The sequence below is a fragment of the Bradyrhizobium sp. Ses1 genome, from assembly GCF_059512365.1.
In genome coordinates this window covers 56866-114536 of sequence record NZ_JCAMOQ010000003.1, presented here as the reverse complement: position 1 = coordinate 114536, position 57671 = coordinate 56866, and the positions used below count along the sequence as shown (strand labels likewise).

Genomic DNA, 57671 nt, shown 5'->3' with positions numbered 1-57671 from the left:
CGTCTATACGCTCGGCCTGCCGGTGTTCCGCACCCTCGCCTTCGTCATCGGCTTCCTCGCGCAAGCCGTGCTCGCGCTGGCGATCTTCAGGGCGTTCTGATTACAGTGCTTCACGGCTGTGGCCTGGCCTCGGGCTTCACGCTCAAATCCATCGATGCCGTCAGCTTGGCGCGAATGTAGTCGCCAGCCAACACGGGCTCGTACAGCGCGGGATGCTCCGCATCGACGCAAGTCGGGAGGCAGGCGACTTCGGCCGACTCGTTCGGTCCCGTGAAGGCCACCATGGAGAGGCGCGCGGTCGAGCCTGTGAGGCTGCGATCGGGGTTGGATACCCGATGCAGCGTCGAGCGCCAGCGGCCATTGGTCCATCGCGACATCAGATCGCCGACATTGATCACGAAGGAGTTCGGGACGACGCCAACCTCGCTCCATGTCCCGTCGCGATCACAGACCTCGAGACCGCCCGGCGCCTCGTCCTGCCGCAGGATGGTCAGGCCACCGTAGTCATGATGGGCGCCATAGCGCAATTGACCCGGCGCAGGCGGTTGCGGCTGATCGGGATAATGCACAAAGCGCAGCGTGATCGATGGATCGGCATACGAGGACGCGAAATAGTCTTCTGGCAGATCGAGGGCCAACGCCGAAAGACGCGTGAGATGGGCGGCGAGCGTCATAATCTCGGCCGACCAGGCTTCAACCAAGTCTCGAAGCCCGACCGGACTGGCGGGCCATATATTCGGCCGGCCGCTGTGGGCTTCCCGGTGCGGAGCCGCAAACACCAGGGCCTCGCACAGGTCAGGCGGCGTTTCGCCCGACAGGGTCTTGGCGACACTCTCGATTCCGATCGGCAGATAGCCGCGCCCCTTGGTCTTCTCGGGTGCCGTATTCTGCAGCTTCGTCGCCATGGACTGCGCGAAATAATCCTTCACAGCGCCATAGGTGTCGCTCGCGAGCTGTTCCGGCACCCCGTGCCCGACCACAACGGCGAAACCGATACTTTCGAACGCATGACCAAACGCCAGTCCGACCTTCTGGCGGGCCGCATCGTCACCGTGGACGAAGGGGGCTATATCGACGATGGGAAGAGTCATCTGAGGCATCGAAATCTCTCGGCAAACAGATCAGGTGGTCGAGCGGTCATTTGGTGTTGCTGAATCGCAGCGTGTAGGCGGATCTCACGTCGAGCGTTCTCGGATAGACTCCTGCCGTGGCGAGCGTGTCGAAGAAGCGGGTCCAGCGTTCGTCGGTCATGGCGCCAATCCCCAGCCTGTCGGCATCGCCCCCAAGGACAAGCTCGCGCTTGCGCATCTGATCGAGCTTGAAGCGGAACAGTTCCTCTCCCCCGGTTGGATTGACGGCGAGGATAGCTTTCATGGCCGGTGTGGCGTCACCCGTCATACATTCTTCGAACCCCTTTCGGGTTGCATCGACGAAGGCCTGAACGGTGTTGGAATGACCTTCAATATAGGCGTCGGTGGCGAAGATCGTGGTCGCATAATTGTCGTAGCCATAGTCGGCAAGCAGGATCGATACGGGCGGTGCAGGCAAGGCCTTGCCGAGCAGCAAGGCGTCTTCGGTGATATAGCCTTGCTGCACGGCCTTGGGATCGGCAAGAAACGGCGCAGCCGAATAGCTGTAGGCCGCCAGTTGATCATCCGAGAAGCCGAACTTGGCTTTCAGGAATTGCCAGAATTCGTTTCGTGAGAACTGGCCGATCATGATCCGCCGGTCCTTCACGTCCTGCAGGGTGGAAACGCCCTGGCCCGCATGAGCCACCAGCGTCTGCGGGTCCTTCTGGAAAAATGCCGCGACCGTACGGGCCTTAACGCCCCGATTGACCAGATTGAGCGTTGTGAAACTCGACCCCATGCCCATGTCGATTTCGCCGGCAGCGACCATGAGGGGCATATTGACGTTTGGATTGCCGGGACGAAGTTCGACGTCGAGGCCTGCGTCCTTGTAGTAGCCCTTGGCCTGGGCCTGGAAGAACCCGCAGTGCTCCCCTTGTGGCACCCAGTTTAGGCCGTAAACAACCTTATCGAGCGCCTGGGCTGGCGAACCCATGACCGACAAGGCCATCGCACAGATAGCAAGACACTGTTTCATGAGTGTAGCGGTCCGCATGCCTGCCCCTTTGGACTGGAAATGATTCAGCCGACCGTCGGGTAGCCATCGTCGTCACCACAACGGCAAGCTGAGCCTGCGGGCCAGCTTCATCTCCGTGTTTGCGGAGCGCTCGCGACCACTGGATTGCAAGGCAATAGGAAGTCTTGCACTGCAAAGCGTTGCGTACGAGCATCATTTTTTGCGCATTGTGTTCGCAAAAAGCGTACGCAGACAGGATGCGCCCTGTGCGCGCCAGCTATCGGATCGCGGGCGCGCGCCCTCATCTGCGGCAACTGACCTCATCCAGTTTTCTGGTGAGCCTTTGAGCGCGTCCCTATTGTGCCGATCGTCCAATGTCGCTCCGGCAGAATCGTGACCGCATCGCTGTGCGCAACGCGGTCACGCTGACGGGAACAGTGTCGCCCGCTTCAGGCTTAGGCCTCAGCGAGCCCCAGCATCAGCCGCATGTTCTGCACCGCCGCGCCGGAGGCACCTTTGCCCAGGTTGTCGAGCCGCGCGACCAGCACCGCCTGATGGTGCTTGTCGCTGGCAAAGACATACAGTTCGAGCCTATTGGTCTCATTCAGCGCCTCGGGCTCGATCCGCCCGCTCTTGGCAGCCTCATTCTCAAGCGGCATGACCGAGACATAGCGGCTTCCGGCGTAGCGTTTCGCCAGCGCGTCGTGAAGGTCGGCCGCGCCGGGCTTGCCCGGCAGCGTCTCGAGCTGCAACGGCACTGACACCAGCATACCCTGCCGGTAGTCGCCCACCGACGGCACAAAGATCGGCCGGCGCGTCAGCCGCGAGTAGAGCTGCATCTCCGGCACGTGCTTGTGCTCGAAGCCGAGACCATAAAGTTCGAAGGCTGGCGCGGTGCCATCCTCGAAGCTTGCGATCATCGACTTTCCGCCGCCGGAATAGCCGCTGACGGCGTTGACGGTGATCGGATAGTCCGCCGGCAGGACGCCGGCATCCACCAGCGGGCGGAGCAGCGCGATCGCGCCGGTCGGATAGCAGCCGGGGTTGGAGACCTTCCGGGCGGTGCGGATCTTGTCCGCCTGATCCGGGGCGAGCTCCGGAAAGCCGTACGCCCAGTCGCTGGCGACGCGGAACGCCGTCGACGCGTCGAGCACGCGGGGGGCCGCTGTGCCCATACTGTCGATCAGCGCTACGGTCTCCTTCGCGGCATCGTCCGGCAGGCAGAGGATCACCAGATCCACCTCCTCCATCAGCGCGCGCTTGGCACCTGCGTCCTTGCGCTTTTCTTCGGCAATGCTCTTCACCACCACGTCGTTCTGCAGCCGAAGCCGCTCATTGATGCCGAGGCCCGTTGTTCCGCTGGCACCGTCGACGAAGACGGCGGGCTTTGCGGAGCTGCCGACGGTCGGGGATGACTTGACGTCAGAGAGGCTCATGGCTCGCTCCTTTCGAGCGTGTTCGGTTCATTTGCAAAGGCTTGCGGCCGCGCTTCCCGCATCAGATGCGCAATCTGCTGCGCGCCGGCATCGGTCTGCGAGGCGAGCGCGCCCGCCACCGCTGCATAGTCGGTTTCGGATTTGTGCTGGTTGAGCTTGAAGCTACCCTCGACCTCTTCAACCGTCATCTCAAGGCCCACGATTGCCTTCTTCATTGCCTCCAGCCGCGCGGCAGTCATCTTCGCCGACGTCCACGGCTTCTTCGGCAACAGCCTGTTCTCGAACTTGGCGCTGAGCGTATCGATCTGCACCGCAAGCTCATCATCCGATAGCGGCCGCACCGGACCGCTCAGGTGCACAGCCTGATAGAGCCAGGTCGGCACCTGATCCCGCGAGACGTACCAATCCGCCGACACATAGGCATCCGATCCAGTGACGGCCAGCAGCCAGGACGAAGTCCCCGCAAGCTTTATCAGCGGATTGTGACGGGCAAGATGAAACACCGCGCGCGGCGTCCCGTCCGCGGCATAGGACAGATAGAACGGCAGCGGCGAAGCGATCGGCTTGGCGCCGTCCCAGGCGCAGACAAGGCCGAACCCGCGCGCTTCCGCAAAGGCGAGACTTGCGGCGCGGTCGGGCTTGAACGGCGGTGGCGTATACATGTCGAACTCCGGAGGTGGCTAGGAGCCGCCAGATCGACCGCGTTGCTTTTCTTGGGAAAGACGCCGCGGGAGATGATCCGGCGGCAGAGGCGATGATCTTAAACGCAGACGACCGCCCATACCGCGCAAGCGCGGCGGCGACGGGCGATGGAATTGGTCGCAACGTGGATCATGCGTGAGCCTATAGGGGTGCGGAGCCTGATCGTCAAGGCGCAACGCCGTCATCCCGGGGCGACGCGGTAGCGTCCAACCCGGAATCGCGCGCCACAACCTCCAGCTTCCAGGTTCGCGCGCTAAAGGCGCGCGCCCCGGAATGACGAGCGTGGGACCAATTCAGATCACTGGATTCCACGGCGCCGGGATCACCCGGTAGCCATTGCCGTCCTTCTCGATATTGGCGAGGCCGGGGAACGGATAGTGGAAGCCCTGCAATTGCAGCTTCTCGGCGGCCACCATGTCGTAGACCCGGCGACGGGTCTTCTCGGCCATGTCGGCGTCCTGATCGAAGAAGGCGTGCCAGCCCGGATTGGTCGCGAACGGATTCGGATTGTTGGTGACGTCGGACTGGATGAACACCTTCCCCGAGCCGGACGACAACACGTAGGAGGTATGGCCCGGAGTGTGGCCAGCGGTCTCGACCGCGAGCAGTCCCGGCGCGACCTCCTTGCCCCATTCGTAGGGCGTCACCTTCTTCTGAAGGCTCGCCTCGAAGATGCTGCGGTTGTTCTTGAAAAGACCCTGCATGCGACCGGCCGGAGCTCGGCTCATCTCGCCATCATCCATCCAGAACTTCCACTCCACGGCAGGCACCAGCACCTCGGCGTTCGGAAACGCCGGCGTGCCGTCCGCCGTCAAGAGGCCATTCACATGATCGCCGTGGAAGTGGGAGATCACGACCATGTCGACCGCCTTGGGATCGAATCCCGCAGCCGTCATGTTGTCGATGAACAATCCGTTGGCGCCCTTGCTGTTGACCCTGGCAGTGGGGCCGTTGCCGGTGTCGAGAACGATGAGCTTGCCGCCGCTGTTGATCACGAGCGGGGCGAAATGGATCGTGAAGACGTCACGCGGCAGGAACGCCTTTTCCAGTGCCGCGTTCACTTCCTCCTTCTTCGCATTGGTGATGAAGGAGTCTTCCAGCTTGAAGACGTTCTTGCCGTCGGACACCACGGTGACCTGGATGTCACCGACCTTGTAGCGGTAGAAGCTCGGCGCCTGTTTGTCCGCGAGCGGCGCCGCGGCCTGTGCGGAAACGTTCGGCAACAGTGGCGCAGCAGCAATAGCGGCTGCGCCCGCGAGGGCATGACGACGTGTGATTTCCATGATGCTCTCCCACTGAAACGACGATCGCGGTATTTCCGCGTTGGCTTCCTGCAAGGACCCAATCTACCGGAAAATGGAGCGCCCAGTATCGACGGAGCTAACCCCCGCCTGAGGCGCTTATTCCACGTCTCACACCGTTCGCCACAACCACTCGGCGATGCGCGCCATCACGTCCCCGAACAGCAGCAGCACCGCCGACCACACCAGCGCGGAGATGAAATTGGCGATCTGGAATGGCCAATATGACATCTCGAAGATACCGGCCGCGAGCGGAACCGAGGCGCGCAAGGGTCCAAAGAAGCGGCCAATGAAGATGCTGGGCACGCCCCATTTGCGTACGAAGGCTTCGCCGCGCGGCAGGATCTCCGGGTAGCGCGACAGCGGCCACATCTGCGCGACCTTTTCCTTGTAGCGGTAGCCGAACCAATAGGAGACCCAGTCGCCGAGCGCCGCGCCGATGCCGCCGGCGATCCAGACCGGCCAGAAACTAATACCGCTCACCCCGATCAGCGCACCGATCGCGACAAGCGCACCCCAGGCTGGGATCAGCAACGAAACAAAGGCGAGCGACTCGCCGAACGCCAGCACGAGCACGATTGGCGCGGCCCAAGCCTGGTGGTCGCGCACGAAATCGGCCACGGCACGCGCAAATTCTTCCATATAATGAACGCCTTCCCCGCCCCGCTCAGGTGGCTTGAACCTTTCTGCGGGCTCATAGCCTAAGGACAGGTAAGCCAGCCCCTTGCGTGACAATCAAGTCACAAAGCCGAAGGAAGGGGCGTGATTTCAGTTCCCGGCCCCATGGCCGCGGCGTTTTCCCACAAGATGAGGGTTTTTGATGATTGGATCGTTGATGATGTGCGTGAGTGCTGTCGTTCTGCTGCTCGGAATGCTGGGCGGCATCGCCATGGGTATCCAGCAAAACTTCACTTTGGCGCCGGCGCATGCCCATCTCAATCTCGTCGGCGGCGTGCTTTTGTTCCTGTTTGGGCTCTATTACCACCTGATTCCGGCCGCGGGGGCGACGATGCTGGCCCGGATCCAGGGCTGGATGCACATTCTCGGCGCGATCCTGTTCCCCGCGGGCGTGGCCATCGTGCTCCTTAAGGGATCCTCTTTCGAGATCGCTCCGGTCGTGGGCTCATTGCTGGTGGTCGGCTCCATGGCCCTGTTTGCCCTGATCGTGTTCCGCACCTCGCGCGCCTGATCTAGAGTCCCTATCTATTCTGTGACCGCCGGGCGAGGCATCGATTGCCGCTGCCCGGCGGTCACTTTTTAAGCCTATCCATGTCATAGTCAGAGTGACTGATTCGCTGCGCGCTGTTTGCGCAATCTATGAAGAGCCATGTCCAAATCACTGAAACCCGCCGCAAAAACCAAATCCAATGACGACCTGTTCGCCGGTGCCGAACCCAAGGGCCGGGCGCCGCTGAAGGTCGCTGCGCGGTTGGGTTCCGCTGAGGCTGACTATACCGCCGCTGATATCGAGGTGCTCGAAGGGCTGGAACCGGTCCGCCGGCGGCCCGGCATGTATATCGGCGGCACCGACGAAAAGGCGCTCCACCATCTGTTCGCCGAAATCATCGACAACTCCATGGACGAGGCGCTGGCGGGGCACGCCACCTTCATCGAGGTGGAGTTGACCACGGACGGTTTCCTGACAGTCACCGACAACGGCCGCGGCATTCCGGTCGATCCGCACCCGAAATTCCCGAAGAAATCCGCGCTCGAAGTCATCATGTGCACGCTGCACTCGGGCGGCAAGTTCGACTCCAAGGTCTACGAGACCTCGGGCGGCCTGCACGGCGTCGGCGTTTCCGTGGTCAACGCCCTCTCCTCGCGGCTTGAGGTCGAGGTGGCGCGCGGCCAGAAGCTCCACCGCATGACGTTTGAGCGCGGCCATCCGAAGGGCAAGCTCGAAGACCTCGGCAAGGTCAGCAACCGCCGCGGCACGCGCATCCGCTTCAAGCCCGATACCGACATCTTTGGCGCCAAGGCCACATTCAAACCGCAGCGCCTGTTCAAGATGACGCGCTCCAAAGCGTATCTGTTCGGCGGCGTCGAGATCCGTTGGCATTGCGACCAGGAACTCCTGAAGGGCGTCGAGGATGTGCCGGCGGAGGCAACCTTCCACTTCCCCGGCGGCCTGAAGGATTACCTCGCCGCCGCGATCCATGCCGACACGCTGGTGCATCCGGACATCTTCTCCGGCAAGTCGGGCCGCAACGGCGCCCACGGCGCCTGCGAATGGGCGGTGGCCTGGACGGCGGACGCCGACGGCTTCCTGTCCTCCTACTGCAACACCGTTCCGACCCCCGATGGCGGCACCCATGAATCCGGCATGCGGAGCGCGCTGCTGCGCGGCCTGAAGGATCACGCCGAGCGCGTCGGCCAGGGCAAGCGGGCTGCATCGGTCACCTCGGAAGACGTCATGGTCGGCGCCGCGGTGATGCTCAGCGTGTTCGTGCGCGAGCCGGAGTTCCAGGGCCAGACCAAGGACCGGCTGGCCACGGCGGAGGCCCAGCGCATCGTTGAGCAGGCCATCAAGGATCCGTTCGATCACTGGCTGTCGGGCAATCCGGTGCAGGCCAACAGGCTGCTCGATTTTGTGGTCGAACGCGCCGAGGAACGGCTGCGCCGCCGCCAGGAGAAAGAGGTTGCACGCAAGACCGCCGGCAAAAAGGCTCGCCTGCCCGGCAAGCTCGCCGATTGTACCGACGCCGGACTTGCAGGTTCCGAACTCTTCATCGTCGAGGGCGACTCGGCCGGCGGCAGCGCCAAGCAGGCGCGCGATCGCAAGACGCAGGCCGTGCTGCCGCTGCGCGGCAAGATCCTCAACGTCGCTTCTGCCGGCAAGGACAAGCTGATGGGCAATGTCCAGCTCAGCGACCTTGTGCAGGCGATCGGCTGTGGCACCGGAGCGCATTATCGCGAAGAGGACCTGCGGTATCAGCGCATCGTCATCATGACCGACGCCGATGTCGACGGCGCCCATATCGCGTCGCTGCTGATCACCTTCTTTTACCGCCAGATGCCACGGCTGATCGACGAAGGCCACCTCTATCTGGCGGTGCCGCCGCTCTACAAGCTCACCCACGGCTCCAAATCGGTCTATGCCCGCGATGACGCACACAAGGACGCGCTGATCAAGAGTGAGTTCAATGCCAACGCCAAGGTTGAGGTCAACCGCTTCAAAGGCCTCGGCGAGATGATGCCGGCGCAGCTCAAGGAAACCACGATGGACCCGGCCAAGCGCACCCTGCTGCGGGTCGTTCTGCTTGCCGATGACCGCGAGGGCACCGCCGATTCGGTTGAGCGATTGATGGGCACCAAGGCCGAGGCGCGGTTCGCCTTCATTTCCGACAAGGCTGAATTTGCCACCGACGACCTGCTTGACGTCTAATCCTCGCTTTCCAGGATAACCCTCTGTACGCGCGGCAGATTTCTATCCTGCCGCGGCACGCCCACCGCTCCGGGCCGAAGACGAACCGGAGCGTTTTCAGGCAAGTGTGCCTGTCCCGCAACAGCATTCCTGGTTGAAATAGCTATAGTTTGTGCAGCTACGGAATGGAATCGACGCAGCCGTCAGGCGCTCGTCATGCAAGTTGGGGATTTGAACATGAAGAAATTGGCACTCGCTGTGGCGGCGGTTGCAGCACTGACGGGGTCGGCCTCGGCGGCTGATCTTGGCGCTCGGCCGTATACGAAGGCGCCGCCGCCGGTGGCGCCCGTCTATAACTGGACCGGCTTCTATGTCTTCGGCGGTGGCGGCGGCGGTCTGTGGGATGCTGACAGCAACGTTCAAACCACCGTTGGCGCGATTCCGCTGTCGCGCGACACGCGGCTCGGCGGCGACGGCTGGTTCGGTACCGTTGGTATCGGCTACGATTGGCAGTTCAACGGCCGGTGGGTTGCCGGCGTGTTCGCCGACGGCCAGTTCGGCAGCCTTCGTGGTTCGTTGACCGACCCGATCGACCAGGTCGAGGGGCGTGTGAAGCTTCGGACTAGCTATGCGGCCGGTGTGCGCCTCGGCTATCTGGTTGCGCCGAATGTCTACTCCTATGTCAACGGCGGCTATTCGGGTTCGGAATGGTCGGGCACGACCCTTTCCGATCTCGCCGGAAACCCGGTCGGTGCGACCACTCCTTCGTTCCGTCGTGACGGCTGGTTCGTCGGTGGCGGCGTTGAGAACAACCTCGATATCTTCGGCATCAGCGCACCTGGTTGGTTCATGAAGACCGAATATCGCTCCGCGTTCTACGACCGCATCTCTCTGCCCTCATCGTTCCTTGATGGCACACCGACGGGAATTTCGACGACCTTCAAGCCTTGGGTGCAGACGATCAGCACCTCGATCGTCTACCGTTTCAACTGGGGTACCCCGGTCGTCGGCAGGTACTGATCTCTGCTGAACTGGCAGGCAGAAGCCCCGGCATCGCCCGGGGCTTTTTTTGCGTTTGCGCCTGGGGTTCGTTGCAAGACTGGCACGTCTGCGACATCCGGGGCTGGCAAAGCCTCGCCCCAGTCGGCATCTTCCCTCAATCTCGACAACAGAAGCGGAAAACAACAATGGGAACGCCCCTCTTCGACCTTACTGGCAAGGTTGCGATCGTCACCGGCGGCAATGGTGGAATCGGGCTTGGGATGGCGCGCGGGCTGGCGGATGCCGGCGCTGCGATTGCCGTCGTCGGCCGCAACGAAGAGAAGTCGGCGGCCGCGGTCGCCGAACTTAAGCAGCGCGGCGGCAAGGCCGTTGCGATCGCCGCCGATGTCACCGACAGCAAAGCCGTCGCCGACATGGTGGCGCGCGTCAAAGCCGAGTTCGGGCGAATCGATATCCTCGTCAACAACGCCGGCATCAATATCCGCAAGCCGCCGCATGAGCTCGATATCGGCGAATGGGACAGCGTGATCGCGACCAACCTCACCAGCGCCTTCCTATGCTCGCAGGCGGTCCATCCGGCGATGAAAGAAGCCGGCGGCGGCAAGATCATCAATATTGGCTCGATGATGTCGATCTTCGGCGCCAGCTTCACGCCGGCCTATGCCGCGAGCAAAGGCGGCATCGTGCAGTTCACGCGCTCCTGTGCCTGCGCCTGGGCGGCCGATAACATCCAGATCAACGCGATCCTGCCCGGCTGGATCGACACCGACCTGACCCGGCGCGGCCGCAGCGAGATCGCCGGGCTGCATGAGCGGGTGCTGGCGCGCACGCCGGCGGCGCGCTGGGGTGATATCGACGATCTCTCGGGGATCGCGGTGTTCCTCGCGTCGCCGGCTTCCGATTTCATCACCGGCAGCGCCATCCCCGTCGACGGCGGCTATTCGATCATGGGCTGATTCAGGAGAGCGCGGGCGACTGCACATGTTCGGGACGCACGCCGATCCCGACGAAGCGCGCGGTGATGCCCTGCAGCCAGGGCATCGCCGTGACCAGCCGCACCACCAGCGGAACCTTGATCGGCTGATTGGCGGGTCCCAGCGCAGTGCTGATGATCCTGTTCTGCACGATGGTCTGCATCGTCTGCGTCATCTTCATCGGAAATTCGCGCCGCTTACGTACCGCGTCGAGTTCATCCTCGGTCGGGCAGCCGCCCGCAAGCTTTGCCGCCAGCAGATTGGCGGTCGCGACCGCATCCTGCACCGCCAGGTTGACGCCGACGCCGCCGACCGGCGACATCGCATGCGCGGCGTCGCCGATGCACAGCAGCCCCGGCAGCGTCCAGCGCTTTAGCCTGTTAATCGCAACCGTCAGGAGCTTCACGTCGTCCCAGCTTTTGACATCGGAAATGCCGGACTTCAGGATCGGCGCCAGCCGCACTACGTCATCCAGCAGCGCCGGAAGTCCCCTCGCCTTCACCGCGTCGTATTGTCCCTTGGCGATCACATAGGCGCATTGCCAGTAATCGCCGCGGTTGAACGTGACCATCATCTTGCCAGGCTCGACCCGCGCGAACAGGTTCTCGTTTTCGTCCGGCCGCCGCCCGATGCGAAACCACAACACGTCCATGGGCGCGCCGATCTCCTCGACCGCAAGTCCGGCGCGCTCGCGCACAGTCGAGTGACGGCCATCGCAGGCAATCGTCAGATCGGCCTCGATGTCGAGCGCGCCCTCCGGCGTCTTGGCCCTCACGCCGGCAACCGCTTCGCCATTGCGGATCAGATCGGTCGCCTCCGTGCTCATCAGCACTTGCAATGAAGCGAAACGCTTGCCGCTCTCGCGCAGGAAGTTGAGAAAGTCCCATTGCGGCATGAAAGCAATGAACGGGTATTTTGCGTCCGTGCGGGAGAGATCGGCGATCCGGACCTTGGTGCCGCCGAACATCCCTTCGAGCTTCTGCAATTCCTGGTGCGGTAGCTTGAGGAAGCCGTCGATCAGCCCGAGTTCGTCCATCACCTGCAAGGTCGAGGGATGCACGGTGTCGCCGCGAAAGTCGCGAAAGAAGTCAGCATGCTTCTCCAGCACCACCACATCGACGCCGGCGCGGCCCAGGAGGTAGCCAAGCATCATGCCCGCCGGGCCGCCGCCGACGATGCAGCAGCGCACTTTCATCCTGCGCGCTGACGGATGCTGCGATACGCTTGCGCTCATGATGCCCTCGTCGAGACCCGGCTTGAATTATAGCGCCAATCAGACGACTAGCGCCGGAACATCTTGATCTCCGACACGCTGCCGTCGCGATAGGTCAGTTCCACCGAGACCGACTTGGTCTGCGGCGCAAGCTTCAGATAGGGCTGCGCCTCGTGCGGGATCACGCTGGGGTCGCGCGGATCGCATGGCGGCATCTTCAGCACCCTGTCCGGCACTGCGCTGTCGATACCGATACGCGCCTCGCGGATCGCGCAGCGGTAGGACATCAGATGGGTGTAATAGACCAGGAGCCCGTTGAACTCGCGGAACGACAGCCAGCTCGTCGCAGTCATGTCGAGGATCTTGCGCTGGTCGCGGATCAATGCCGCTTCGGGGTCGAACCGGATCGGAAATGGCCCTTGCATCTCCCCGGCCGCATCGACATAGCGGACCTGGATGGTGCCGGCCGGCGCATCGGCTGCCAGTTCGATCGACGGATTGGGCATCCGTTTGCGCGTGCGCGGATCAAGCGCGTCGATGAATCCGGTCTCACGGAAATCGCCGCCGTCGCCCATCCGCCAGGAGATTCCGAGCGCAGGGTCCGCGATCGAGAACACCACCGTCCAGCCGCCATTATGGCGGGAGAAACTTGCGATCGGCGCGTTGACGGAATCGTCCTTCGGGACGCGCGGCACCGAGACCGGCGGCAATGCTGCAAGCTTCTGCGGTCCCTCGGCAGCTCCCGCCACATCCTGCGCTTTCGTCATGCCGTTCAGGAACACGTCATCCACCATCTGGTCGAAATAAACAGGGATCTGCTTGTGCCTGATGGTCTCGGCCGCCTCGCTGACCAGGCGCCGTGTCTGCTGGGCGACCTGGACCAGGTTCTTGCCGGGCTGCAGCAACTGCTTGGCGAAGGTACGGGTGAACACCGAATTGGGATTGGTATCGTCGTTCGACAGCCGATCGAGGGCGGTCTGGCGCGGGCCGGCCGAGAACACCGAGAATACGCCCTCCGGCAACTGCGTCATCGGCGCCAGCCCGCCACCGCCGGCGACCGCGCGCGTTCCCGGCCGCTCGAACGGATTGTTGCGGCACGCATCGAACACCAGGATCGAGGTGCGCGCCTTCTTGTTCTGCAGGCGCTCGACGATGCGGTCGGCGAGAACAGATGCGTCGCGCACCAATTCTTCCTGGCCCTCGGTCGCCGCCGGCACGTCGGTCGGCAGCAGGAAGTTCTGGCCGGCGATCTCGAAGCCATGGCCGGCGTAAAAGAAGAACGCGGTGTCGCCAGGCTCGATCGCCTTGTCGAAGGCGAGCAGCGTCTCGGAGAATTGCTGCCGGTTCTGATTCTCGGCGATCATGACGGAGAAGCCGAGTTGCTTCAGCGTGTCCGCCATGGTGCGGGCGTCATTCACCGCCTTCTGCAACTTGGGGACGTTCTTGTACTCGTTGTTGCCGACGACCAGCGCAACGCGCTTTTCAGCCAGCGCGGGCGCGGCGAGAGTTGCCGATGCCAGGGCAATGCCCGCGACCATCAGAACTCTCGAAAGAAAGCCAGCCATTCTCTGCCCCGTCACCAAGCGCCCCGTAACGCGCGACCGTCGATGCCATAGTCGGTACACCGCCCCAACCGGTTCAGTGTACGAGCTTTCGCGTTCGGCCAGTACCGCCCCGCCATTTGACGGCCAAATGACAGCTCGCCCCTTATTTGTGCGAAAACATTAAGCTTTTTCGAGCATTTGGGCAGTTCCCAGATTGACTTTGGCGATTTCGAACCTATGTTCCGGACAACGCGGCCTTGGATCGAAACGCGATTCCCTGAGTTTGCCGCCTGTCAGCGTCAGTCAGAGCCCCCGAGCTTTTTTGAGAAGCAACGCCGTTTCGGGGCGAAACGCGACCAGCCTTTTTACCCTCGATTCCGAACGGCGGTGTCGACAAGAGGCTCAATGTCTTTTTCCAATCTCGGCCTTTCCGACAAGGTCTTGGCCGCCGTAGCGGCCACCGGATACACCAATCCCACGCCCATCCAGGAACAGGCGATTCCCCACGTTCTCGCCCGCCGCGATGTCCTCGGCATCGCCCAGACCGGCACCGGCAAGACCGCCGCCTTCGTGCTTCCGATGCTCACCATCCTCGAGAAAGGCCGGGCCCGGGCACGAATGCCACGGACCCTGATCCTCGAGCCGACACGCGAGCTCGCCGCCCAGGTGAAGGAAAACTTCGACCGCTATGGGGCCGGACAGAAACTCAACGTGGCGCTCCTGATCGGCGGCGTCTCGTTCGGCGACCAGGACAGCAAATTGACCCGTGGCGTCGACGTCCTGATCGCGACCCCCGGCCGGTTGCTCGACCATACCGAGCGCGGCGGACTATTGCTCACCGGCGTCGAGCTGCTCGTGATCGATGAAGCGGACCGCATGCTGGACATGGGCTTCATCCCCGATATCGAGCGCATCTGCAAACTGGTGCCCTTCACCCGTCAGACGCTGTTCTTCACCGCCACCATGCCGCCGGAAATCCGGCGCATCACCGAGGCTTTCCTCCACAACCCCGTGAAGGTCGAAGTCTCCAAGCCCGCCACTACCGCTGTCACCGTCACGCAATCGCAGGTGCCCTCCGGACGCGAGCCGCACCAGAAGCGTGAAATCCTCCGCCGCCTGCTGCGCGGGGCCAAAGATCTCAACAACGCGATTATCTTCTGCAATCGCAAGCGCGAAGTCGCCGTTCTTCACAAGTCGCTGCAGAAGCACGGCTTCAGCGTCGGCGCACTGCACGGCGACATGGACCAGTCCGCCCGTACGGCCGCGCTCGATCAGTTCCGCAAGGGCGAGCTGCCGCTGCTGGTCGCTTCCGACGTCGCGGCGCGTGGCCTCGACATTCCCGCGGTCAGCCACGTCTTCAACTTCGATGTCCCCCATCACCCCGACGATTACGTTCACCGCATCGGCCGCACCGGCCGCGCGGGCCGCACCGGTACCGCAATCTCGATCGTCACGCCGCTCGACACCAAGTCGGTCGCTGCAATCGAGAAGCTGATCGGCCAGCCGATCCCGCGCGCTGAAGGCGACTTCTCGGTTCAATCGGATGAGAACGAGACCGACGCGCAGCCGCGCGAGGCGCGGCGGCGCGACGGGTCGCGCGAGCGCAGCGGCCGCAACTCGCGGCGCGAACGTGAGCCGCGAGTTGGTCACGGCCGCGATAGCCGCAATGCCAATTCGCAGCCGCCGGCCGCCACCAGCCCGCGCGTGCCTTCGATCGGCCGCCCGGAGCCGCGACGCACACAGCGCGACGTCGACTCAGAACCAGCCGATCACTCGCATCTCCCCGCGTTTCTGCTGCGCCCCGTGCGGGCCCGCGTCTAGCGCTTTGCGCAGCGTCGGCCCGGATCAGGCCGACGCCCTAATCTCTTGGCTTGGTTCGTTTTTTTCGTGCCGCCGATTCTTCCATCAGAATCGTCGGCCCACGCGTGCGATTCCCCTATTTACGGGGCGTTCATTATCCTCCATTAGCGTGGCAACGATACTTTTAGTTATTTGCGGCTGAGCGGCGCGGCTCGGCATTGGGGACTTGATCAGTGGTCAAGCTGCTGGACGAACACGAACGCACGATGGCTTTTGCCGAGGTTGCGCTTGGCCAGATCAGGTCGCTCCGTCAGACCGCCGTCCCCCGCAATTACGAAATCTGGTACGTCTATGCGACCGGATACAATGCTCCGCTCAACAAGATCATCAACGAGACTCTGGCGCGCAACGGCAAGCTGAGCGAAGCCGATCTCGAGCAGATCTACGAGACCTATCTCTCTCACATCAAGACATCTGATCGCATCGACAAGGTCGGCGCGCGCGTCATCGGCGAGATCGACGATGTCGTGACGCTGATCTCGGATGCGCTCGGCATGTCCGCGAGCTACGATGCAAGCCTGAGCGGCGCCAGCGAAAGGCTCGCGAGCGTGAAGAATCGCGACCAGCTCAAGCCGATCATCGAGCAGCTTGTGAAGTCGACGCATGAGATGCGCGAAACCAACAAGGCGCTCGAGAATCGCCTGGCGCTGTCAAAGACCGAAATCAGCAATCTCCAGCACAGCCTGGAGGCGATCCGCGCCGAGAGCCTGACCGATCCGCTGACCGGGCTCGGCAACCGCAAATATTTCGACCGCTCGATCGAGATGGCAGTGCAGACCGCGATCGCCAATGACCAGCCGCTGTCGCTCCTGATGTTCGACATCGACCATTTCAAGTCGTTCAACGATTCCTACGGCCATCTCACCGGCGACCAGGTGCTGCGGCTGGTCGGCATGTCCTTGAAGCAGACCATCAAGGGCCAGGACATTACCGCGCGCTACGGCGGCGAGGAATTCGCGGTTGTGCTGCCCAACACCAGCCTGCGCCAGGCGCTGACGGTGGCCGACCATATCCGCCGGGCCGTGATGGCGAAGGAATTGAAGAAGAAATCCACCGGCGAGATCCTCGGCCGCGTCACCATCTCGGTCGGCGTCTCCCTGCTGAAGCCGGGCGACGACACCGATGCGCTGATCGAGCGCGCCGATGCCTGCCTCTATGCCGCCAAGCGGGCCGGCCGCAACCGCGTGGTCTGCGAAGTCGACCCCGAATACACCGCCGAAATCCGCAGCCGCGTTGCGTGATGATTTCGTAGGCGAACGTTCTGTCACGCTCTCTCCCCCGTCATTGCGAGCGCAAGCGAAGCAATCCATCTCACCGCTTGTGGAGGCATGGATTGCTTCGTCGCTGCGCTCCTCGCAATGACGGGCTGTAGCTTCGTAGGGTGCGTAAAGGCGCACTTGCGCCGTGCCCACCATCGCACGCGCTATCTGGAACGGTGGGCACGCTTCGCTTTGCCCACCCTACGATTTGGCGTCTTCTTGGCTTTCTTTGCCGAGGCCTTCTTCGCCGCCTTCCTTGCTTTCGGCCGCTTGCGCAATGCGGCGCGTTGCGCGGCGGCGAGCGCGGCCCTTGCCCATTGCGCCAGCTCTTCCGAATCGTCGAACAGCCGCGCCGGCAACTGCCAGTAGGAGTTCACCCTGACGGTCCGGGTGCTCGTTTGATATTGGAACGGCTTCGAGCCTTCCGCTTCAAACCGCGGAATGGTCTCTTCGTCGGCGCGGAAATAGAGCCCAGCACGCAGCGATAACGCGAAGTTGGTGCCGTCGGCAGAGATGCCGTAGCCGGAGAACATGCCGCGGATGGTGACCGGGCCGAAATCGGCAAACAGGTCGATCAGGAATTCGCGGTCCATCATGGCCCCAGCCCCGCTCTCACCCCTCATGGTGAGGAGGCGCGCAGCGCCGTCTCGAACCATGAGGCCCCGATCTCACCCGCGGCCATCCTTCGAGACGGCCGCGCGGCCTCCTCGGATGAGGTCCCGTGTGCTTGGCGAGCGGTCTACACCTTCGCCGGTGTCAGCTGAACCGACTCGCCGCAGCCGCAGGCGGAAACCTGGTTCGGGTTGTTGAAGATGAACTGCGCCTGCATCTTATCGGCCTTGTAGTCCATCTCGGTGCCGAGCAGGAACAGGACTGCCTTGGGGTCGACCAGGATCTTCACGCCCTTGTCCTCGACCACCTCATCGGTCGGCCGGATCTCGTGGGCGTATTCGACCGTATAGGACTGTCCCGCGCAGCCGCCATTCTTGATGCCGACGCGAAGGCCGACGATCTCGGAATCGGCCCGCTTGGTCAGTTCCGTGATCCGCGCTGCCGCGGCGTCCGTCAGCTTCATAACCTGCGGGCGGGGCCGCGGCTTCGGCTTGGCAACTGGTGCGATGGTGGTCATTGCAGCGGCTCTCTCTCCCTACGATGCAGAGCGGCAAAGTCTGTCATCTCAAAAATAACAACGAAATTCCGGCTGTGAAGGTCTCATGTTCGCAATTGGCTAGAACTTCTCCGAACGACACACACCTAGTAGATCGCCCATACTCCCGGTGTGACCAGTTCCAGCAAATGATTGTCCGGATCGCGGAAGTAGATGCTCTTGCCGCCGCGGGGCCAATCGGTCCTGCCTTCGATCGCGACATCGTGCTCGCCAAGCCGCTTTTCCCAGGCCGGCAATTCATCTGCGGCGATGGCAAAGGCCGCATGGATCGGGCCGCTGCCGTCGTGCGGAGGAATGGTGCCGCCGGGCAGATGGACCGTCTCAAGCGTAGCGCCGCGACGAAACAGCAGCAGCACACTCCGGCCTCCTATGTCGAAGGCCATAAACCGCGAGTCGCTCGTCAGAGGCTCAAGACCGAGCACATCGGTGTAGAACGCGCGGGCGCGGTCGAGGTCATCGACATAGAGTGCAGTCTCGATGACACCGGATAGCTTCGGCAACGAACCTCACCACATGTTGAGCACGAGGCGGGCCTCGTCGCTCATCCGATCCGGCGTCCACGCCGGCTCCCAGACCAGGTTGACATTGACGACGCCTACGCCGGGAACGCTGGCCAGCGCGTTCTCCACCATGGTGGGCAATTCACCGGCCGCCGGGCAGTTCGGCGTGGTCAGCGTCATCTCGACGTCGACGCTGCGGTCGTCCTTGAGATCGACCTTGTAGATCAATCCGAGCTCATAGATGTCGGCCGGGATTTCCGGGTCGAACACCGTCTTCAACGCCGCCACGATCTCCTGGCTGAGACGCTCGGTCTCTTCCGGCGGCAAGGCGGAGCTTGTCTCCACATGGGCGGTTTTGACGTCGTCGGCAGTCTCGGTCATGCGAACAATTCCCCAGCCTTGATCAAGGCTTGCGCCAGATGGTCGACCTCTTCCCTCGTATTATACATGCCGAACGAGGCCCGGCATGTGGCTGTGACATTGAACCGCTCTAAGAGCGGCATCACGCAATGGGTGCCGGCCCGCACCGCAATCCCCTGGCGGTCGATTACGGTCGCGACATCGTGGGGATGGGCGCCCTTCATCTCGAAAGAGATTACCGGCCCCTTCTCCCGGGCGGTGCCGATCAGCCGCAGCGAATTGATCTCGCGCAGGCGCTCCTGGGCGTAGGTCAGCAGGCTGTGCTCATGGGCGGCGATGCGCTCCTTGCCGATCGAATTGACGTAGTCGATCGCAGCGCCCAGCCCGATCGCCTGGACGATCGGCGGGGTTCCGGCCTCGAATTTGTGCGGCGGGTCGCCATAGGTGACCCAGTCCTTTGCGACCTCGCGGATCATCTCGCCGCCGCCGTTATACGGCCGCATCGCGACCAGGTGCTCATGCTTGGCATAGAGCACGCCAATGCCGGTCGGGCCGTAAACCTTATGGCCGGTGAAGGCGTAGAAATCGCAGTCGAGATCCTGGACGTCGACCGGCAGATGCACGGCGCCCTGCGCGCCGTCGACCAGCACCGGAACGCCGCGATCGTGCGCGATCCTGACGACCTCCTTGACCGGAACCAGCGTGCCGAGCGCATTCGACATCTGCGTGATCGCAACCAGCTTGGTGCGCGGCGAGAGCAGCTTCTCGAACTCCTCGATCAGGAAATTGCCGTCGTCGTCGACCGGCGCCCATTTGATGACGGCGCCATGCCGCTCGCGCAGGAAATGCCAGGGCACGATGTTGGAATGGTGCTCCATGATCGAGAGCACGATCTCATCGCCCTGCCCGATATTGGGCTCGCCCCATGACGAGGCGACCAGGTTGATCGCCTCTGTGACGTTACGGGTGAAGATGATTTCTTCGCTGCGCCGCGCGTTGACGAACTGCGCCACTTTGCTGCGCGCGCCTTCGTAAGCCTCGGTCGCGGCATTGGCGAGGTAATGCAGGCCGCGATGCACATTGGCGTATTCGGTCTTGTAGGCCTCGGCCATGCGGTCGAGCACCGCGTTCGGTTTCTGCGCGGAGGCCGCGTTGTCGAGATAGACCAGCGGCTTCCCGTAGATCTGCAGCGCCAGCGCCGGAAAATCCTCGCGCACCCGCGCGACATCATAGGCGCCGTTGGCGACCGCCGGATGCGTGCTCATGCGCGTGCCTCCAGCCAGCGCTGTGCCGCCGCGATCACATGCTCTCGCAGCGAGTCGTTCGCGATCGATTCGATGGCCTCGCCGACGAAGGCCTGGATCAGGAGCGCCTGCGCTTCCTTCTCGGGAAGACCGCGCGCACGCAGATAGAACAACAGGCTTTCGTCCAGTGCACCGGTGGTCGCGCCATGGCCGCAGGTGACGTCGTCGGCAAAAATCTCGAGCTCCGGCTTGTTGTCGGCCTCGGCCTCATCGGAGAGCAGGAGCGCCCGCGTCATCATCTTGGCATCGGTCTTCTGCGCGTCCGGACGGACGACGATGCGGCCCTGGAACACCGAATGGGCGCGGTCGTCGATCACGGCGCGGAACACTTCGCGACTGGCGCAGTGCGGCACCGCGTGATCCATGAACAGCGTGGTGTCGGCATGCTGCCGGCCCTTGATGAGGTTGACACCGTTGGTGTCGACCCGCGCGCCCTCGCCTGCAAAGATGATGGTCGGCTGATAGCGGCTGACGCTCGCGCCCGACACCATGCCAAAGGCGTTGAGCTGCGCATGCGCGCCGAGCGTCACCGCGGCGGACGCAATGTTGATGGCTTCCAACCCGTCCTCAACCAGACGGAGATGATCGAGCCGCGCATTGTCGCCGAGCGAAACGATCAGGGAGTCGTAAGTCTGATACGCCTTTGCACCTTCGGTGGCGACAAAGCTTTCCACCAGCGTCGCGCTCGCGTCGCGGCCCAGGCGGAGCAGCGAACGGGTGTACATCGCAGCCGGCGTGCCCGTGCTCGCGACATGGACCACGTGCAGCGGTTGCTCCAGCACAGTGCCGTTGGCAATTTCGATCACGACGCCGTCGGTCGCCATCGCCGTGTTCAGCGCGATCATGGGATTGGAGTTATCGGAGGCCAGCAACTCGCCGTCCCCCGCCTCCAGCACCTCACGCAGCGTGCGGACGGAAAGGCCCTTTTCGCCCTTGCCGAGATCAGAAAGCTTTGCCGCGAATACGCCGTCGACCAGCACCAGCCGCCGCGTGCCTTCGATCGCATGCAGCTTGAGCGCGGCTTCCGCGCGCGACAGCGCCGCCGCATCGGGTGCAGCCGCCAGCGGCAGCACTTCGCGCATCAGGACGCGCAGGTCGGTATATTTCCAGTCCTCGATCCGGCGGTGCGGGAGGCCCGCGCGCTCAAAGGCTTCAAAGGCCTGCTGCCTTTGCTCGGCGACCTTGCCCGAGCCAGGCAACCGCTCACGCGCGAGCGCAAAGCTGGTGCTCACTGCGCGCCCGGTATCGGTTTTTGCCAACACGACGTTCATCACGAATTCCGTTCAGGCTTAGGCGTCTTCGAACTGCGCATAGCCGGATTCTTCCAGCTGCAGCGCCAGTTCCTTGCCGCCAGTCTTCACCACCGAGCCCTTGGCCATCACGTGCACATAGTCCGGCACGATGTAGTTGAGCAGCCGCTGGTAGTGGGTGATCACGACCATGGCGCGCTCGGGCGAGCGCAGCGCGTTGACACCGTCGGCCGCGATCCTCAGCGCGTCGATGTCGAGACCCGAGTCCATTTCATCGAGGATGCAGAGGCTCGGCTCGAACAGCGCCATCTGCAGGATCTCGTTGCGCTTCTTTTCGCCGCCGGAAAAGCCGACATTGACGCCGCGCTTGAGCATGTCCTGCGGAATGTTGAGCGACTTGGAGACTTCGCGGACCTTCTTCAGGAAGTCCGGTGTCGAATATTCGCTCTCGCCGCGCGCCTTGCGCTGCGCATTCAGCGCGGTGCGCAGGAAGTTCATGGTGGCGACGCCGGGGATTTCGACTGGGTACTGGAACGCCAGGAACACGCCCTTGGCGGCGCGCTCGTCCGGCGCCATCTCCAAGAGGTCTTCGCCGCGGAACAGGATTTGTCCGCCGGTGACCTCATAGCCGGGCTTGCCGGCGATGACGTGCGAGAGCGTCGATTTGCCGGAGCCGTTCGGCCCCATGATCGCGTGGACCTCGCCCGGGTTCACAGTGAGCGAAAGTCCGTGGAGGATTTCGCGATCCTCGACACGGACCTGCAGATCTTTCACTTCAAGCAATGCCATTACAGTTTTCCTAGATGTCATCCCGAGGCGCCAGTACGGCAGGCCCGCCAGGGATGAGGATTATCCAACCGAACCTTCGAGCGAGATCGAGATCAGCTTCTGCGCCTCGACCGCGAACTCCATCGGGAGCTGCTGCAGCACGTCCTTGACGAAGCCGTTGACGACGAGGCCGACCGCCTCCTCTTGGCTCAGCCCGCGCTGCACGCAGTAGAACAGGACATCCTCGGAGATCTTCGAGGTCGTCGCCTCGTGCTCGAACGTCGCCGACGAGTTCTTCGCCTCGACGTAAGGCACGGTGTGCGCGCCGCATTTGTCGCCGATCAAAAGCGAGTCGCAGGCGGTGTAGTTGCGCGCGCCGGTGGCTTTGCGGTGCGCGGTCACGAGGCCGCGATAGGTGTTCTGCGACTTGCCGGCAGCGATGCCCTTGGAGATGATCCGGCTCGAGGTGTTCTTGCCGAGATGGATCATCTTGGTGCCGCTGTCGACCTGCTGGTAACCGTTCGAGATCGCGATCGAGTAGAACTCGCCGCGCGAATTGTCGCCGCGCAGGATGCAGCTCGGATATTTCCAGGTGATGGCGGAGCCGGTCTCGACCTGGGTCCAGGAAATCTTCGAGTGGTCGCCACGGCAATCGCCACGCTTGGTGACGAAGTTGTAGATGCCGCCCTTGCCTTCCGAGTTGCCGGGATACCAGTTCTGCACCGTCGAATATTTGATCTCGGCGTCATCGAGCGCGACCAGTTCCACCACGGCAGCGTGCAATTGATTCTCGTCGCGCTGCGGCGCGGTGCAGCCTTCGAGGTAGCTCACATACGAGCCCTTGTCGGCGATGATCAGCGTGCGCTCGAACTGGCCGGTGTTGCGCTCGTTGATGCGGAAATAGGTCGACAATTCCATCGGACAGCGCACGCCCGGCGGCACATAGACGAACGAGCCGTCGGAGAACACCGCCGAGTTCAGGGTGGCGAAGAAGTTATCCGACGTCGGCACCACGCTGCCGAGATACTTCCGCACCAGCTCAGGGTGCTCGCGGATCGCTTCCGAGATCGGCATGAAGATCACGCCGGCCTTCTTCAATTCCTTCTGGAAGGTGGTCGCAACCGACACCGAATCGAACACGGCGTCGACAGCGATCTTCCGCTGCTCCGACGGCTCTCCGCCCGGAGGCGGCTCGACGCCCTCGAGGATCGCGACCTCCCTTAAGGGAATGCCGAGCTTCTCGTAGGTCTTGAGAATCTCCGGATCGATCTCGTCGATCGACGACAGCGTCTTCTTCGGCTTCGGCGCCGCGTAATAGTAGAGGTCCTGGTAATCGATCTTGGGATAGTTGACGCGCGCCCAGGTCGGCTCGGTCATGGTCAGCCAGCGGCGGTACGCCTCCAGGCGCCATTCCAGCATCCAGGCCGGCTCGTTCTTTTTCTCTGAGATGAAACGGACGATATCTTCCGAGAGCCCCTTGGGGGCCTTTTCGGATTCGATCAGCGTCTCGAACCCATATCGATACTGATCGACGTCGATCCGTCGGACACGGTCGACCGTCTCCTGTACAGCAGGCATTCAATCCTCCGCTCGCGGTTTCAAGGACCGCGGTGGATCAGTTCTAAAAGTGGTACGGTTGCTTAGTGGACGAAAAACCCGCTTAGAACCGTTCAAGCTGTGTTTCGTCCCACTCTAAGTAAGGTATCGGCGAGCTTTAGCCAAGCCTTTACGGCCAAATCTATGTCTGTGGTGGATGTAGACCAGCCAAGACTAAGCCGCACTGCTCCCTGGGCGAGGTCCGGCCGGAACCCCATCGCGCCCAGCACATGTGACGGCTGGACCTTTCCCGAGGAACAGGCGGAACCCGAAGATACCGCGATTCCAGCTAGGTCGAAGCCGATCACGGCGGTTTCCGCCTTCAAACCTGGGACGGTGAATAGCGTGGTATTTGGCAGCCTCGGCACGCCGTCCGAGAATACAATAATACCACTTACTTCTCTCAGGCCAGCCTCAAGTCGGTCCCTCAGGGCCCGCAGCCGGACTGCGTCGGTCTCGAGGCCCGCCATCGCGGCCTTGGCAGCCGCGCCAAAGGCCGAGATGCCGGCGACGTTCTCCGTACCGGCGCGGCGCCCGAGTTCCTGGCCGCCGCCGCGCAACAGGGGTTCGAGCCTCTCCACTCCCTCCGCCAGGACCACGGCCCCGACGCCCTTGGGGCCGCCGACTTTGTGCGCGGACAGCGTCACCAGATCCGCCTGCAATGATTCGAGAGCGAAGGGAATTTTCCCGAAGGCCTGGATCGCATCGACGTGGAGCAGTCCGCCGGCCGCATGAACGATCTCGGCCGCCTTCTCGACCGGCTGCAGCGCGCCGGTCTCGTTGTTGGCCAGCATCACCGACACCAATGCGGGCGGGCCATCGGCCAGCTTGCTACGGAGGTTATCGAGGTCCAGCACGCCTGACGATGTCACAGCCACGGTCTCGATCGCTTCAGCCGCAAAGCGCCCGCCTGATAGCACCGAGGCATGCTCGATCGCAGACACCAGGAGCCGCTGGACGGGAGCACTACCGCTACGTCGCACCCCAGGCGTCAATGCCAGCACGTTCGCTTCCGTGCCGCCTGAGGCAAACACCACGTCCTGCGCCTTAGCGCCCACCGCCGCGGCGATCGCGCTCCTGGCGTCCTCGACCAGCCGACGTGCCTGCCGCCCCTCGGCATGCACCGAGGACGGATTGCCGCACAGCTCCCATGCCACCGCCATCGCCGCCTTCGCCTCGGGGCGAAGCGGCGTGGTCGCATTCCAGTCGAGATAGACGCGATTCGTCATGGAGTATTATAATACCTCAGAATTTCTTACGGGTCCTTGTCTGCAATCTTCGCTCGAATCCCTAGGCCAGTTGGTGATTGCCGCGCCGCCCGCAATCACCGGCTAACGCATTGAACACGCTTGGCGTTGTTCAATATGCTTGCTTTTTGCCCCTCGCCTCATGCTAGAACGCGGGCCTCAAAAACCAACCGAGGCGTCGTTCGTTCGCGGGAAGCCGCCTGACGGCGCCGTTCACGGTAAATCCAGCCACTTTATCTGCCGGGGGCCGATGAAGTCAGCACAACTCGGTTGATTGCTCAGCGCCAACCAAGGGTCAAGCGTAGGATCACTCAAGGGATCACTGATGCCTGAAGTTATTTTCAACGGCCCGGCGGGCCGTCTCGAAGGCCGCTACCACCCGGCCAAGCAGAAGAACGCGCCGATCGCCATGATCCTGCATCCGCACCCGCAGTTTCACGGCACGATGAATCACCAGATCGTCTACCAGTGCTACTATGCCTTTGCGCATCGCGGCTTCTCGGTGCTGCGCTTCAACTTCCGCGGGGTCGGCCGCAGCCAGGGCTCGTTCGACCACGGCACCGGCGAATTGTCGGACGCGGCCTCCGCGCTCGACTGGGCGCAGAGCATCAATCCCGAGGCACGTGCCTGCTGGGTCGCGGGCTTTTCGTTCGGCGCCTGGATCGGCATGCAGCTCCTGATGCGCCGGCCCGAGGTCGAGGGATTCATCTCGATCGCGCCGCCGGCTAATCTCTATGACTTCTCGTTCCTGGCGCCCTGCCCGTCCTCCGGGCTGATCGTGCATGGCGACAAGGACGCCGTGGTGCCGCCCAAGGACGTCAACACGCTGGTCGAGAAATTGAAGACACAGAAGGGCATCGTGATTGATCAGCAGATCATCCCCGGCGCCAACCATTTCTTCGACGGCAAGCTCGAGCCGTTGATGGAAACCGTCACCGGCTATCTCGACATGCGCCTCGCCAACGTGCGCTAAGGCAGTGCGGCTCGGTAGGATGGGTAGAGCGAAGCGAAACCCATCACTCGGGCCGCGTGTCGTGAAGGCGATGGGTTTCGCTTTGCTCTACCCATCCTACGGCGCTGCGGCGCGTTACGCCGCAAGCTTCAACACATGCGCGTCATGCTGCTTGAGGAAGGCGCGCAGCAATTGCGGATACTCGGCGCCGACCGCGGCCTTCACGCTCGGACGCTTCGCCAGCTCCGCGCGCCACTTCCGCACCTTCGGCATGTCGTTGAACACCGCAAGGTCGATGAATTCGTCGAACACATCGAAATAGCGGAAGATCGGCGCGAACACCGCATCCACCAGGCTGAATTTCTCGCCCGCAAAGTACGGACCCGCGCCGAGTGCCGCCTCGACGCGGGCGAATTTGGCAGTGACCGCCTCCCGCTTGGCCTCGAAGGTCGCGGCATCCTTGGCAATCTCGAGGTCCCAGAGATCGCTTAAGGTGGCAGAGCCGAATTCCATCCAGGCGCGATGTTCGGCGCGCGCCAGCGGGTCCAGCGGATGCAGCTTGGCGCCGGCTTGCGTCTCCTCGATATATTCGCAGATCACGTTGCTCTCGAACAGCGCCACCTCGCCCTTGTCGGTCGCAACCGTCAGCACCGGCACCTTGCCGAGCGGCGATATCTTCAGGAACCAGTCCGGCTTGTTGGCGAGATCGATATCGATCCGTTCGAAGGCGACGCCCTTCTCGTTAAGCGCGATCACCGCGCGCTGCACATAGGGACAGAGCTTGTGGCTGATCAGTTTCAACGCGGCCATGGCGAACTCCTCGCTGGTTTCAAGCACTCGCATGCACCTAAATGCATTTGCATGAAACAGTCAAGAAAGGATGCAATTGCATCTAACGGCTTAAGGTCGCACGATGATGCCCCCGGTCATAGGAATAGGCACGCCGGTCGTGGCGGGATAGCTGAGCGGCAGGCCCTTCATCCCGCGCACGGCAAGGAAGCCGAAGGCCTGCGCCTCGATCGCGTCCGGCGACCAGCCGAGCGCATCGGCTGCTTCGACGGTCGCGGGCGCAACCCGCTCGCGCAGCATCCGCAGCATGGTCAGATTGCGCGCGCCGCCGCCGGCAACGATCCAGCTCTTCGGCACCTTCGGCAATAGCGGCAGCACGCGGGCGATCGTGGCCGCAGTGAAGGCGGTCAGCGTCGCCGCGCCGTCGGCGGGCGTGACGTCCCCGAGCTTCAATGCGGCGAAATCATTACGGTCCAGCGATTTCGGCGGCGGCAGCGCGAAAAAGGGCAATTCCAGCGCGCGCGCAATCCAGGCCTCATCGGCCCTGCCCTGCGCGGCAAACCGGCCGTCGCAATCGAACGGCTGGCTCATGACGCGGAACATGTAGTCGTCGAGCAGCGCGTTGCCGGGACCGGTGTCGCAGGCGATCAGCGTGTCAGTGCCGTCGATATAGGTGATGTTGGAGACCCCGCCGACATTGACCACCACGGTCGGCCCCTCGCGCTGCACGGATTGCACCAGTGCCCGGTGATAGACCGGCACGAGGGGCGCGCCCTGCCCGCCGGCCTCGACATCGGCGGCGCGAAAATCATGCATCACGGGAATGTGGACCATTTTCGCCAGCGCCGCGGCATCGCCGATCTGCACCGTCAATCGGCGCTCCGGCCGGTGCAGCACGGTCTGACCGTGGAAACCGACAATGTCGATATCTTCCGGCGTGATGCGATTCTGTGCGGTGAAGGCGGCAACCGCCTCGGCATGCGCCAGCGTCACGGCACGTTCGGCGTCGGCCAGGATCCCGGGCCGGGCGTCACGGTGCGATAGATGGACGGCCTCGGTAAGTGCTTGGCGCAGCAGGCTGCGCTCGGCATTGGTGTAGGACCGGTAGCCGGACGGCCCGAACGACTTGACCTGCTTTCCGTCGGTTTCGATCAGTGCGACGTCAACCCCGTCGAGCGAGGTCCCGCTCATCAGACCGAGTGCGGTCAACATCATGCCTGCAGCCTTCGACGCCTCTTGTCCTGCCCTGACGCCCGGCTTGTATCAAACAAGCACATCTTATAATGCCACAGCGCCCCCTGCGGCGGCAGTCCGTTCGGTCGGGGTTCCCCAACTGGATGCAAATACCGTAAAACAAGCATGATCAGAGTCGCCGACAAATGACTACATTTAAATCGGATTTTATGAATGAGCTGCAGTGGCGCGGCTTCATTCATCAGGTGTCGGACGCGGCGGGCATCGACGCGCTCGCCGCCAAGGGAGACGTCGTGGCCTATGTCGGCTACGACTGCACGGCCCCATCCCTGCATATCGGCCATTTGTTGTCGGCCATGATGCTGCACTGGCTGCAGGAAACCAAAGGCGGCAAACCGATCACGTTGATGGGCGGCGGCACCACGCGCGTCGGCGACCCCTCGGGCAAGGACGAAACGCGTCAAATTCTCTCCATCGAGCAAATCGACGCCAACAAGGAATCCATCAAGCACGTCTTCAAACGCTTCCTGACGTTCGGAGACGGCAAGACCGATGCCGTGATGGCCGACAATGCGGAGTGGCTGACCAAGCTCAATTACATCGAAATGCTGCGGGATATCGGTCGGCACTTTTCCGTGAACCGCATGCTTTCCATGGACTCGGTCAAGCTCCGTCTCGATCGGGACCAGGAAATGAGCTTCATCGAATTCAACTACATGATCCTGCAGTCCTACGACTTCGTGGAACTGGCACGTCGCTACGGTTGCAATCTACAGATGGGCGGCTCCGATCAATGGGGAAACATCGTCACCGGTGTCGACCTTGGCCGCCGCATGGGCACTCATCAGCTCTACGCATTGACGACACCGCTGTTGACCACGGCTTCCGGCGCCAAGATGGGCAAGACCGCCGCCGGCGCGGTCTGGCTGAACGCCGACCAGTTCAGCCCCTACGATTACTGGCAATACTGGCGCAACACGGAAGACGCCGACGTCGGACGCTTCCTGAAACTCTTCACGACGCTTTCAATGAGCGAGATCGGGAAACTGGAGGCACTGCAGGGCTCCGAGATCAACGAGGCCAAGAAGGTGCTGGCGACGGAGGCGACCGCCCTGCTCCATGGCCGCGATGCCGCGGTTGAGGCCGCCGAAACCGCGCGACGCACCTTCGAGGAAGGCGCACTGGCCGAGACGCTGCCCACGGTCGAAATTCCGCGCGGCGAGCTGGATGCCGGCATCGGCGTGCTGGCTGCCTATGTGAAAGCCGGCCTTGTCGCCTCTAACGGCGAGGCGCGCCGCCAGATCAAGGGCGGCGGATTGCGCGTCAACGATGTCGCCGTCACCGACGAGAAGATGATGCTGACGCCGTCCGACCTCACGGCGGAAGGCGTGATCAAGCTGTCGCTCGGCAAGAAACGGCACGTCCTGTTGAAGGCTGCATAGGCGCATTCGCTTTTTGCGACTTGTGGGGAGCTGCGGAAACGCGCTCCCTCTTCGCATGGACAAGAATACGCCCGGGGAGGAAGTTGCAGCGAAGCCGCCGACGCGCGTCGCGCTCAATGTGCTCGCGCTGTGCTTTGTGCTCGCGCTGATCGGCCGCGGCCTCGGCGAGAGTTTCACCGTCTTCCTGAAACCGATCTCGGAAAGTTTCGGCTGGGATCGCGCGCAGACCGTTTCGGTCTATTCGCTGACCTGGCTTGCCGGCGGCCTGACCGCGCCACTGATCGGTCGCCTGTTCGATCATTCGGGGCCGCGAGCCGTCTATGCGCTGGGACTGCTGCTGCTCGGCGGCTCGTTCCTGGTCGCGGCGTATGCGCAATATCTCTGGCAGTTGCAGTTCAGCATTGGCCTTTGCGTCGGAATCGGGATCGCCTTCATCGGCAATGTGCCGAACTCGATCCTGCTCGGCCGCTGGTTCGGCCCTCGCCTGCCGACCGCGATGGCGGTGGTCTATTCCGCGGCCGGCGCCGGCGTGCTCGTGCTGCTCCCGGCCTCGCAGCTTTTGATCGATGGCGTCGGCTGGCGCGGCGCCTACCAGATATTCGGCATCACGGCGTTGTGCCTGCTGGTGCCGCTATTGCTGTTGCCGTGGCGGCGGTTCTCGCGCGGCTCGCCGCATGTGGTGAAGAAGGCCGATCCTGACATCGTCGACCAGGGCTGGACGCTGCTCGGCGCAATGCGTCATCACGCCTTCTGGGCGCTGTTTGCGACCTTCTTCTTCACCGCGATCGGCATGTATGCGATCTCGGCGCAAATCGTTGCCTATCTGATCGACGCGGGCTTTCCACCGCTGCAGGCCGCGACCGCCTGGGGGTTCAGCGGCGTCGTGCTGCTGTTCGGCATGCTCGGCGTGTCCGAACTCGACAGCATCATCGGCCGCCGACCGTCGGTCCTGCTCAGCTATGGAATCTCGATCGTCGGCATCATCCTGCTCTGGCTGCTGCAGTGGTATCCGAACGTCTGGCTGCTCACCGGCTTCGTCGTCACCTTCGGCAGCATGATCGGCTCGCGCGGCCCGCTGATCACGGCCACCGCGATGAAGATTTTCCGCGGCAAGCGGGTCGGCACCATCTATGGCACCATCTCGATCGGCAGCGGGCTCGGCTCCGCGTTCGGGTCCTGGGCCGGCGGCCTGATTCACGACTTCGCCCACAGCTACAACCCGGTGATCGCATTCGCGCTGGTCAGCGTGATCCTCGGAATGATCCCATTCCTGGTCGTGCCGGCGCTGCGCCGCTGATCGAGCGCGTCCCAGAGGTATCCCCTTGATGGCGCGCCGTATTCACTATTGGTAAGCCAGTTCCTGTTATGCCTCGGGACACGATTTTCCGCAGAGGCCGCAATGAACATTCTCAGCCGACTGACGATCCGCACCAAACTCGCCAGCATCGTGGCTCTCGCGGCACTGACCGTGTTCGCGATCGTCGCGGGATCGGCCTGGCTCAGCCGAAGCCGCATGCTGGACGATCGCGTCGCACAGATGCGGACGGCGGTCGACCTGCTTTACGGCGTGGCGCAGTCGCTGCAGGACGACGTCGCCGCAGGGAAGATGACGGTCGCCGAGGCCAAGGTGCAGTTTCGCCAGCGCGGCCGGAAAATGACCTTCAACAACGGCCAAGGCTATTCCGTCACTTACAATGCCGACACTTCGATCTTATTGAACGCCGCCAATCCCCAGCTCGAAGGCAAAATCACCGGTGCAATCGATTCCAATGGCGTCCTGATTGCCGACGCCATTATAGGCGCCGCCCGGCAGAAACTGGAAGGCGGGACCACATCCTATCTTTATCCACGCCCCGGCGGGACCGTGCCGTTGCGGAAAATGATCTTTGCTCGCGGCTTCGAGCCGTGGAACATCGTCATGAGCTACGGGCTCTATGTCGATGATATCGACGCCGACGTGAATGCGCTGCTGCTGGAGCTCGGCGCGGTCGGCGGCGGCCTGATGCTGCTGATGGGGCTGTTGTCATGGCTGATTGCCCGCGACGTGGTCGGAGCGCTCGATCGCCAGAAGAACCGGATGCAGCGCATTGCCGAAGGCTCGCTCGACGAAGCGGTCGAGGAGACCGGCCGCGGCGACGAGATCGGGCGCATGGCGGAAACGCTCGAGGTGCTGCGGCAGACCGCGATCACCGCACGGGCGCTGGAAGCGGAACAGGATGCAACCAAGGAGCGGAGCGAGAAGGAAAAGCGCGACGCCTTGATCGCGCTCGCCGATCGCTTCGATGCATCGGTCGGCCAGCTCGTCGGACTGATGGCGTCGGGATCCAGCGAGCTTGAAGCCACCGCAAAGTCGATGTCCGCAACCGCCGAGGGCACCAATCATCGGGCCTCGGTGGTCGGCTCGGCGGCAACGGAGGCAAGCTCCCGCGTGCAGACCGTGGCCTCGGCGGCCGAGGAGTTGTCCTCATCGATCTCCGAGATCAGCCGCCAGGTCGCCCAGTCGGCCAATGTCACCGGCCGCGCCGTCGCAAGCGCGCGCCGCACCGACACCATCGTGCGGGCGCTCGCCGATGGCGCCCAGCAGATCGAGCATGTCGCCGAGTTGATCTCCAGCATTGCCGAACAGACCAACCTGCTGGCGCTCAACGCCACCATCGAAGCCGCGCGTGCCGGTGAAGCCGGCCGCGGCTTTGCCGTGGTCGCCTCCGAGGTCAAGAGCCTCGCAAGCCAGACCGCGGAAGCCACCAAGGAGATCGGCACGCGCATCGCGCAGATCCAGGGCGCGACCAAGGAAGCCGTCGAGGCGATCGACGGCATCACCGCCACGATCGAGGAAGTCAGCACCATCGCGACATCGATCGGCTCCGCGATCGAGCAACAGGGCGCGGCGACGGCCGAAATTGCACGCAGCGTGTCGCAGACGGCGGAAGCGACCAAGGAGGTCACGACCAATATCGGCGGCGTCAGCGCTGCCGCCAACGAGACCGGCAACGCCGCCGGCCTCGTTCTGACCGCAGCCAGCAACCTGTCCAAGCAGGCCGAACAGCTCTCCGGCGAAGTCTCGACCTTCCTCGCCGGCGTTCGCGCCGCGTGAGCCAGTCTCGTTGCGAGGAGATAGAGCGAAGTCCAGACATCTAGAAGGATGTGACTTCGCCTACTCGCTCGACAAGATGCGCACGCGAAGGCGACGGGTCAAATCGATCGGCGAAATATTGCGTTTCGTGGGCCACCAGCCCTTCGCGGAATTCCATGATGCTCACCGTGTAGGACGGTATGCCGTCATAGGTAAGTACGAATTCTGTGATCCAGAGATCGCCGCTGCCGACAATTCGACGGACCGTAAAACGCTTCTTGTTTGGCTGGAGGAATCGGCTCTCTTGAATGTTGTGCCGTCCGCGGATCCGCTCGCCAGATTGCGGATAATCAAGCACAGCGTCCTCGTGATAGATTTCATGCTCGACCTGGAAATCGCTCGCGTCTGAAGCATCCCAATGGCGCTCCAGCGCCACCCGCATGGTTCGATCATCCATCTCAATCTCCCACCTGCGCGACGCACGTCGAGTTGATCCAGCACACACCTGACCTGGATCTCTGCAGAAACTAGGCCACTGCCATCTTTCTCGAATGCTCAATTACAGGCGCAATTGAGTTTGTGGGCTCAAGAGCGACCGTCACGGTAAACGCAGCAATATCCAGCCTGCATCAGACATTGTGAAAGCACGAGTGCTGATGTCAGCGCCCCCGCAAGACTTGGTCTCATTGCTCCAGATAGCGACGTCACTCAGCCTTTGACTGGCTTCCTGCGCAGCACAGAGATTGGAACATGTTGCGTGGTGCTGATCACGATCTGGGGTTCACCATCGCATGCGTGGCTTCTCAAGCATAGCGTAAACCTCGCTGACCTTTGTGACGATGCGTCGGTTCCATCGGGAGGACCGGACTGGATTTCGAGGGCGAAAAAACCAGCTTGATCTGGCTCACCCAAACGGATGAGCTCCCCGGGGTAGATTGATGTCGTTCTCCTTTTGGATCGCGCCGCGATGTGTTATCGAATCGTCATCCAACCGTCACACAATCGCACATGTCAGAAACTGATACGCCAGAGCCCGCCCGGGAAAGTGCACGCGCCGCCCACGGGCTTGATGGCACCATTGCCACACAGGACAACAAAAGGCCGAACCACTCTGTTGCCGGCCGGCAACATGGCGTCGCGGAGCTTCGTTCGCAGGAACCGCCGAACGATCCACTTCATCAGGCGCAATATCAGTGGAATGACGTAACGTCAGAAATCCCTGCGCAAAACGGTGCCACGCCTGGCGGCAGCGAGATCGAGCTCAAGCTTCTGGTTGATGCTGATCGCATGGCGGATTTCAACGCCGCTCCGATCATCGCGACGAACGCGCGCAACAAGGGCACACGAAAACACCTCAAGTCCGTCTATTACGATACGCCCGAGCAGACGCTGAGACGAAATGGATTAAGCCTGCGGGTTCGTCAGAACGGCGCACGGTTCGTGCAGACCGTGAAAGCCGAACTCGGAGACGATCCGCTCCGGCGCGGCGAGTGGGAGGCAAATATCCCTTCCATTGCTCCCGATGTCGAACTGGCGATCCCCTTCATCCCACCCAAACTTCGCTCGGACCTTAGACGTCATCAGCTCGAGGCAATCTTCACCGCGGATATCCACCGGCACACGCGCATCGTTGAGCTGCCATCCGGAACGATCGAGGTCGCTTTCGACCAGGGAGTGCTGAAGTCGGGCGATCAATCGATGCCTGTGAGCGAAATCGAATTGGAGCTCAAGGCTGGAAGCGCCAGCGCGATTTACGACCTCGCACTTCGGCTCGCGGACCATGGGTCCGTGCGACCGTCAATCCGCAGCAAGTCGGCGCGCGGCTTTGAGCTCGCGGCCAACGCGTCCCCCGCCCTGCGGAAGCCACGAAAGCTTCGCCTCGATCCGTCAATATCGCTCGATGAGGCCTTCGCAAAGATACTGCGCTCCTGCCTCCACCATCTTCTTGGGTCTGTCGCGGCCGCCGAGGACGGTCGCGATCCTGAGGGAGTCCATCAGCTTCGCGTGTCGCTGCGCCGCCTGCGCGCGGCTCTGGACTTGATGCGATCCGTTGGGCCGTTGGGCAACCTCGACTCGTTCCGGTCGGAAGCAAGGTGGCTGGCACGAAACCTTTCCCCTGCACGCGATTGGGATATGTTTCAACGGGGCACGCTGCCGACCATCGCGCAGGCCTGTCCCTCGGTCGCGGGCTTTGATGCCCTGGAACAGCTCGCAGAGAAACGCCGATCTGCCGCCTACCAGAAGGTACGTCTCGCGCTGGCCGACCGCCGCTGCTCAAGTTTCCTGATCGGCCTCGGCGGCTGGATTGAGGCCAGGGGGTGGCGCAGCGACGTCTCACCCGAAGACCTTGGACGACTGGTCGAGCCCGCCATCAACTTTGCCGGACGCATCCTGTCGGAGCAGCATGCGAAAGTGCTCAAGCGCGGCCGCCGCTTCAAATCGCTTCCGGCGGAAAAACTGCACCGGTTGAGGCTCGCTGCGAAGCGACTGCGCTACGTCGCCGACTTCCTGTTACCGCTCTATGGAGAGCGAAAGTCCGTCAGGCGATTCTCTCGCGGGCTGGCCGACCTGCAGGAGGAACTTGGTTCCTTTAACGACATGGCGATCACAGACGGTCTTTTCGCTGAGCTCGGTGACGAGTTCTCCCAAAGCGGCACCGCTGCAGCCGCCATAACCGGCTGGCAGGCACACGCATCGATCGGCGTTGAGGCGCGCCTGCGAAACGCGTGGCAGGATTTCAGGAAAACCAAAGCACCGTGGTTGAGGGCAGCAGAGGCGTGATTGCTTCTCACCTCCGCCCGGGCGTTTAGGCCGCGTCCGTTTCCGGTTGCTGTGGCCGTCATCCAGGCTCGCTCACCTTCTCGAAACCGGCCGAACGGCCACCGGATGCTCCCGTGTCAGCTCCACCTCTTGCTTCTCGTGGCGGATCACGAGGCGTTCACCTTCACGCAACGCGTACTCCACCGTCTCCAGGCCAATTTCGACCTCCAGCAACTGGTCACGGTAGGTTATGGGGAATCGAAGGATTGCGTTTTCCTCGGGCGCACGGCGTGGCCAGAACGATAACGTTCCATCATCGTCCCGCATCCCGCCAAAACCGTAGGTGAGCATCATCCACGTGCCGCCCATAGAGGCGATATGGCAACCATCCTTCACGTTGCCTCCCACATCGGCCAGGTCCATCAGCAGGGCCGCCATGCCGTACCGGATTGCTTTGTCCATGTCGCCGACTTGGGCGGCAATGATTGCCTCGACGCAGGAGGACAGTGACGAGTCGCCTGTCGTCAATGGATCGTAGAAATCGAAGTTGCGCTTCTTGACTTCTGACGAGAAGGCGTCGCCCAACAGGAACATCGCCAACACCACATCTGCCTGCTTGATCACCTGCTTTCGGTAGATGTTCAGCGGGTGATAAAACAGCAGCAGCGGATAGTGCTCGCGCGGTGTGTTGCGGAAATCCCACGGCTCCCTGTCGAGAAAGTTGTCATCCTGAAGAATAACCTTCAGCGTTTCGTCCGACGGCACATACATGTTCTCCGCCGCTCGCATCCATGCGCTCACCTCGGAGAGATCGAGCGCGGTTTTTCGCGCAAGCTCGTCGTATGCGTCTGGTTCTGCTGCACGTAGAACTTCGACAACCTCGGCGGCGTAACGAAGGTTTTCGCGAGCCATCAAGTTCGTATAGGCGTTGTTGTTTACGACCGCGTTGTATTCATCAGGCCCAGTGACACCGTTGATGCAAAACTGTCCCCCCTTTGCGTCCGAATAGAAGCCAAGGTCCAGCCACAGTCGGGCTGTTTCAACGAGCATTTCGGCTCCATACTTTCGCAAGAACGCGTCGTCACCCGTCGCCTGCACGTACTTGCGCACTGCGTACATAATGTCGGCGTTGATGTGGTATTGCGCGGTGCCCGCGGCGTAGTATGCGGATGCTTCCTCTCCGCTGATCGTGCGCCAGGGGTACATCGCCCCTCGATGGCCCAATTCTCTCGCGCGTGCCCGCGCCTGAGGGAGCATTTTGTAACGAAACGCCAGAAGGTTCCTTGCGATCCGCGGGGACGTATAGATCAGAAACGGCAACACGTAGATTTCCGCATCCCAGAAGTAGTGTCCTTCATAAGCCTGTCCGGTAAGTCCTTTCGCCGGCACGCCCGCTCCCTCCGCGCGAGCGGAGGCTTGCAGAATATGAAATAGATTGAAGCGGATCGCTTGCTGGATCTCTACGGTGCTGCGCTTTGCTCGGTGTTCACTGATGTCCTTGATATGAACATCGCTTCGGCGCCAAAAATCGTCCATGTACTGCCCTTGAGAGGCCAGCAGCGGCTGGAATCCCTGGGTCACGACCCGATCCAATGTCCATTCAGCGCGGCCGCAGAGCTCTTCGGCCGATGCCGTCTGGGAGGTGTGATAGACCATGTACTTGGTGAGCTGGATCGGACAGCCGGGCTTGGCATCGACCGTGTAAGCAACCTGGCCGAAGTCAGGGGTGCAGGCGGCCTTATGCGAGTGCGAGCAGGAACTCTCCATCGTGTGGTCCGTCGCACATGCCAACATACAGCGGCTCTTTTCCGTCGCATGGCACAACACGATGCGCTGATCTTTGGAGTAGTTGGTTTGTGGATGAAGTACTCGCCCGGAAAACGCCCTTGCCAGGCGCGGATCATCGCGATTGCCGCCGTCGCTTGGTTTATTGGTAGCCATCTCCGAGGAAATTGCGACAAATGCCTGAGCATCGACGAGTGTCACACGATACGAGATAGCGACCACATGCCTGTTCGCGAAGGAGACCAGACGCCGGGACGTGATCGACACCTGCTTGCCGGAGGGTGTCTCCCAGAGCACGGTCCGATCGAGTGTGCCGGCCTTCATGTTGAGACGCCGGTCGTAAGCCAGGAGCTGTGCATCGGGTAACCAGAACGGTTCGTCGTCCACGAAGAGCTTGATGATCTTGCTGTCCGTCACATTGCAGATCGTCTGGCCAGTTTTGGCGAAGCCAAAAGCGTCTTCTCCGTAGACGATAGGCCAGGTTTCATAAAACCCGTTGATGAATGTGCCGTTCTCGACGTTCGGGCCGCCTTCCTCCGGGCCGCCGCGCAGGCCAACATATCCATTGCCGAGAGCCAGCATCGTTTCGAGCTGGGCCAGAAAATCCGGTCGAAAGGACCTTTCGATAACGTTCCACTCATCGGCCGGATAATCGCGCGATGGGGGCCGGAGCCGTTCATGGTGTAGCATCGGGCTGTTTCTCCCAAGGCAGCATTTGGCATTGATCAATCGGTTAGTTCGGCCAAGTCGCCGACTACCAGATGAGCACCATGATGCTTCAGCTCATCCGCATTTCCCTTGCGAGCGACACCGATCACCAGCCCAAAGTTTCCATTGGATCCGGCTTGGACTCCCGAAATGGCATCCTCGATCACGATCGTCCGTATCGGTTCAACGCCGAGGAGCCTTGCCGCGAGCAGGAATGTGTCCGGAGCCGGCTTTCCGGAGAGACGTTGCTCCAGGATCACGTTGCCGTCGACCCGCACCTCGAAGAACTCGTCCAGCCCAGCCGCCCTCAGGACAGACGCGCAGTTTTGACTCGAGGTGACTACAGCAATCTTGAAGCCATTGCGGCGGAGCTGATGGATGAATTGCAGACTTCCGGCGTAAGGCTCTACGCCAACCTCCACGATCGCGCGGTCCACCAGGTCGTCCTTGCGGTTTCCGAGCCCGTACACTGTCTCGACTTGTGCAGGGTCCCCTGGGTCTCCCTCGGGAAGTTCGATGCCGCGCGATCTCAGGAAATCACGCACGCCATCGTAACGGGGTTTGCCATCGACGTGCAGCCGGTAGTCGGCGTCGATGTCGAACGGACGAAATGCTGTCCCCGTCTCCCTCGCACGCTCCAGCAGATACTCATCGAACATCTGCTTCCAACAGGTCGCGTGGAGATTGGCTGTATCCGTCAATACACCATCGAGGTCAAAAAGGACGGCGTCGTACTGGTCGCGGTTGATGCGTTTGCTCTCGGGTTGCGGCATGGATCACCCTCCTCTTGACCCAAGGACCTACCCGCCGGAACCGCCCGGCGGGTCTTGTGAGACGACATCGCGAACACCTTCACGTTCGTCTCCCGCCGACCGGGTTAGACGTTATCCGCCTCTGTGGAACGAACCGCGGTGGACGCTGCCTCGTTCCCCCATCTCCAGCCCGTGATCTCGGGCATATCGTCCCCATACCGGGCAATGTATGCCTTGTGATCGATGAGCTTGTCGCGAATGGCCTGCTTGGCATAAGCCGCCCGCGATCCGAGCTTTGGCACACGGTCAATGACGTCAGCCACGAGGTGGAAGCGATCGAGATCGTTGAGCACGCACATGTCGAACGGGGTCGTGGTGGTACCCTCCTCCCTGTAGCCGCGCACATGGAGATTGTCATGGCCGGTGCGCCGGTAGGTCAATCGGTGAATCAGCCAGGGATAACCATGGAAGGCAAAGATGATCGGCTTGTCCGTGGTGAACAACGCATCGAAATCCTGATCCGAGAGACCGTGCGGGTGTTCGCTCGGTGGCTGCAGTTTCATCAGATTGACAATGTTGATGACGCGCACCTTGAGATCGGGCGCATGCCGTCTAAGCAGGTCGACGGCGGCAAGCGTCTCCAGAGTCGGCACGTCACCACAACAAGCCATCACGACATCGGGCTCGCCACCCTTGTCGTTGCTGGCCCACTGCCAGATGCCTAATCCAGCTTCGCAGTGCTTGACCGCCTCGTTCATTGTCAGCCACTGAGGAGCAGGCTGCTTGCCCGCGACGACGACGTTGACGTAGTTCCGGCTGCGCAGGCAATGGTCAGTGACAGAGAGCAGACAATTCGCGTCGGGTGGCAGATACACCCGGATGACTTCAGCTTTCTTGTTCACGACATGATCGATGAACCCGGGGTCTTGATGGCTGAAACCGTTGTGGTCCTGGCGCCAGACATGGCTGGACAAAAGATAGTTCAGGGAACCGATAGGGCGTCGCCAGGGGATGTGGCTGCAGACCTTCAACCACTTGGCGTGCTGGTTGAACATGGAATCGATGATGTGGATGAACGCCTCATAGCACGAGAAGAAGCCGTGCCGACCGGTCAGTAGATAGCCCTCGAGCCACCCCTGACACTGGTGCTCGCTGAGCATTTCCATTACGCGCCCATCCGGCGCCAGATGGTCGTCCCACGGATAGGTTTCCGCGACCCAGGCACGGTTGGTGACCTCCAGCACGTCTTGCCATCGGTTGGAGTTGTTCTCATCCGGACTGAAAAGCCGGAAATTCCGATGCTCCATATTGAGCTTCATCACGTCGCGCAGAAACCGCCCCATGATCCGCGTGGACTCTGCGATAGCGGCGCCGGGCTCGCGCACCTCGACTGCATATTCGCGGAAATCCGGCAGTCGCAGTTCACGCAGCAGTAATCCGCCATTCGTGTGCGGATTGGCGCTCATGCGACGCGTTCCTCGAGGAGCAAGGTCGGCCAACTCGGGGCGAAGCCGCCCGCTGTCATCAAAAAGCTCCGCGGGTCGGTAGCTCTTCATCCACTCTTCAAGCAGGCGGACATGGGCGTTGTTCTCGTGCATCGCGCCCATCGGCACTTGATGGGAGCGCCAGTAGCCCTCGGTCCGCTTGCCATCGATTTCCTTCGGACAAGTCCAGCCCTTGGGGGTGCGCAGCACGATCATCGGCCAGCGTGGCCGCTCCCTAAAGCCGCTGCGTCGCGCATCCGCCTTTATCCGCTGAATTTCGTCGGTGATCTTGTCGAGCGTGGAGGCCATCAGTTCGTGCATTTTTTCCGGCTCATCCCCCTCGACGAAATAGGGCGTGTAGCCGTAGCCGCGAAACAACTGATCCAGCTCTTCATGGCTGATGCGGGCGAGAATGCAGGGATTGGCAATCTTGTAACCGTTCAAATGGAGGATCGGCAAAACCACGCCGTCGGTCGCCGGATTCAAGAACTTGTTGGAATGCCAGCTCGTTGCCAGCGGTCCCGTCTCCGCTTCGCCGTCGCCGACGACGCAGGCAACAATCAGATCTGGATTGTCGAAGGCAGCCCCATAGGCATGCGACAGCGCGTACCCGAGTTCGCCGCCTTCGTGAATTGAACCCGGGGTCTCCGGCGCCACATGACTCGGGATACCGCCAGGGAACGAGAACTGGGTGAACAGCCGCTTCATGCCCTGCTCATCGGGCGAGATGTTCGGGTAGACCTCGCTGTAGGTTCCCTCGAGATAGGCATGCGCGACCAGACTGGGGCCGCCGTGCCCGGGGCCCGTGATGTAGATCATGTCGAGGTCGTGTTTCTTGATGATACGATTCAAGTGAACGTAGATGAAGTTCAAACCGGGTGAGGTCCCCCAGTGACCGAGAAGCCGCGGCTTGATGTGTTCCTTCGTGAGCGGCTGCTTAAGCAGCGGGTTGTCGTAGAGATAGATCTGACCGACCGAAAGATAGTTGGACGCTCGCCAATACGCATCCATCATTGCCCGCTCTTTATCAGACAACGTGTTTGCCATCGTTTCCTCCTAACTCCATCTTATCGAGTGAGCCGATTATCAATCGGCGCGGCAGTCTCGCTGCTGTAGCGCAGCATTGTCGCCCGGCGTTCGCCGCCGCGCGCAAATCCGCAGGGGCGATAGAGAGCCTTCTCGCTGGAAACTAGGTTCTCTTCCCGCCAAGGCGCAGGGCCGGCGCCGGATCCTGAGGGGCTGCCCAAGAGAGAGAACCGCGCGGCATGGCCTTCATTGATCCAGATCAACGCATGTCCGTTTAGGGACATCTGCTCGATGCAGGCATATCCGCCGCACGCCCCGGTTGGGCGTGTGGATTCCGGACATTCTGGCTTAAGCGACGAAACGCGCGGCTTGAGCTCGGTGGGCCAGGAACGGGAGGCCGCAAGCCGCTCAGTTGTTCGGCGGGAATTCTATCTGGTTGTTCTGCTTGCCGGTATTGAATTCCATGATCTTCCGCGTCACGCCGGGAAAGATCGCCGAGATGGGATTGACCCGCAACACCGGTTGCGCCGGTGTGCCCACGACCTCGTAGGTCACGCCGATCAAGCCCTCATTGCTCCCGCCGCCGAGGACCAGGCCGATCACCGGCAACTGGCCGAACATGTTGTTCAGCCCATACATCGGCACGAAGGTGCCGCTCATGCGCACCTGGTTGGCGTTGTTGTCGATGCTGCCTTCGATGGTCGCGCCGATCGCCGGCCCCTTCACGACGCCGTCGCGGATCGTGAGCAGTCCGCTCTGCCGCGTGAACTCGGCGCGCAAGGCGCTGAACGCGACACCGCTCGTCGTGCCAGGCGCACCGCCGGCTGCAATCCGGTCGAGCTCGGGTTGACCTTTGACGGAGAAGTCACGGATGTTGATCAGTCCTTCCTTGGGGCTCGGCTCCGCCGCCGGCGGCTCCATCGCGAGCGTGAGCTGGCCACCCACGATCTTCGAATAGAAATCGGTGAAGCGGAAGAACGCGCCGGCGTCATTGGTCTGCAGGTAGACCACCTCGCGCCCCTGCTGGCGGCCGCGCAGATCGGCGGTCACGGGCGTATCGCGCCCGATCTTGCCTGTCAGCGCAAAACTCTTGAAGGCGCCGTTGCGCTTGGACACCTTCGCATCGACGCTGCGCAACGCTTCGCCATTGAAGCCGGCAACCGCGCCGAGCTTGAGGTCGATGTCGTAATCGATATTCTTGGTCTTGTTCTTCGGGTCATCGCGGCCCGAAATCGCCGTGCGCAGGAAGCCGCGGCCATCGAACACGTCGCCGCGCATGGAGACCTTCAAGACGCCGTCGGGCCCGCGGTCGGCGCGCAGCGTGGTCTTGTCACCTTCCGAGGGCGAATAGGTCGGGAAGTTGACGTTCATCAGATCGCCGTTCTGGTCGACCTCCACCGATCCCTTGATCGACGCGCCCGCGCCATCGACGACGATGTCCTCAAAGCGCGTCGATTGCGGCTTCTGCACCACGTTGAAGGTGACCTTGCCCGACTTGCCGGGACTCTTCACCCAACCCGGTAGGATGTTGTCGAGCCGGAGCTGGGTCAGATCCGCCTCGACGCCGAGCTTGGTGTCGTGATCGCTGCTGCTCGCAATTTTGCCCACGACCTTCACCGGGATTGCGCCGCTCACCGCGGATCCGAGGTCGAGCCCGAGTCGCGCGCGGCCGGCATCGTCAAGCGTTGACTGCAGCTTGATATCGGCATCGCCCTCGCTCGGCTTGCGGTAATCCAGCGAAGCCGGCTGGCCGTTGATCTTGACGTCGCCCTTGACCTGATAGCCCGCATTGTTGGCAACGACCTTCAGCGCGTTGGCCTCGAGCTTCTGGTTCATCACCAGCCTGTCGATCGCGACGCTGCCGAGATCGGCGGTGACGGCGTAAGTGGTGTCCTCCTTGGTCAGCACGCCCTTGACCGGCAGGCCGAGATTGATCGTGGCCGAGACCGTTCCCTTGCTCGCATTGGGATCGACAAATGTCGTCCCCGAGACATCGCTGAGGCGATCGGAGGCGAGGATTTCAGCGCAAGCCGGCACCGAACAATCGACGCGGAACCGGATCTTCGCCGGCGAGGGTTTCGGCACCATGTCCGGGACTTCGAAAGAGAAGTCGGACAGCGTGATCTTGCGCCCACCCGGCGTGTCGACGATGCCCTGGGCGATATTGACGGTGGCGGTGCGGCCCGTCACCCGCGCCCGCAAATCCGCGTCATGAACCACGGGCATCTCGTCCACCGGACGCACCGCTACACCGCTCGCGACGATGTTGACGGCAAGCCCGTCATCCGGGATCGGAGGCCCCTTGCGCGACAGGTTGCGCACCGGCGAGTTGACGCCGATCTCGATGCGCTGGAGCGTGCCGCGCTCGATCCGCTCGATCACCCATTCGCGCAGTTCCGGCACGACTAGCGCGGGCCAGACTCGCTTCAGCGCGGAGGCCGACATCGGCGTGCCCGCAAACCCGAGCTGCAGCCGCGGTTCGCCGGAATAGTCGATGCTGCCGGTGCCGGCGATGCCGATCTCGCCATTGCTGATATCGGCCTGCGTCAGCAGCACACGCTTCTTGTCGGTGTCGAAACGGAAGCCAACGGCGATGCGGTTGAAGATCAGCGGCGGCTCGTTGTCGATGCCCGCGAGCAGGATGGTGCCGCCGCTCAGGCCGAGCTGCCAGTCGTTGATGTCGTCATTCGGCGGCTCGAGATGAGCGAGCAGCGTGACGCGGTTGGCGCCGGAGACGATCTTGAACGGCGCCAGCAGCACGCGGCGTCCAGCGTCCCATTCGACATTCACTTCGGCCGAATCGATCGCCATCGGATAGTCCGGTGTATCGGTGTCGATCAGGTTGCCGGGGCCGGCGGTGATCTTGCCGCGGAAATAGGTCGGCAGGCCGTCGCGCCCGAGTTCACCCTTTAGGTCGCCGGACAGCGGCAGCTCGGCATCGTAGGTGAGATCCTTCACCCTGAGCGCCAGCAGGATATTGGCGGACGGCAGCTTGTCGGCGCGCAGGTCGACCGCCCGCACGCCATCCCTCAGCGGTCCGACCGCTACGCGCAGCGACCATGGACGGGCGCCCTCTTCGCCGACGCTCAGCGCCACGCCGCCGCCGCTCGGCCGCCGCAGGCTCAGGCTGATATTTTCGAAGGTCCATTTGCCGCCGCGCTGCTGATCGTCGACGACAAGGTTGCCGTTCTTCAGGCCGATCTCGTTGAGGTTCTGACCGTCGAGACCGGTCAGGCTGAGGCTGTCGAGCCAGTCGAGGCCGGCGAGCAAACCGCTCTGCGCGCTCTCAGACGGCGCCGGGACGCTGACGGACGGCGATGAAGGTGGCGATAACGGCGGCGGTGGGGGCACCGGACGCGGGAATGTCGGAGGCAGGCCCGCCTCATGCTTGGAAGCGACACCGGTCGCGAGCGGCTTGGCGGTATCGCCGGCGGAAACGGTCACATAGCCGTCCGGCGTGATCCGGATCGCGAGTTCGGCATCAACGAGGTTGAGGCTTTCAGCGCGGAGCTGGCCCATCAGCAGCGCGGTGCCGGACAATTTGACCTCGGCTTTCGGCGCGCTCGCGACGATCGCATGGTCGCGGTCGCGTACGATGATGTCGCGGATGCGCACCGCGATTCGAATTGGACCGGCGCGCTCGATCTGGGTGCCGCCGACCTCAACCGTGTTGCCGTGGCCGATATTGTCCTCGATCGCAGTCGCGAGCCACGGTGTCGCCATATCGAGATTGATCGGCCCTGCCCCCAGCCGCCACCACAGCGCGCCGAAGCAGCTCATGAAAATCGCCGCCAGCACGCCCAGCACCAGGGCGATGCGCTTGACCCAGCGCCCGCCGTGAGTCGATCGCCGCCTGGGGCCGAAGAAGTCACCGATCCGGTGCAGGCCGGAATCTGAGCGCGACAACAGCCGCCGCGCGCGATGGCCGGCAGCCTCGTCATGCTCCTCCCAGCCGACATCGTCGCCCCAGCCGCGATACTGGGCGTCGGCACGCGGATTCGGGCTGTGACCTTGGAGCGATCCTTGGGAGCTCGATCCTTGGGACGACGTATTCTTTGCCATTGCCTCTCGGTGCAGGCGCTGAGGTTGATCGCCGCCCAAGGCACGCCCATCGATCTGTATCGAGCGCTCCTGTGCCGGCATCGCTGCCAATCCTCGCTTAATACTGTTAGTCGCCCTCAGCCCCAAGTGAACATTTGAGCGAACATTCAAAGCAGGTTAGGCGAGCGGACGGATGACGCATCGAAATCCTTGTGACCATACTTCCGCGCCATCACACTTGCCCAGCAGTCGGCAGAAATCCGATCGCCGCCGACAAGCGCCGCACTGATACAATGGTTGAGCTCCGGAAAGCGACGAAAGGAAGGCGTATGTCCAAGAAAACGCGCAAGAAATCCTCCAAGACCACAGCCAAATCGTCTCCGGCCAAATCGTCTCGGGCCACGGCAGTCCGCAGTAAGGCCGTCGCATCGGTCAAGCCGCCCGCGGCAAAGGCCCGCAAGGCGGTCGCAAAGAAATCGAGCAAAGCGGCCAAAGCCGCATCCACCAAACCGTCCCACAAGGCTGCATCGAAATCGTTAAAATCCGCTGCGTCGGCTGCGACCAAATCGACCACTCTGCTTGAGGGTGCCAAGGCGCCCGACTTCCGCCTGCCCCGCGACGGAGGAAGTGAGGTCTCACTCACCGACTTCGCCGGCAAGAAGCTGGTGCTGTTCTTCTACCCGCGCGCGGATACGCCCGGCTGCACCAAGGAGGCGATCGATTTCACCCGGCTGAAGGATGCGTTTGCCGAGAGCGGCACCGAGATCCTCGGCGTCTCCGGGGACACCGTGAAGGCGCAGGAATCGTTCAGGAACAAGCATCAGCTCGCCATTCCCCTGGGCTCGGATGAGCAGCACGAGATGCTGGAGGCGTATGGGGCCTGGGGCGAGAAATCCATGTATGGCAGGACCTTCCTTGGGATTCTTCGCACCACGGTTCTGCTCGGCGCCGACGGCCGGATCGCCAGGATCTGGCGCAATGTGCGGGTCGACGGCCATGCCGACGAGGTCCTGGCCGCCGCGAGGTCGGTCTGATCCAACAGGCTGCGTTTCCAGAAAATTAACCATGACCGGCTCAAATCGCTCCCGAACTGAGGCCGTACGGAACTTGATCCGACCGGCGCGGGAGTGCCGATGTCCTATCGTTCCGGTCACCATTTCGACCATCACCAGCAGCACCATCATCCACGAGAGCACGGGCGGACCTCCCCTCGCCGCCCTGCGCCCCATGCCGCAACGTCAGCAGCCGCGCAGCCCGCGAACGACTACACCCTCGTCCATGCCGGCAAGCAGGTCCGCATTGGCCCGGTCCTGTTCTGGGCTGCGGTCGGCTCGGTGGTCCTGCTCGGCATATGGTCGGCCGCAACCGCGACCTATTTTGCGTTTCGCGACGACGTCCTGACCCGGCTGCTCGCCCGCCAGGCCGAGATGCAATTTTCCTATGAGGACCGGATCGCGGAATTGCGCGCCAAGGTCGACCGCACCACCAGCCGGCAGCTCCTGGACCAGGAGCAGTTTGATCAGAAGCTCGAGCAGATCATGCGCCGGCAGACGGCACTCGAAGCCCGCGCCACCGCGCTGGGCTCGATGCCGGATGTCGCAACAACCGGCTCGATCCGGCCGCCTGCGCGCAATGCCGCGCCGGAATCGACGGCGACGCCAAAGCCCTCGCCGATCAGCGACACCGTGATCTTCGTGGCGCCACCGGATCGTGAGGCGCGGTTGGAATCCCGCGCCCCGATCAAAACGGCGCCGCCGGTAAACCAGTTCGCCAAGCTCCAGGGTTTTGACAATGTCCTGGTCCGCCTCCAGACCTCGCTCGACCAGGTCGAGCGACGCCAGATGGCAGCGCTAAGCTCGGCCGAGGAGACGATGGAATCGCGCGTGCGCCGGATGCGCGGCGTGATCACCGACCTCGGTCTCAACATGTCACAACTCGAAGCCGCCACCCCGCGCTCGGCGATCGGCGGTCCCTTCGTGCCCGTCAAGCTCCCTGCCGACGCCGGTCCGTTCGAGCGACAACTCAACCGCATCAACATCACCCGCGCGCAGATGCAGCGCTTGAACGCCACGCTGACGCTGGTGCCCTACCGCAAGCCCGTGATCGGTGAAGTCGAGTTCACCTCGGGCTTCGGCGTCCGCACCGATCCATTCCTCGGCCGTCCGGCGATGCATACCGGCCTCGATTTCCGCGCCGCGATGGGCGATCCCGTCCGCGCCACCGCCAATGGCAAGGTGGTGTCATCGGGCTGGGCCGGTGGTTACGGCCGCATGGTCGAGGTCGATCACGGCAACGGCCTTTCCACCCGCTACGGCCACCTGTCCGAGATCAACGTCAAGGTCGGCGAAACCGTCAAGATCGGCCAGGTGATCGGCGCCGTCGGCTCGACCGGCCGTTCGACCGGCCCGCATCTCCACTACGAGACACGCATCGACGGCGACGCAGTCGACCCGCAAAAATTCCTGCGCGCCGGCGTGCGCCTGAGTGCGGGCTAGGCAGCCGCTCGCTCCGACCCGCTCGCCATTGCGAAAGCGGCAGAACGGGAAATCTAATCTCTGGCGATACTCCATCGTCATGCCCGGGCTGGCGGGGACTCCAGCGGCGGCATCTCGGTTCAAGCCACCTCAACGAAACAGCATTGTTGTGCGCTGGCAAGTGTGATTGATGCATCGGCAATCGCACTGACAGAGGCGCTGGACTTGGAACCGAACACGCGAATTGGTCCGCGACATCGCAGGCTCGCCGCCGCAGGCTTTCGCGCCGCGCGGTGGCTGGCGGCGAAGACGATGGGAGCGGCTGGCTTCCATCAGCTCGGCTCCAACTTTGCGAACGCGCGGATCACAGCCCTGCGCGACAAGCTCGCACGCGGTGAGACCGTTTATCTTGCGGGCTTAGGTGCTCCCGGCACGCACAATTCAGGCATCGCACTCGTCGAAGTGACGCAGCGGGACGGTCCGCGCCTGATCGTCAACAACGAAGAAGAACGGTTTTCCGGCAACAAGCACACTACGGAGTATCCGCAAGAATCGATCGACGCGGTTGTCGCGACGTTACGCAGCACGGGTCACGACGTCGGCGCAATCGACGCCTGGCTCACGAGCTGGGACTATCCGACGCTCGCCGGCACGCTGGCGCGTTCGGTGCTGGAAGAATTGCCGCAAAGCCTGAAACTGCTCCGCACCACGCAGGCCGCCGGTTTCGACAGCCGCCGCCTCGAGCAGATGACGCGGACGCCGAAGATCCTCGCGCGCCAGCTCAAGCTTGCCGAGCGCGTGCCTTTGATCTGCCTGCCACACCATGACAACCATGCCTGGTTCTCCTTTGCAGCTTCTCCCTTCAGGGACGACAGCGAGTCAGTCGCCATCGCCGTACTCGACGGCACCGGCGATCTGGGTTCGGTCTCCCTTTATGTCGTCGAGAAAGGCGCGATGCGCCGGCTCTACTGCAACGAGAGCATGTTCGATTCACTCGGCGCGTTCTACAGCGTGATCTCCTCGACCCAGGGCGGCTGGACCTGGCTGTCCAGCGAGGGGCGCTACATGGGCGCAGCCGCCTGGGGCGACATGAGCCGATCGGGCAATCCCTATTATCGGCGACTCCGCAAGGTGCTGCATCTCGGCGCCGACGGCGAAGTCTGGCTCAATCGCGCGATGGCGAACTGGTACTGCGACCCGTTCGATAATCCCTACAAGGCCACGTTGACCGAGATTCTTGGCGAACCGCTCAAGCCGGATCAACTCTGGAATCCCGACGCGATGCTGCGCGTCGAGGATATCAAGCACCGTCCCGACACGCAGGATCGCCTCGACAAGGCCGCCGCGACGCAGCTCGTGTTCGAGGACGCAATGATCCATGTCGTGGATCACTTGTTGCGGGTGACCGGTGCCCGTCGGCTGGTGCTGACCGGCGGCGTCGCGCTCAACGCCGTCGGCAACATGCGGCTGATCGAGCATTTCGATGAGAGCTGGTTTGCCAATGCGCAGGGCCGGCGCGCGCAATTGCACCTGTGGGTGCCGCCGGTGCCCGGCGATCCCGGCGTCACCATCGGCGCCGCCTGGCTGTTCGCCCATCTCGCCGGTGCTCCGCGCGGCGCGCCGATGACGCATGCGTTCTACTGCGGCACACCGCCGGCTTCTGACGAGATCATCGCGGCGCTGAAGGCGGACGACATCGCCTCAGAGCGGATCGGCGACATTTCGACTCCCGAGGGACGCGACGCCGTCGCCGACCTGATGGCATCAATGGTGGCGCAGAACGGCGTCATCGCGATCTATCAGGGCGCGGCCGAGACCGGGCCACGCGCGCTCGGCCATCGTTCGATCCTCGCCAATCCCTGCGATCCCGCCACGCGCGAACGCCTGAACGAACGCGTCAAATATCGCGAGGCGATCCGACCCTTGGCGCCGATGGCGACGCTGGAGGCGGCGCAGTACTATTTCGAACTGCTGCCCGGCGCTTCCGACGACGGCTACAACGCCTATAACTATATGGTGCTGACCGCCCGCTCGAAGCCGCACGCGCGCGACAAGATCCCGGCAGTCATCCACGCCGACGGCACCGGCCGCATCCAGATCGTGCGCGAGCAGGACGATCCCCTCACCTACGCCTATCTCAAGGCGCTCGGCCGCCGCATCGGTGTCGAGCTGTCGGTCAACACGTCGTTCAATGTCGCAGGCCCGATCGCGCAGACGCCAAGCCAGGCCATCGAGACGCTGCGGCGCTCCAAGGGGCTCGACGCCGTGATCATGGTCGCAGGCGACGGGACCGTGTACGCCGTGTGGCACGGCGGCGAGCGCGACGGCGGCCGGTTCACACGATGGTTCTCGGAATGGAAGAGCGCGCAGCCGGTTGCCTGACCAAGCCGCGCGCTCCTTTAATCGACGTCCTCGATCGCGCCAGCGGTCGTGCCGAATGCCTTTTGCGCCAACGTAGCCGCCATGAACTCATCGAGGTCGCCGTCGAGCACGCCTGCGGTATCTGAGGTCTGCACGCCTGTGCGCAGGTCCTTCACCATCTGGTAGGGCTGCAGCACATAGGAGCGGATCTGGTGGCCCCAGCCGATATCGGTCTTGGCGGCCTGATCCGCGGCCGCCTGCTCCTCGCGTTTCTTCAATTCGATCTCGTAGAGTCGGGCGCGCAGCATGTCCCACGCTTGCGCGCGGTTCTTGTGCTGGGAGCGGCCGGCCTGGCAGACCACGGCGATCCCGGTCGGGATATGGGTCAGACGCACCGCGGATTCGGTCTTGTTGACGTGCTGGCCGCCGGCGCCGCCGGAGCGCATGGTGTCGGTGCGCACATCCGACTCCTTGATGTCGATCTTGATGCTGTCGTCGACAACCGGAAAGATCGTCACGCTCGAGAACGAGGTATGCCGGCGCGCGTTGGAATCGAATGGCGAGATTCGGACCAGCCGGTGCACGCCGGCCTCCGTCTTCAGCCAGCCATACGCGTTATGGCCGCTGATCTGGATGGTGGCGGACTTGATGCCCGCTTCTTCGCCCTGGGATTCCTCAAGATACTCGACCTTGAAGCCATGGTTCTCCGCCCAGCGCGTGTACATCCGCAGCAGCATCTGCGCCCAGTCCTGGCTCTCGGTGCCGCCGGCGCCGGCATGGACTTCGAGATAGGAGTCGAACTTGTCGGCCTCGCCTGACAGCAGCGCCTCCAGCTCGCGCCGGGCGACTTCCTTCTTGAGGTCCTTGAGCGCCTTCTCGGCTTCCGCGACGACGCCCTCATCGTTCTCGGCCTCGCCGAGCTCGATCATGCCGACATTGTCCTCGAGCTCACGCTCGACCTTGCTGATGCCGGACAGCGCATCCTCCAGCGAGGTGCGCTCCTGCATCAGCTTCTGGGCTTTCTGGGGATCGTTCCAGAGATCGGGATCTTCGGCGAGCTTGTTCAGCTCGGCCAGCCGTGCCGTCGATTTCTCGACGTCAAAGATGCCTCCTCAGCAGCCCGACTGACTGCTTGATCTCTTCAACTAGGCGTTCGACTTCCGCGCGCATGGTCTTTCTGGTCTGAATTATGAATGTCTTGTGAGGGATGTAGCGGCCGAAGCGCGGAAGCGCAATCGGCCGCGGGCCTGTTTCCCGATGATTTGGATCCTCAAGGCGCTAATACAATCCGCCGGGACGCATGATCGCGCCCGCGTCGGGCGCAACGGCCGGCGGCAGCCGGCCCTCGGCATCGGCCACGCCGATGGCGGAGTAGCTATCCGGCGGCGCCGTGCCCGGCTTGAAGGCTTCCAGGATGGTGCGTCCACCCTCGCCCGGGCCAGCGCGCATGCCGCTCTTGGAATCGACGCGCACGAGCTTGATGCCGGCCGGGATCTTGAACGGCGTCGCCGGCTTCTCCGCCAGCGCTAGCTTCAGGAAATCGCGTGCGACCGGCGCGGCCAACGCGCCACCGGTGGCTTTACGACCGAGATTGCGCGGCTTGTCGTAGCCCAGATAGACGCCAACCACGAGATCCGGCGAGAAGCCGATGAACCAGACGTCCTTCTCGTCGTTGGTGGTGCCGGTCTTGCCGGCGATCGGCTTGCCGACCTCCTTGACCGCCGTAGCGGTTCCGTACTGGACCACGCCTTCCATCATCGAGGTGATCTGATAGGCCGTCATCGGATCGAGCACCTGCTCGCGGCGATCCACGAGCTGCGGTTCGGGCTGGTTCTTCCAGCCTCCAGGTACGTCACAGCCGCGGCATTCGCGCTGGTCGTGCCGGTAGATGGTGTGCCCGTAACGGTCCTGGATGCGATCGATCAGCGTCGGCTTCACGCGGCGGCCGCCATTGGCGAACATCGAATAGGCGGTGACCATCCGCATCACCGTGGTCTCGCCAGCGCCGAGCGCGTAGGAGAGATAGTTCGGCAATTCGTCATAGACACCGAAACGCTTGGCGTATTCGCCGATCAGAGGCATGCCGATGTCCTGCGCCAGCCGCACCGTGACGGTGTTCAGCGAGCGAGCCAGCGCATTGCGCAGCGTGGTCGGACCGTAATACTTGCCGGTCGAATAGTTCTCCGGACGCCAGACGCCGGCGCCCTGCCCCTGGTCGATTTCGATCGGCGCATCGACCACCACTGTGGACGGCGTGTAGCCATTATCCAGCGCCGTCGAATACACGATCGGCTTGAACGACGATCCCGGCTGCCGATAGGCCTGGGTGGCGCGGTTGAACTGGCTCTGGTCGAACGAGAAGCCGCCGACCATGGCCAGCACGCGGCCGGTCCATGGATCCATTGCGACCATGGCACCGGAGATTTCCGGCAATTGCCGCAGCCGGTACTGGCCTTCGATCGCCGTGCCCTCCTTGGTCACCAGGGGATCGGCATAGATGACGTCACCGGGCGCGAGCACCTGCGACACCGCCGTAGGCGACCGCCCGCGCGCCGCGCCGGACGTGGGCCTTGCCCAACGCACGCCATCGAGCGTGATAAGGCCGGTCTGCCGCTGCTTGCTGACGGCGCCGCCGAGTTCGCGGCCGGGCTGGAATCCGATGCGCGCCGACTGGTCACTGGTTTCGAGCACGACCGCCATTCGCCATGGCGAGATGTCCGAGAGCGATTTGACGTCGGCGAGTTTCACGCCCCAGTCGCCGGAAACATCGAGCTTGGTGATCGGGCCCCTCCAGCCCTGCCCTTCGTCGTAGTTGACGAGGCCGGCGGCCATGGTCTTGCGCGCCATCACCTGGATCTTCGGATCGAGCGTGGTGCGCACCGACAAGCCGCCCTCGTAAAGCTTCTTCTCGCCGTAGCGCTCGAAGATGTCGCGGCGGACTTCCTCGGCAAAATATTCGCCAGCGAAGGTATGTGAGCCGTTGCTGCGGTTGGTGACGACCAGTTGCTCCTTGCGCGCCTTGTCGGCGTCGGCTTGCTTGATCCAGCCATTTTCGAGCAGGCGGTCGATCACGTAGTTGCGGCGCTCGATCGCGCGGTCGCGGTTGCGCACCGGATGCAGCGCCGCCGGCGCCTTCGGCAGCGAGGCGAGATAGGCGGCTTCGGCGACGGTCAGTTCATTCACCGACTTGTCGAAATAAACCAGCGAAGCGGCGGCAATGCCATAGGCACCAAGGCCGAGATAGATTTCGTTCAGGTAGAGCTCGAGGATACGATCCTTGGAGTAAGCGCGCTCGATGCGCATCGCGAGCAGCGCTTCCTTGATCTTGCGCGCGAACGAGACCTCGTTGGTGAGCAGGAAGTTCTTGGCAACCTGCTGGGTGATCGTCGACGCACCCTGCGGCCGGCGGCCCGAGCCATAGTTCTGCGCGTACAGAATCGCCGCGCGCGCCATGCCGGAGAAGTCGATGCCGCCGTGCTCGTAGAAATTCTTGTCTTCGGCCGCGAGGAACGCGTTGATGACCAGCTTGGGCACCGCCTGGATCGGCAGATAGAGCCGCCGCTCCTTCGAATATTCGCCGAGCAGCGAGCCGTCAGACGCATGCACGCGCGTCATTACCGGCGGCTCATAGTCCTGAAGCTGCGAATAATCCGGCAGGTCCTTGGAGAAATGCCAGATCGCGCCCGCGACGCCGGCCACGCCAACCAGGAACACGACGGTCCCCGCGGCGAACAAGAAACCCATGAACCGCACGAGCAAGCGCATTATCGAAGTTCCGTTCCAACCCTATTGCGCCGGACCAGCCGGCGACACTTCCTCGTTGCGAATGCTCCCGGCCCTAACAGCCTGCCGGTGCTTGAAGCGAACAATACAGCGCTCCGCGGACAAAATCGGCCGATTCCACGAGGCCCCCGACAACGTCCTATACCGTTGCCGCTGTGGCCAAACTAGGGCCTCCCGGTTCCGAGCGGCGCCTTTTCTAGTCCAGGCACTGTCACTTGTCCGGCGTGGCCGTCGCTAGTCGCTTAGCAAAAAAGGCGTCAATGGCCTGCAGCATCGATCCCACCGCCTTGTTGCGCCAGTTCTCCGATACCAGGTGTTCGAGGTCGCCCTTGTTGGAGACATAGCCGAGTTCGACCAGGACCGAGGGCACGTCGGGCGCCTTCAGGACCCGAAAGCCCGCCGATTTCAGCGGGTGCTTGTGCATCCGCGCGGTCGTCTTCATCTCGGACACCAACAGCCGTGCAAAACGGTTGGAGAATGTCTTGGTCTCGCGGCGGGCGAGATCAATCAGGATATCGGCGACCTCGGTCGGCTCATCGGACAGGTTCACGCCGGCGATGGCGTCCGCCTTGTTCTCGGCTTCCGCCAGCCGCTCCGCTTCGGCGTCCGAGGCCTTGTCCGACAGCGTATAGATGGTCGCGCCCTGGGCGTCGCCTTCCCGGCGCGGCAGCGCGTCGGCATGGATCGAGACGAACAGCGCCGCCGACTGGCTGCGGGCGATTTTGACCCGGTCGTTCAGCGGGATGAACGTGTCATCGGTGCGGGTCATGACGACCCGGTATTTGCCCGACTTCTCGATCCGGTCGCGCAATGCGAGCCCGAAGCCGAGCACGAGGGTCTTTTCCAACTCGCCGTTCGACTGGGTGCCGTTGTCGATGCCGCCATGGCCGGGATCGATCACGATCAGGGGCCGCGAATCCGCCGGCTCGCCTGGCTTTGCATTGGGCGTTCCCTCGGCCGGCATCGCCGCCTTGGCTTCCGCAATGGTCGGCTTCAGCTCCGGCCGGTCGTCCGGCGCAAGCTGCTGGGTGAACGCGTTGCGGTCAACCTGCTCCAGTTCCAGAACCAGGCGCGGCGGCTGGCCGTTGGCCGCGTCCAGCACGTAGGAATTGGCGATCTTCGCTGGCCCCATGAGGTCGAAGACGATTCGCGACCCGCCCGGCATCACCAGCCCGTAGCGGAATGCCTTCACCAGCCCGCGCCCGGAATTTCCGGTTCCGGCGGGGAGCTGGAACGTCACCTGGGGAATATCCACGACCACCCGGTAGGGATCGGCGAGTGTGAAGGCGCGGAACTGAATCTTCTTGTCGAGGTCGACAATGAACCGGGTCTGCTTGGCGTCTCCGGCAAGCCGGGCTTCAGAAACGACAGGAAAATCGCTGCCGGCAGAGGGACTTGGCGGCGTTGCTTCAGCTGCCCTGGAAACAGTAATCGGGCCGCACGCCAACGCTGCGGCGCAAAATAGCCCGCACCCCAGCAAAACCCATCGATTTGCGCGGTCCGCCACGATTCGGCGCCTCCGAGCCGTCGTCATACCGCATTAGACCCACAGGGTTAACGAGACCCTAATACCGCACGGGCGAAATGGTTCGACTGTTGCCTCGCCGCGACGCTCCCTTGCGTGCAGCGACCAATCCACGTATGTACGGAGTGCTGACGGCTAATACTCCCAGTTGTGTCGCGTTCAGCCTCCCGGTGCAGCGGTGGAACCTTCGAGCCTGAAGGCGCCAGCGTTTTTCCCGGTCCCTCCCCAGCCAGCGCTGCGCGCGGCTGACATGGAGTGGCGGTTTGAGCCCGAGCGGCGTCCAGCCCCAGACACATTCTGTGTGGCATGGGGCGAGACACGGCAGAACTGATTATTCGGCCCCAGAGCATGATCCGGAAAACTGGACACCAGTTTTCCGAAAGGTTCATGGTCAAAGAAGGGGCCCAATATGCGATTGGCCGGCGAGCGCTTTGGCGCCGCGCCGGGCCTTCAGCGAAAGATGCGGCGGTATTGTTTGCCGCCAGAATATGTTCAGACGGGCCAACCGCTTGATGCGCCAGACTGTGTTGCCGACCAACACCCCCGAGACGATCGCGACCACGCGAGGCGAAAGCTCCGCACGTCGGTTTGTTCCGGTCGGGCCGGGCTTCGCACGGCGCTCCGATTTGCGTTTTGGCCTTCCCCTCACCCCCGAATCAGGTGGACCGTCGCGTCACCGGGCGGCGCAATCTGCGCGCGCCATGCTACGCGCCCGCCGCCTTCAAGAGCTCCAGAATGCCCAACAAGATGTTGATCGATGCCACCCACCCGGAAGAGACCCGGGTCGTCGTGGTCCGCGGCAATCGCGTCGAAGAATTTGATTTCGAGACTGCCCAACGCAAGCAACTGCGCGGCAATATTTACCTCGCCAAGGTGACGCGCGTAGAGCCGTCGCTGCAGGCGGCGTTCATCGAGTATGGCGGCAACCGCCATGGCTTCCTTGCCTTCAGCGAAATCCATCCAGACTATTACCAGATTCCGGTCGCCGACCGTCAGGCGCTGATCGAGGCCGAAGAACGCGCCCATCGCGAGGCCGAGGAGGAGAGCGAAAGCCGGCCTCACCGCCGCCGCTCCCGGCACCGCAATGCCCGCCGCCGCGGTCATGGCGAGCGCGTTCAGAGCGAGGTCGTCGAGGGTGCCGAGCCGCTCGATCCGCAGGCCGATGAGGATCACGCGCTTCATGCGGAAGCCGAGCAGCACGAGTTCGGCGCCGATGCGCATGAGCACCATGAGCACGAAGCACACGAGCATGCTGACGAGCACGACCGTCATGACGAGCACGATCATGATGGGCACGAGCACGGCGAACACGAACATGCCCGTGACGACCGTCATGCTCATGACGACCATGATCATGCGCCTGCTCTGAGCGAAACCGCTGCAGCGGAAGTGCAAGCCGACCCGGTTGTCGCCGCGGTCGAGGCATCGGCCGCCGCTGCCGCTCCGGATGTCGGGGCCGAGATCGAGGTTAACCACGAGCCCGAGCGCGCCCGTGAGGAGCAGGTCGAGGAAAACGCCGCCCACGCCGAGGATGCGCAACCGACCGCGGAGCCCGGCGAGGAGCATCCAGCGTCCGATGAGCATGCCCCCGCGGAACTCGTCGCGGAGGCTGCGCCGCATGACGAGCATGGCGCCGAGCCGCTCGGCGACGAAGCGCATGACGATGAGGACGACGAGGAAGGCGAAGACGGCGAAGAAGAAGAGGAAGTCGTCGAATCCGTTGGCGGCGACGACGTGCTCGAGGAGGTGCCGGAGCGCCCCTTCCGCCCGCGACGCCAGTACAAGATCCAGGAAGTCATCAAGCGCCGGCAGGTGATGCTGGTGCAGGTCGTCAAGGAAGAACGCGGCAACAAGGGCGCGGCGCTAACGACGTATCTTTCGCTTGCCGGCCGTTATGCGGTGCTGATGCCTAACACCGCGCGCGGCGGAGGCATCAGCCGCAAGATCACCTCGGCCCAGGATCGCTCGCGGCTCAAGGAAGTGGTGCAGGATCTCGACGTGCCCGAGGGTATGGGCATCATCCTGCGCACGGCCGGGGCCTCGCGTTCGAAGCAGGAGATCAAGCGCGATTTCGAATATCTGATCCGGATGTGGGAAACCGTGCGCGACCTGACCCTGAAGTCGCAGGCCCCCACCCTCGTCTACGAGGAAGGCTCGTTGATCAAGCGCTCGCTGCGCGACCTCTACAACAAGGAGATCGACGAGATCATGGTGGCGGGCGAAGCCGGCTACCGCGAAGCGCGCGATTTCATGAAGATGCTGATGCCGGAGAATGTCCGCGCGGTGAAGCAGTACCGCGACGGCCAGCCTTTGTTCTCTCGGATGGGCGTCGAAAGCCAGCTCGACGCGATGTTCTCCCCGACTGTGCAGCTACGCTCTGGCGGCTACATTGTCATCAACCAGACCGAGGCGCTGGTCTCGATCGACGTCAACTCCGGCCGCGCCACGCGCGAGCATCACATCGAGGACACCGCGCTCAAGACCAATCTCGAGGCGGCGGAGGAAGTCGCGCGACAGCTCCGCCTGCGCGACCTCGCGGGCCTGATCGTCATCGACTTCATCGACATGGACGAGAAGCGCAACAACCGC

Annotated in this window: 44 protein-coding genes (2 of these 44 only partly in view); 16 read left to right on the top strand and 28 right to left on the bottom strand. The window is 62.8% G+C overall.

The genetic code is table 11. From position 1 onward, the window contains the following. Positions 1 to 100, top strand: partial view of an MAPEG family protein gene (locus AC5ZG5_RS05760; protein ID WP_456641546.1) — the final stretch only. The gene continues 299 nt to the left of window position 1, outside the view; only the last 100 of its 399 coding nucleotides appear in the window; its start codon lies off the left edge, out of view; it ends in the stop codon at positions 98 to 100. Between the two features lie 10 nt (positions 101 to 110). Here AC5ZG5_RS05760 and AC5ZG5_RS05755 read toward each other — a convergent pair whose 3' ends face one another. The 6 genes from AC5ZG5_RS05755 to AC5ZG5_RS05730 form a co-directional block, all read right to left on the bottom strand. Continuing rightward, complete coding sequence (locus AC5ZG5_RS05755) at positions 111 to 1100, bottom strand: isopenicillin N synthase family dioxygenase (RefSeq protein WP_456641545.1); 990 nt, start codon at positions 1098 to 1100, stop codon at positions 111 to 113. 37 nt (positions 1101 to 1137) lie between these two features. Next, complete coding sequence (locus AC5ZG5_RS05750; protein WP_456641544.1) at positions 1138 to 2124, bottom strand: ABC transporter substrate-binding protein; 987 nt, start codon at positions 2122 to 2124, stop codon at positions 1138 to 1140. Between the two features lie 416 nt (positions 2125 to 2540). Further along, positions 2541 to 3521, bottom strand: a complete 981-nt coding sequence (gene argC / locus AC5ZG5_RS05745) for an N-acetyl-gamma-glutamyl-phosphate reductase (RefSeq protein ID WP_456641543.1) — start codon at positions 3519 to 3521, stop codon at positions 2541 to 2543. Further along, complete coding sequence (locus tag AC5ZG5_RS05740) at positions 3518 to 4183, bottom strand: FMN-binding negative transcriptional regulator (RefSeq protein ID WP_456641542.1); 666 nt, start codon at positions 4181 to 4183, stop codon at positions 3518 to 3520. Before AC5ZG5_RS05740 ends, argC begins: the two co-directional genes overlap by 4 nt. 333 nt (positions 4184 to 4516) lie before the next feature. Next, on the bottom strand, positions 4517 to 5506 hold the full coding sequence (locus AC5ZG5_RS05735; RefSeq protein WP_456641541.1) for an MBL fold metallo-hydrolase: 990 nt from the start codon (positions 5504 to 5506) through the stop codon (positions 4517 to 4519). Between the two features lie 129 nt (positions 5507 to 5635). Further along, positions 5636 to 6166 carry a DedA family protein gene (locus AC5ZG5_RS05730; RefSeq protein ID WP_130228029.1) on the bottom strand — a complete coding sequence of 177 codons (531 nt, stop codon included), beginning with the start codon at positions 6164 to 6166 and terminating at the stop codon, positions 5636 to 5638. A gap of 178 nt (positions 6167 to 6344) precedes the next feature. Between AC5ZG5_RS05730 and AC5ZG5_RS05725 the strand changes: the two genes are divergently transcribed. The 4 genes from AC5ZG5_RS05725 to AC5ZG5_RS05710 all read left to right on the top strand — a co-directional run bounded on the left by AC5ZG5_RS05725 (position 6345) and on the right by AC5ZG5_RS05710 (position 10846). Beyond that, positions 6345 to 6713 (top strand): hypothetical protein, encoded by a 369-nt coding sequence (locus tag AC5ZG5_RS05725; RefSeq protein WP_130228042.1) that lies wholly within the window; start codon positions 6345 to 6347, stop codon positions 6711 to 6713. Between the two features lie 138 nt (positions 6714 to 6851). Beyond that, complete coding sequence (gene parE / locus AC5ZG5_RS05720; protein ID WP_456641540.1) at positions 6852 to 8909, top strand: DNA topoisomerase IV subunit B; 2058 nt, start codon at positions 6852 to 6854, stop codon at positions 8907 to 8909. A gap of 216 nt (positions 8910 to 9125) precedes the next feature. After that, positions 9126 to 9908 (top strand): outer membrane protein, encoded by a 783-nt coding sequence (locus tag AC5ZG5_RS05715; protein WP_130228027.1) that lies wholly within the window; start codon positions 9126 to 9128, stop codon positions 9906 to 9908. A 167-nt stretch (positions 9909 to 10075) separates the two neighbouring features. After that, positions 10076 to 10846, top strand: a complete 771-nt coding sequence (locus tag AC5ZG5_RS05710) for an SDR family NAD(P)-dependent oxidoreductase (RefSeq protein ID WP_130228026.1) — start codon at positions 10076 to 10078, stop codon at positions 10844 to 10846. Position 10847: 1 nt separating this feature from the next. Here the strand turns inward: AC5ZG5_RS05710 and AC5ZG5_RS05705 are convergent, their stop codons facing one another. Together AC5ZG5_RS05705 and AC5ZG5_RS05700 are read right to left on the bottom strand one after the other, a co-directional pair. After that, positions 10848 to 12098: an FAD-dependent oxidoreductase gene (locus AC5ZG5_RS05705; protein WP_456641539.1), complete on the bottom strand. Its 1251-nt coding sequence runs from the start codon at positions 12096 to 12098 to the stop codon at positions 10848 to 10850. Between the two features lie 47 nt (positions 12099 to 12145). Continuing rightward, positions 12146 to 13615: a caspase family protein gene (locus tag AC5ZG5_RS05700; RefSeq protein ID WP_456641538.1), complete on the bottom strand. Its 1470-nt coding sequence runs from the start codon at positions 13613 to 13615 to the stop codon at positions 12146 to 12148. Between the two features lie 411 nt (positions 13616 to 14026). On the opposite strand from AC5ZG5_RS05700, the gene AC5ZG5_RS05695 reads away from it, so the two are divergent. Both AC5ZG5_RS05695 and AC5ZG5_RS05690 read left to right on the top strand, forming a co-directional pair. Then, a complete protein-coding gene (locus tag AC5ZG5_RS05695; protein WP_456641537.1) occupies positions 14027 to 15442 on the top strand; it encodes a DEAD/DEAH box helicase in 1416 nt (471 codons plus the stop codon). A 212-nt stretch (positions 15443 to 15654) separates the two neighbouring features. Then, positions 15655 to 16722: a GGDEF domain-containing protein gene (locus AC5ZG5_RS05690; protein WP_028167830.1), complete on the top strand. Its 1068-nt coding sequence runs from the start codon at positions 15655 to 15657 to the stop codon at positions 16720 to 16722. Between the two features lie 182 nt (positions 16723 to 16904). On the opposite strand, the gene AC5ZG5_RS05685 is transcribed toward AC5ZG5_RS05690, so the two are convergent. The 9 genes from AC5ZG5_RS05685 to AC5ZG5_RS05645 form a co-directional block, all read right to left on the bottom strand. Then, positions 16905 to 17333: a TfoX/Sxy family protein gene (locus AC5ZG5_RS05685; protein ID WP_456641683.1), complete on the bottom strand. Its 429-nt coding sequence runs from the start codon at positions 17331 to 17333 to the stop codon at positions 16905 to 16907. Between the two features lie 146 nt (positions 17334 to 17479). Further along, complete coding sequence (locus tag AC5ZG5_RS05680; RefSeq protein WP_456641536.1) at positions 17480 to 17869, bottom strand: HesB/IscA family protein; 390 nt, start codon at positions 17867 to 17869, stop codon at positions 17480 to 17482. Between the two features lie 125 nt (positions 17870 to 17994). Beyond that, a complete protein-coding gene (locus AC5ZG5_RS05675; protein ID WP_456641535.1) occupies positions 17995 to 18408 on the bottom strand; it encodes a VOC family protein in 414 nt (137 codons plus the stop codon). 6 nt (positions 18409 to 18414) lie between these two features. Next, positions 18415 to 18789, bottom strand: a complete 375-nt coding sequence (locus AC5ZG5_RS05670; protein ID WP_028169354.1) for an SUF system Fe-S cluster assembly protein — start codon at positions 18787 to 18789, stop codon at positions 18415 to 18417. Next, positions 18786 to 20033 (bottom strand): cysteine desulfurase, encoded by a 1248-nt coding sequence (locus AC5ZG5_RS05665; RefSeq protein WP_456641534.1) that lies wholly within the window; start codon positions 20031 to 20033, stop codon positions 18786 to 18788. Before AC5ZG5_RS05665 ends, AC5ZG5_RS05670 begins: the two co-directional genes overlap by 4 nt. Continuing rightward, a complete protein-coding gene (gene sufD, locus AC5ZG5_RS05660; RefSeq protein ID WP_456641533.1) occupies positions 20030 to 21343 on the bottom strand; it encodes a Fe-S cluster assembly protein SufD in 1314 nt (437 codons plus the stop codon). Before sufD ends, AC5ZG5_RS05665 begins: the two co-directional genes overlap by 4 nt. Before the next feature lie 18 nt (positions 21344 to 21361). Next, positions 21362 to 22111, bottom strand: a complete 750-nt coding sequence (sufC, locus tag AC5ZG5_RS05655) for a Fe-S cluster assembly ATPase SufC (RefSeq protein WP_028169357.1) — start codon at positions 22109 to 22111, stop codon at positions 21362 to 21364. Positions 22112 to 22171: 60 nt separating this feature from the next. Beyond that, the gene (gene sufB, locus AC5ZG5_RS05650; protein ID WP_456641532.1) at positions 22172 to 23668 is read right to left on the bottom strand and encodes a Fe-S cluster assembly protein SufB; all 1497 of its coding nucleotides are present in this window, start codon (positions 23666 to 23668) and stop codon (positions 22172 to 22174) included. A 92-nt stretch (positions 23669 to 23760) separates the two neighbouring features. Then, on the bottom strand, positions 23761 to 24915 hold the full coding sequence (locus tag AC5ZG5_RS05645) for a cysteine desulfurase family protein (protein ID WP_456641531.1): 1155 nt from the start codon (positions 24913 to 24915) through the stop codon (positions 23761 to 23763). A 343-nt stretch (positions 24916 to 25258) separates the two neighbouring features. On the opposite strand from AC5ZG5_RS05645, the gene AC5ZG5_RS05640 reads away from it, so the two are divergent. After that, on the top strand, positions 25259 to 25906 hold the full coding sequence (locus AC5ZG5_RS05640) for an alpha/beta hydrolase (protein WP_028169230.1): 648 nt from the start codon (positions 25259 to 25261) through the stop codon (positions 25904 to 25906). A gap of 114 nt (positions 25907 to 26020) precedes the next feature. Here AC5ZG5_RS05640 and AC5ZG5_RS05635 read toward each other — a convergent pair whose 3' ends face one another. Together AC5ZG5_RS05635 and AC5ZG5_RS05630 are read right to left on the bottom strand one after the other, a co-directional pair. Beyond that, positions 26021 to 26695: a glutathione S-transferase family protein gene (locus tag AC5ZG5_RS05635; RefSeq protein ID WP_456641530.1), complete on the bottom strand. Its 675-nt coding sequence runs from the start codon at positions 26693 to 26695 to the stop codon at positions 26021 to 26023. Between the two features lie 90 nt (positions 26696 to 26785). Next, a complete protein-coding gene (locus tag AC5ZG5_RS05630) occupies positions 26786 to 27889 on the bottom strand; it encodes an anhydro-N-acetylmuramic acid kinase (RefSeq protein WP_456641529.1) in 1104 nt (367 codons plus the stop codon). A gap of 164 nt (positions 27890 to 28053) precedes the next feature. Here AC5ZG5_RS05630 and tyrS point away from each other — a divergent pair, with 164 nt between their 5' ends. The 3 genes from tyrS to AC5ZG5_RS05615 all read left to right on the top strand — a co-directional run bounded on the left by tyrS (position 28054) and on the right by AC5ZG5_RS05615 (position 32404). Beyond that, the gene (gene tyrS, locus AC5ZG5_RS05625) at positions 28054 to 29310 is read left to right on the top strand and encodes a tyrosine--tRNA ligase (RefSeq protein WP_456641528.1); all 1257 of its coding nucleotides are present in this window, start codon (positions 28054 to 28056) and stop codon (positions 29308 to 29310) included. Positions 29311 to 29365: 55 nt separating this feature from the next. Next, positions 29366 to 30607 (top strand): MFS transporter, encoded by a 1242-nt coding sequence (locus AC5ZG5_RS05620; RefSeq protein WP_456641527.1) that lies wholly within the window; start codon positions 29366 to 29368, stop codon positions 30605 to 30607. A 102-nt stretch (positions 30608 to 30709) separates the two neighbouring features. After that, positions 30710 to 32404 carry a methyl-accepting chemotaxis protein gene (locus tag AC5ZG5_RS05615; protein ID WP_456641526.1) on the top strand — a complete coding sequence of 565 codons (1695 nt, stop codon included), beginning with the start codon at positions 30710 to 30712 and terminating at the stop codon, positions 32402 to 32404. A 40-nt stretch (positions 32405 to 32444) separates the two neighbouring features. Here AC5ZG5_RS05615 and AC5ZG5_RS05610 read toward each other — a convergent pair whose 3' ends face one another. Further along, positions 32445 to 32840: a nuclear transport factor 2 family protein gene (locus tag AC5ZG5_RS05610; RefSeq protein WP_456641525.1), complete on the bottom strand. Its 396-nt coding sequence runs from the start codon at positions 32838 to 32840 to the stop codon at positions 32445 to 32447. Positions 32841 to 33391: 551 nt separating this feature from the next. Between AC5ZG5_RS05610 and AC5ZG5_RS05605 the strand changes: the two genes are divergently transcribed. Beyond that, entirely contained in the window at positions 33392 to 35164 is a 1773-nt protein-coding gene (locus tag AC5ZG5_RS05605) for a CYTH and CHAD domain-containing protein (RefSeq protein ID WP_456641524.1), read from the top strand. Between the two features lie 72 nt (positions 35165 to 35236). On the opposite strand, the gene AC5ZG5_RS05600 is transcribed toward AC5ZG5_RS05605, so the two are convergent. The 4 genes from AC5ZG5_RS05600 to AC5ZG5_RS05585 all read right to left on the bottom strand — a co-directional run bounded on the left by AC5ZG5_RS05600 (position 35237) and on the right by AC5ZG5_RS05585 (position 45041). Then, the gene (locus AC5ZG5_RS05600) at positions 35237 to 37618 is read right to left on the bottom strand and encodes a glycoside hydrolase family 65 protein (protein WP_456641523.1); all 2382 of its coding nucleotides are present in this window, start codon (positions 37616 to 37618) and stop codon (positions 35237 to 35239) included. Between the two features lie 35 nt (positions 37619 to 37653). Further along, positions 37654 to 38409 (bottom strand): HAD family hydrolase, encoded by a 756-nt coding sequence (locus AC5ZG5_RS05595; protein WP_456641522.1) that lies wholly within the window; start codon positions 38407 to 38409, stop codon positions 37654 to 37656. Between the two features lie 104 nt (positions 38410 to 38513). Next, positions 38514 to 40919 carry a phosphoketolase family protein gene (locus AC5ZG5_RS05590; protein WP_456641521.1) on the bottom strand — a complete coding sequence of 802 codons (2406 nt, stop codon included), beginning with the start codon at positions 40917 to 40919 and terminating at the stop codon, positions 38514 to 38516. A 387-nt stretch (positions 40920 to 41306) separates the two neighbouring features. After that, positions 41307 to 45041 carry a hypothetical protein gene (locus AC5ZG5_RS05585; RefSeq protein WP_035690253.1) on the bottom strand — a complete coding sequence of 1245 codons (3735 nt, stop codon included), beginning with the start codon at positions 45039 to 45041 and terminating at the stop codon, positions 41307 to 41309. Positions 45042 to 45268: 227 nt separating this feature from the next. Here AC5ZG5_RS05585 and AC5ZG5_RS05580 point away from each other — a divergent pair, with 227 nt between their 5' ends. From AC5ZG5_RS05580 to AC5ZG5_RS05570, 3 genes are all read left to right on the top strand, one after another. Continuing rightward, positions 45269 to 45973, top strand: coding sequence for a peroxiredoxin (locus AC5ZG5_RS05580; protein WP_456641520.1), 705 nt, complete (start codon positions 45269 to 45271; stop codon positions 45971 to 45973). Between the two features lie 99 nt (positions 45974 to 46072). Next, positions 46073 to 47434: a M23 family metallopeptidase gene (locus AC5ZG5_RS05575; RefSeq protein WP_456641519.1), complete on the top strand. Its 1362-nt coding sequence runs from the start codon at positions 46073 to 46075 to the stop codon at positions 47432 to 47434. A 204-nt stretch (positions 47435 to 47638) separates the two neighbouring features. After that, positions 47639 to 49795 (top strand): carbamoyltransferase C-terminal domain-containing protein, encoded by a 2157-nt coding sequence (locus AC5ZG5_RS05570; protein WP_456641518.1) that lies wholly within the window; start codon positions 47639 to 47641, stop codon positions 49793 to 49795. Positions 49796 to 49812: 17 nt separating this feature from the next. Here AC5ZG5_RS05570 and prfB read toward each other — a convergent pair. The 4 genes from prfB to AC5ZG5_RS05550 all read right to left on the bottom strand — a co-directional run bounded on the left by prfB (position 49813) and on the right by AC5ZG5_RS05550 (position 56438). Continuing rightward, positions 49813 to 50944 (bottom strand): peptide chain release factor 2 gene (prfB, locus tag AC5ZG5_RS05565; protein WP_130227885.1). Its coding sequence is split into 2 segments (ribosomal slippage): positions 49813 to 50874 and positions 50876 to 50944, totalling 1131 coding nucleotides; the frame shifts between segments, so codons are not numbered across the junction. A gap of 108 nt (positions 50945 to 51052) precedes the next feature. Next, positions 51053 to 53539, bottom strand: a complete 2487-nt coding sequence (locus tag AC5ZG5_RS05560) for a penicillin-binding protein 1A (RefSeq protein ID WP_130227886.1) — start codon at positions 53537 to 53539, stop codon at positions 51053 to 51055. Between the two features lie 229 nt (positions 53540 to 53768). Next, positions 53769 to 55064 carry an N-acetylmuramoyl-L-alanine amidase gene (locus tag AC5ZG5_RS05555; protein WP_456641517.1) on the bottom strand — a complete coding sequence of 432 codons (1296 nt, stop codon included), beginning with the start codon at positions 55062 to 55064 and terminating at the stop codon, positions 53769 to 53771. 663 nt (positions 55065 to 55727) lie between these two features. Beyond that, positions 55728 to 56438, bottom strand: a complete 711-nt coding sequence (locus AC5ZG5_RS05550; protein WP_409334817.1) for a hypothetical protein — start codon at positions 56436 to 56438, stop codon at positions 55728 to 55730. Between the two features lie 33 nt (positions 56439 to 56471). On the opposite strand from AC5ZG5_RS05550, the gene AC5ZG5_RS05545 reads away from it, so the two are divergent. Further along, positions 56472 to 57671, top strand: partial view of an Rne/Rng family ribonuclease gene (locus AC5ZG5_RS05545; protein WP_456641516.1) — the 5' portion only. 1311 nt of this gene lie beyond the right edge of the window; the window shows 1200 of its 2511 coding nt (coding positions 1–1200); the start codon lies at positions 56472 to 56474; its stop codon lies off the right edge, out of view.

Bases quoted from the DNA above. Each gene is read 5' to 3' on its own strand.
- AC5ZG5_RS05755 (WP_456641545.1), bottom strand. From the start codon at position 1,100: ATGCCTCAGATGACTCTTCCCATCGTCGATATAGCCCCCTTCGTCCAC.
- AC5ZG5_RS05750 (WP_456641544.1), bottom strand. From the start codon at position 2,124: ATGCGGACCGCTACACTCATGAAACAGTGTCTTGCTATCTGTGCGATG.
- argC (WP_456641543.1), bottom strand. From the start codon at position 3,521: ATGAGCCTCTCTGACGTCAAGTCATCCCCGACCGTCGGCAGCTCCGCA.
- AC5ZG5_RS05740 (WP_456641542.1), bottom strand. From the start codon at position 4,183: ATGTATACGCCACCGCCGTTCAAGCCCGACCGCGCCGCAAGTCTCGCC.
- AC5ZG5_RS05735 (WP_456641541.1), bottom strand. From the start codon at position 5,506: ATGGAAATCACACGTCGTCATGCCCTCGCGGGCGCAGCCGCTATTGCT.
- AC5ZG5_RS05730 (WP_130228029.1), bottom strand. From the start codon at position 6,166: ATGGAAGAATTTGCGCGTGCCGTGGCCGATTTCGTGCGCGACCACCAG.
- AC5ZG5_RS05725 (WP_130228042.1), top strand. From the start codon at position 6,345: ATGATTGGATCGTTGATGATGTGCGTGAGTGCTGTCGTTCTGCTGCTC.
- parE (WP_456641540.1), top strand. From the start codon at position 6,852: ATGTCCAAATCACTGAAACCCGCCGCAAAAACCAAATCCAATGACGAC.
- AC5ZG5_RS05715 (WP_130228027.1), top strand. From the start codon at position 9,126: ATGAAGAAATTGGCACTCGCTGTGGCGGCGGTTGCAGCACTGACGGGG.
- AC5ZG5_RS05710 (WP_130228026.1), top strand. From the start codon at position 10,076: ATGGGAACGCCCCTCTTCGACCTTACTGGCAAGGTTGCGATCGTCACC.
- AC5ZG5_RS05705 (WP_456641539.1), bottom strand. From the start codon at position 12,098: ATGAGCGCAAGCGTATCGCAGCATCCGTCAGCGCGCAGGATGAAAGTG.
- AC5ZG5_RS05700 (WP_456641538.1), bottom strand. From the start codon at position 13,615: ATGGTCGCGGGCATTGCCCTGGCATCGGCAACTCTCGCCGCGCCCGCG.
- AC5ZG5_RS05695 (WP_456641537.1), top strand. From the start codon at position 14,027: ATGTCTTTTTCCAATCTCGGCCTTTCCGACAAGGTCTTGGCCGCCGTA.
- AC5ZG5_RS05685 (WP_456641683.1), bottom strand. From the start codon at position 17,333: ATGGACCGCGAATTCCTGATCGACCTGTTTGCCGATTTCGGCCCGGTC.
- AC5ZG5_RS05680 (WP_456641536.1), bottom strand. From the start codon at position 17,869: ATGACCACCATCGCACCAGTTGCCAAGCCGAAGCCGCGGCCCCGCCCG.
- AC5ZG5_RS05670 (WP_028169354.1), bottom strand. From the start codon at position 18,789: ATGACCGAGACTGCCGACGACGTCAAAACCGCCCATGTGGAGACAAGC.
- AC5ZG5_RS05665 (WP_456641534.1), bottom strand. From the start codon at position 20,033: ATGAGCACGCATCCGGCGGTCGCCAACGGCGCCTATGATGTCGCGCGG.
- sufD (WP_456641533.1), bottom strand. From the start codon at position 21,343: ATGAACGTCGTGTTGGCAAAAACCGATACCGGGCGCGCAGTGAGCACC.
- sufC (WP_028169357.1), bottom strand. From the start codon at position 22,111: ATGGCATTGCTTGAAGTGAAAGATCTGCAGGTCCGTGTCGAGGATCGC.
- sufB (WP_456641532.1), bottom strand. From the start codon at position 23,668: ATGCCTGCTGTACAGGAGACGGTCGACCGTGTCCGACGGATCGACGTC.
- AC5ZG5_RS05645 (WP_456641531.1), bottom strand. From the start codon at position 24,915: ATGACGAATCGCGTCTATCTCGACTGGAATGCGACCACGCCGCTTCGC.
- AC5ZG5_RS05640 (WP_028169230.1), top strand. From the start codon at position 25,259: ATGCCTGAAGTTATTTTCAACGGCCCGGCGGGCCGTCTCGAAGGCCGC.
- AC5ZG5_RS05635 (WP_456641530.1), bottom strand. From the start codon at position 26,695: ATGGCCGCGTTGAAACTGATCAGCCACAAGCTCTGTCCCTATGTGCAG.
- AC5ZG5_RS05630 (WP_456641529.1), bottom strand. From the start codon at position 27,889: ATGATGTTGACCGCACTCGGTCTGATGAGCGGGACCTCGCTCGACGGG.
- tyrS (WP_456641528.1), top strand. From the start codon at position 28,054: ATGACTACATTTAAATCGGATTTTATGAATGAGCTGCAGTGGCGCGGC.
- AC5ZG5_RS05620 (WP_456641527.1), top strand. From the start codon at position 29,366: ATGGACAAGAATACGCCCGGGGAGGAAGTTGCAGCGAAGCCGCCGACG.
- AC5ZG5_RS05615 (WP_456641526.1), top strand. From the start codon at position 30,710: ATGAACATTCTCAGCCGACTGACGATCCGCACCAAACTCGCCAGCATC.
- AC5ZG5_RS05610 (WP_456641525.1), bottom strand. From the start codon at position 32,840: ATGGATGATCGAACCATGCGGGTGGCGCTGGAGCGCCATTGGGATGCT.
- AC5ZG5_RS05605 (WP_456641524.1), top strand. From the start codon at position 33,392: ATGTCAGAAACTGATACGCCAGAGCCCGCCCGGGAAAGTGCACGCGCC.
- AC5ZG5_RS05600 (WP_456641523.1), bottom strand. From the start codon at position 37,618: ATGCTACACCATGAACGGCTCCGGCCCCCATCGCGCGATTATCCGGCC.
- AC5ZG5_RS05595 (WP_456641522.1), bottom strand. From the start codon at position 38,409: ATGCCGCAACCCGAGAGCAAACGCATCAACCGCGACCAGTACGACGCC.
- AC5ZG5_RS05590 (WP_456641521.1), bottom strand. From the start codon at position 40,919: ATGGCAAACACGTTGTCTGATAAAGAGCGGGCAATGATGGATGCGTAT.
- AC5ZG5_RS05585 (WP_035690253.1), bottom strand. From the start codon at position 45,041: ATGCCGGCACAGGAGCGCTCGATACAGATCGATGGGCGTGCCTTGGGC.
- AC5ZG5_RS05580 (WP_456641520.1), top strand. From the start codon at position 45,269: ATGTCCAAGAAAACGCGCAAGAAATCCTCCAAGACCACAGCCAAATCG.
- AC5ZG5_RS05575 (WP_456641519.1), top strand. From the start codon at position 46,073: ATGTCCTATCGTTCCGGTCACCATTTCGACCATCACCAGCAGCACCAT.
- AC5ZG5_RS05560 (WP_130227886.1), bottom strand. From the start codon at position 53,539: ATGCGCTTGCTCGTGCGGTTCATGGGTTTCTTGTTCGCCGCGGGGACC.
- AC5ZG5_RS05550 (WP_409334817.1), bottom strand. From the start codon at position 56,438: ATGATCATGGTCGTCATGAGCATGACGGTCGTCACGGGCATGTTCGTG.